We start from the raw sequence: 57671 nt of genomic DNA on the forward strand, positions 1-57671 counted from the left end.
TCACTGAGGGCGCCGCGCAGCGAGACATCGGTCTCGTCGCGCAGGGTGTAGGTATTGAGCGCCTTGGCCCCGACCAGTTCACCGTGACGGAAGGCGAGTCGCAGACGATGCAGCCAGCCGCGGTCCGACACGGCATACAGCAGTGACTCGTCCTGGTCCCAGCCGATGTCCGACAGGCCCCCGACGGGGGTGTCATCCAGCCATTTGCCCGGCAGCCTGAGCGTGCCGCACCACTGGATTTCCGGGAACTCGCTCTTCTGTTCCGGCGATGCCAGCGTGTAGGGGCGCGGGTGAACGCCGCAGGCGCTCAACAGGCCGGCAAGCGTCGTGGTGACAGCGAGGGTCTGGAGCATGCGCCAGCGGCGCGAGGCGGGGGATTGGCGTGCAGGCATGCTGACTCCGGAGACTGAGCGGTGATGAGAAAAATGACGATCAACAGGAGACAACCTGGTACGAGGCTACTCTAGCGCGTAACCGGCACAAATACATGACGTCAGCCAACGCTGCAGGCGGCTGATATACTCGTGGCCACAGCATAGGTGGCACGCTCGGGGCATGCTCGCGGGCTGTCACCCTCAAGACCCACAACAGGCAGGAGTCAGCATGACCCGTATCGCAATCATGGGCGTCGCCGGACGCATGGGACGCACGTTGGTCGAGGCCGTCGGTGCAGTGGAAGGCCTGACGCTGGCGGCGGGCATCGTCGAATCCGGCAGCTCCCTGGCGGGCGTCGACATCGGTGAGCTGGCCGGTCAGGGCCGTCTGGGCGTGGTCGCCAGCGACAGTCTGGCTGCCGTGGTGGATGACTTCGATGTGGTGATCGACTTCACCGCACCGCAGGTGACACTGGCCAACCTGGCGCTGTGCGCTGAGCACGGCAAGCGCATGGTGATCGGCACGACCGGTTTCACGCCGGAGCAGCTCGAGCAGCTGGATGGCTACCGTGACAGCGTGCCCTTCGTGTTCGCGGCCAACATGAGCTCCGGCGTCAACCTGACCCTCAAGCTGCTGGAAACCGCCGCGCGTGCCCTGGGCGATGCCGGCTATGACATCGAGATCATCGAGGCGCACCACCGTCACAAGGTCGATGCCCCGTCCGGCACGGCGCTGGCGATGGGCGAGGCCGTGGCACATTCCATCGGGCGTGATCTCGCCACCCACGGTGTCTTCGCGCGTGAAGGTCAGTGCGGCCCGCGTACCGACAAGGAAATCGGCTTCGCCACCGTGCGTGCCGGTGACATCGTCGGTGAGCACACCGTGATGTTCGCCACCGAAGGCGAGCGCATCGAGATCACCCACAAGGCGTCGAGCCGCATGACCTTCGCCAAGGGCGCGGCACGCGCGGCCGAATGGCTGTCAGGGCGCGAAGTCGGCCGCTATGACATGCAGGATGTGCTGGGACTCAAGTGAGCGAAGTAGAGAGCAAAGTGGGGAGCGGAATGGAGAGCCAAGCGCTGAGATGACAGTCTGGCGACATTCAGGAGAATTTCTTGAAAGCTGTCTCGGTGGGCAGGATGCGGCGCACGCGTGAGCCATTCTGGCCGCCTTGCGCCGCTGGACTGCTTCGCTTTACAAGCGCTGTGCAGTGTCCCGGCTCGGCCAAGGGTTTCGTCAAGCTGACCGCGGCGACGAAACGACCGTATCGTGGGCCTTGTCGCCTGCTGGCGGGGCATGCGCGGGGTGGTCAGCACTCAAGGATTCCGGTAATCTCTACCCAATTTGGCCACGTTCTTGGCCGCCCTATTGGTTGCCGTTTTGGCAGCGCTCGGGCCAGCAGCATTCCGAAGAATGATAACAAGCGGGATGAAACCTGATTTTTCGGTTTCGTCCCGCTTTTTTGCAACCTGAATTTGCCGCTTCTGGCGCGCGTCTGTCCAGTGACAGGCACCTGGCAGAAGTCGGCAGCGGGACACAGGCTCGGCGAATGCCGAGCACGATAATCAAGCAGCATGTCCGGTGTTCGACCGCGGATTCCGGGCAGGAAAGTGGACACTATGGGGAGGACGTTGCGTTGATCAAACCCGCGATACTGGCCTTGGAAGACGGCAGTGTATTTCACGGCAGCGCCATCGGTGCTGATGGGCAGACCAGCGGCGAGGTAGTGTTCAACACTGCCATGACCGGCTACCAGGAAATCCTGACCGATCCCTCCTACACCCGACAGATCGTCACTCTGACGTATCCGCACATCGGCAATACCGGCATCAACGACGAGGACACCGAGTCCGACAGCGTCGCAGCCGCCGGCCTGGTCATTCGCGACCTCCCGCTGCTGGCCAGCAACTTCCGTTCCACTCGCTCCCTCGATCAGTACCTGCGCGACGAGAATGTCGTCGGCATCGCTGATATCGACACGCGTCGCCTGACGCGCATCCTGCGCGAGAAGGGCTCCCTGAACGGTGCCATCCTCGCCGGTGAAGATGCCCAGGGTGATGACGTCGTCGAGCGCGCGCTGGAAGCGGCACGCGCCTTCCCGGGTCTGAAGGGCATGGACCTGGCCAAGGAAGCCTCCTGCAGCGAGCAGTTCGAGTGGCACGAAGGCGAATGGACACTGGGCGAAGGCTACGCCGATACCCGTGAGTCCGAGCGTCCCTTCCACGTGGTCGCCTACGACTACGGCGTCAAGCACAACATCCTGCGCATGCTGGCCTCCCGCGGCTGCCGCCTGACCGTCGTGCCGGCGCAGACGCCTGCCGCCGATGTGCTGGCGCTCAATCCGGATGGCGTCTTCCTGTCCAACGGCCCGGGCGACCCCGAGCCCTGCGACTACGCCATCACCGCGATTCGTGAAGTGCTCGAGACCGACACGCCGGTCTTCGGCATCTGCCTGGGTCACCAGCTGCTGGCACTGGCCTCCGGTGCGACTACGGTCAAGATGGGCCACGGTCACCATGGTGCCAACCACCCGGTGCAGGACCTCGACAGCGGTGTGGTGATGATCACCAGCCAGAACCACGGCTTCGCAGTGGATGAAGCGGGCATGCCGAGCAGCCTGCGCGCGACCCACAAGTCGCTGTTTGACGGTAGCCTGCAGGGCATCGAGCGCACCGACCGCCCGGCCTTCAGCTTCCAGGGTCACCCGGAAGCCAGTCCCGGCCCGCAGGACGTCGCCCCGCTGTTCGATCGTTTCATCGAGATGATGCGCGCGCGACGCTGAGCCGAGCGCAGGCCCGAGGGCCTGATCCATCGTTGAGTTCAGTCACCAGATCATTGCGGGAAGAGACATGCCGAAACGTACAGACCTGAAAAGCATCCTGATCATCGGCGCCGGCCCCATCGTCATCGGCCAGGCGTGCGAGTTCGACTATTCCGGCGCACAGGCCTGCAAGGCCCTGCGTGAAGAGGGTTACCGGGTCATCCTGGTCAACTCCAACCCGGCAACCATCATGACCGACCCGGTGATGGCCGATGCGACCTACATCGAGCCGATCACCTGGGAAACCGTGGCGCGCATCATCGAGAAGGAACGCCCGGACGCCATCCTGCCGACCATGGGCGGCCAGACCGCACTGAACTGTGCGCTGGCGCTGGAGCGCGAAGGCGTGCTCGAGCAGTACGGTGTCGAGATGATCGGCGCCAACGCCGACACCATCGACAAGGCCGAAGACCGTGATCGCTTCGACAAGGCGATGAAGAAGATCGGTCTGGCGTGCCCGAAGGCCAAGGTCGCGCACTCCATGGAAGAAGCCTGGGAAATCCAGGCCGAGCTGGGCTTCCCGTCCATCATCCGTCCCAGCTTCACCATGGGCGGTTCCGGCGGCGGCGTGGCGTACAACCGTGAAGAATTCGAAGAGATCTGCCATCGCGGCTTCGAGCTGTCGCCGACCCGCGAGCTGTTGATCGACGAATCGCTGCTGGGCTGGAAGGAATACGAGATGGAGGTCGTTCGTGACAAGAACGACAACTGCATCATCGTCTGCGCCATCGAGAACTTCGACCCGATGGGCGTGCACACCGGCGACTCCATCACCGTCGCCCCGGCCCAGACCCTGACCGACAAGGAATACCAGCTGATGCGTGATGCATCGCTGGCCGTTCTGCGTGAGATCGGCGTGGAGACCGGCGGTTCCAACGTCCAGTTCGGCATCTGTCCGGACACTGGCCGCATGGTCGTGATCGAGATGAACCCGCGTGTGTCGCGTTCCTCGGCACTGGCTTCCAAGGCGACCGGTTTCCCGATCGCCAAGATCGCCGCCAAGCTGGCCGTCGGCTACACCCTGGACGAGCTGCAGAACGACATCACCGGTGGCAAGACGCCGGCGTCCTTCGAGCCGTCCATCGATTACGTCGTCACCAAGATTCCGCGCTTCACCTTCGAGAAGTTCCCGCAGGCCAATGACCGCCTGACCACGCAGATGAAGTCGGTCGGCGAAGTCATGGCCATCGGCCGTACCTTCCAGGAATCCCTGCAGAAGGCGCTGCGTGGCATGGAGACCGGCGTTGACGGTCTCGACCCGATCGTCGAGAACTTCAGCGACGAGAACATGGCGCGTATCAAGGGCGAGCTGCAGGCCGCCGGTGCCGAGCGTATCTTCTACATCGCCGATGCCATGCGTGCCGGTCTCGATATCGAAGAGATCTTCCGCCTCACCAACATCGATCGCTGGTACCTGGTGCAGCTGGCCGACCTGATCGCTCAGGAAGGCGCAGTGGCTGCAAGCTCGCTGGGCGAGATGGACGCTGATCGTCTGTTCCGTCTCAAGCGCAAGGGCTTCAGCGATGCGCGCCTGGCGCGTCTGATGGGCGTGTCCGAGAAGGCCTTCCGCAAGCACCGTCAGAAGCAGGGCATCCGTCCGGTCTACAAGCGCGTCGACACCTGTGCCGCCGAATTCGCGTCCGACACCGCCTACATGTACTCCACCTATGAGGAAGAGTGCGAGGCGGAAGTCAGCGACAAGAAGAAGATCATGGTGCTGGGTGGCGGTCCGAACCGTATCGGCCAGGGCATCGAGTTCGACTACTGCTGTGTCCACGCCTCCCTCGCCATGCGCGCGGACGGCTACGAGACCATCATGGTCAACTGCAACCCGGAAACGGTCTCGACCGACTACGACACTTCCGATCGCCTCTACTTCGAGCCGGTCACCCTGGAAGACGTGCTGGAGATCGCCGACAAGGAACAGCCGGTCGGTGTCATCGTCCAGTTCGGTGGCCAGACGCCGCTGAAGCTGGCGCGTGAGCTCGAAGCCGCCGGTGTGCCGATCATCGGCACCACGCCGGACGCCATCGACCGCGCCGAAGACCGCGAGCGTTTCCAGCAGATGATCGAGAAGCTCGGTCTGATCCAGCCGGAAAACGCCACCGCGCGCAGCTTCGAGGAAGCCTTCGTCAAGGCCGAGGTCATCGGTTACCCGCTGGTGGTGCGCCCGAGCTACGTGCTGGGCGGCCGCGCGATGGAAATCGTCTACTCCGCCGCCGAGCTCGAGAACTACATGACCCACGCGGTCAAGGTCTCCAATGACTCGCCGGTGCTGCTGGACCACTTCCTGAACGCGGCCATCGAGGTCGACATCGACGCGGTGTCCGACGGCAAGCAGGTCGTGATCGGCGCCATCATGCAGCACATCGAGCAGGCCGGTATCCATTCCGGTGACTCCGCGTGCGCACTGCCGCCGTACTCGCTGCCGGCAGACGTCCAGGAAGAGATGCGCGAGCAGGTCAAGCGCATGGCGCTGGAACTCAACGTCGTCGGCCTGATGAACGTGCAGCTGGCCTGGCAGGATGGCGTGATCTACGTCATCGAGGTCAACCCGCGCGCTTCACGTACCGTGCCGTTCGTCTCCAAGTGCATCGGCCAGTCGCTGGCGCAGATCGCCGCACGCTGCATGGCCGGCCAGACCCTGGAAGAGATCGGTTTCACCCAGGAAATCGTGCCGACCTTCTACAGTGTGAAGGAAGCGGTGCTGCCGTTCGCCAAGTTCCCGGGGGTCGACCCGATCCTGTCGCCGGAAATGAAGTCCACCGGCGAAGTGATGGGCTCCGGCGATACCTTCGCGGAAGCCTTCTACAAGGCGCAGCTGGGTGCCGGTGAAGCCATCCCGACCCTGGCTGGCGATCGCAAGGCCTTCCTGTCCGTGCGTGAGTTCGACAAGGCGGGCGTTATCGAGGTGGCCCGCTCTCTGGTAACATTAGGCTTTACGCTTTGTGCTACCCGTGGCACGGCAGAGGTGATCGCCGCTGCCGGCCTCGAGGTTGAACCCGTCAACAAGGTGTTCGAAGGGCGGCCGCATATCGTCGACATGATCAAGAACGGCGAGATCGCCTATATCGTCAACACCACAGAGGGACGTCAGGCCATCAATGACTCGTCCGTGATCCGTCGCACGGCGCTGGCGCACAAGGTGCCCTACGCCACGACGCTGGCGGGTGCCAATGCCGTGTGCATGGCGCTTGCCTACGGCAACGACGTCAAGGTCCGTCGTCTCCAGGATATGCATGCAGGAGTCATGATATGAGTAGAAGTCCGATGACCGTCGAAGGCGAAGACCGCCTTCGCAAGGAGCTCGAGCACTTAAAGGGCACTGAGCGTCCCCGGGTCATCGCTGACATCGCGGAAGCCCGTGAGCACGGCGATCTCAAGGAGAATGCCGAGTACCACGCCGCGCGTGAACAGCAGGGTTTCATCGAGGGTCGTATCCAGGAGATCGAGTCCAAGCTCTCCATGTCCCAGGTGATCGACGTCACCAAGTTGCCGAAGACCGGCAAGGTGATCTTCGGCACCACGGTCGACCTGATGAACCTCGATGACGATAGCGAAGTGCGCTATCGCATCGTTGGCGAAGATGAAGCCAGCATCAAGGACGGCAAGATCTCCGTCACCTCTCCGATCGCGCGTGCGCTGATCGGCAAGGAAGAAGGGGATGTCGTGGTCGTGCGTACCCCGGGTGGCGATGTGGAGTATGAAATCTCCGAAGTGCATCACATCTGAAGTGCATCGCCTCTGATTCGTCAGATCCTGGTGTCGTGACAGCCCTGCCGGTAACCCCGGCAGGGCTGTTTTTTTGGCCTGCGGGCACGAAACCCTTCAGGGAGGGAGTAATGGAAGTACAGGGAAGTCAGCCGGAAAAGCGCATCATGGCAACCTCCATGGTGGCCATCTTCATGGTGCTCGGGTTCATGCTGTTCGGGGTGGCATATGTGGTCTCCCAGTCGTTTGCCTATCGGTACACCGGGGACTCGGCGCTGTTGACGCCATCATTGGTCCTCGGGAGTGCCCTGTTGGCGAGGGGAGTTTTCCACCTGGTGATGCCGCTGGCGCACTTCGGTGATCAGGCGCTTTATCTGCGGCCGTCACCACTCATGGGGTGTCGCAAGATCGATTATGAGCTGATCGAGGATTTCACCTTCGACAAGAAGACGCTGGTCATCAAGTATCGCGATGCCGGCAACGGTGATGGGGAGTCCAGAAAGACTACACTCAAGCGTCATCAGGTCACCCAGCGGGCGCTGGACGACATCACCTTCGAGCTGAATCAGCGCGTCAGGTCGTGATTGTCAGCAACAGAAAACAGAAACGCCGCCCTCGATGAGGGCGGCGTTTCTGTCTGCGGCAGGCGTGGCGTGCGAGGTGAGCCTCGTCAGGCCTGGGCCCGGCGGCTTACTTCTCGCTGAAGCGCTGTACGTTCGACAGCTTCGGCTTGGCCTGCGGGTTGCGGCGATACAGCAGAGCGATCTTGCCGATGCTCTGGATCAGGGTCGCGCCGGTTTCGCTGCACAGGTGGCGAGCCACCTCGCCGCGCGCTTCGCGATCGTTGATCGCCAGCTTCAGCTTGATCAGTTCGTGATCGTGCAGTGCGCGCTCCAGTTCGGTCACGACGCCTTCGGAAAGGCCGTTTTCCGAGACGGTGACGATCGGGTCAAGATGGTGCCCGATGCTGCGAAATGCTTTCTTTTGTGACTGTGACAAGCTCATGGTATCGTAAAGTTTCCCTGTTGGCGTCCGATGGGAGCGGGGAGCGTAGCGAAAGACAGGGTCGACTCCAGGGCTTGAAATCCAGGGGTGTGAACCCGTCTGTTGCGCAGGCAATGTCTGTGCCCACGGGCGGAACCGCGCGCAGGACCCGCCATTCTACTCCATGACGACGCTCATGACACGACCCGTGCGCAAGCTTGCCACGCCTTTCGTGTCGTCGTTATCCCCCGCGCTATCTCCCGCCAGTATTCGATTTTCCCCGACATTCCAGGTGACAACGTGGCTCACCCCAGCAAGAGCAGTGCTGGCTGGATGAAGGAACACTTTGATGACGCCTATGTCCAGCGCAGCTGGGCCGACGGTTATCGTTCCCGTGCCAGCTACAAACTGATTGAAATCGATGACAAGGACCGCCTGCTCAAGCCGGGCGCCACCGTCATCGACCTCGGCGCAGCCCCCGGTGGCTGGAGCCAGATCGCCGCGGACCGCGTCGGCATGGAAGGCGTGGTCATCGCCTCCGACATTCTCGAGATGGACGCCCTGGCCGGTGTCGACTTCATTCAGGGCGACTTCACCGAAGAGGCCGTGCTGAACCAGATTCTGGCTACCCTGGGTGACCGCCCGGTGGACCTCGTGATCTCCGACATGGCGCCCAACATGAGCGGCATGAGCGCGATCGATCAGCCTGCCGGCATGTATCTGGTCGAGCTGGCGCTGGATCTGGCGCGCCAGACCCTCAAGCCGGGTGGCAATTTCCTGGTCAAGGTCTTCCAGGGCGAGGGCTTCGATGCCTATCTGAAGGATATGCGCGGCAGCTTCAAGAAGGTCGTGACCCGCAAGCCGGAAGCGTCGCGTGCACGCTCACGCGAAGTCTATCTGCTGGGGCAGGGCTTCAAGGGCTGATGGTCAGTGTCCTTGCATGCCGCTGCACGCGGCAGGCATCGGCTCGCGGTGGCGAGATTTCCACGTTGCTGGTCGCATGCTTCATCGCGGGTTAAGGCGAGCCATGCGATGCTCGTCCAGACTGGCGCCAATGTGTCCGGGCGAGTCGCAGCGCTGGCTGATGCAGGCTGTCTATCGGCGCAATAGTCCATTGTCGGGCTTTAAGCAATGGTTGCCAGCCCCCATCTGGTGTAGTGTCGATATCATTGGGTCTTGAGTACGATGGGCCAGTGACAGTTCGGTGGGTTTCAATGCCTTACCGATGCTGGCAGGCAAGTAGCACAATGCACGGCAAGCTTTGAGTGACTCGGTAGGCGAAGTGGCGCGTTGCGCTGACTTGATACCCCGCAGGCACGATCAGATAGCATGGCAGGCCACCACAAGACGGCAGTCGGAGTATTCACGGCATGCCAAGACAGATTCATGCAATGAGGGTGTCCCCTTGAACGACATGGCGAAGAACCTGATTCTCTGGTTGATCATCGCAGCAGTGCTGCTGACGGTGTTCAACAACTTCAGCGTCGATACCTCGCCGCAGGCGATGAACTATTCACAGTTCGTCCAGCAGGTGCAGAACGACCGGATCAAGAGTGTGACCATCGATGGTTACACCATTGAGGGTGAGCGGGCCGATGGCTCCAGCTTCACCACCATCCGGCCGGCGGCGTCCGATCCCAAGCTGATGGATGACCTGCTTGCCAACAAGGTGGAGGTCATCGGCAAGAAGCCTGAGCAGCAGTCGCTGTGGACACGCCTGTTGATTGCCAGCTTCCCGATTCTGATCATTCTGGCCATCTTCATGTTCTTCATGCGCCAGATGCAGGGTGGCGGCGCCGGCAAGGGTGGCCCGATGAGCTTCGGCAAGTCCAAGGCCAAGCTGCTGAGCCAGGACCAGATCAAGACCACCTTCAGCGACGTCGCAGGCTGTGACGAAGCGAAGGAAGAGGTCGAGGAGCTGGTCGACTTCCTCAAGGACCCCAGCAAGTTCCAGCGTCTTGGCGGTCAGATTCCGCGTGGCGTCCTGATGGTAGGCCCGCCGGGTACCGGCAAGACCCTGCTCGCCAAGGCAATCGCCGGTGAAGCCAAGGTGCCGTTCTTCAGCATCTCCGGTTCTGACTTCGTCGAGATGTTCGTCGGTGTCGGTGCCTCCCGTGTGCGTGACATGTTCGAGCAGGCCAAGAAGCAGGCGCCGTGCATCATCTTCATCGATGAGATCGACGCCGTCGGCCGTCACCGTGGTTCCGGCATGGGCGGTGGTCACGATGAGCGTGAGCAGACCCTGAACCAGCTGCTGGTCGAGATGGATGGCTTCGAGGCGAACGACGGCATCATCGTCATCGCCGCGACCAACCGTCCTGACGTGCTTGACCCCGCGCTGCTGCGTCCGGGCCGCTTCGACCGTCAGGTGACCGTCGCACTGCCGGACATTCGTGGTCGCGAGCACATCCTCGGCGTTCACCTGCGCAAGGTGCCGATGGGCGATGACGTCGTGCCGGTCAACATTGCACGTGGTACGCCGGGCTTCTCCGGTGCGGACCTGGCCAACCTGGTCAATGAAGCCGCCCTGTTCGCCGCGCGTCGCAACAAGCGTCTGGTCGGCATGGAAGAGCTGGAGCTGGCCAAGGACAAGATCATGATGGGCGCCGAGCGCAAATCGATGGTCATGTCCGAGAAGGAGAAGCGCAACACGGCCTATCACGAGTCTGGCCACGCCATCATCGGTCTGGTGATGCCCGAGCATGATCCGGTCTACAAGGTGTCGATCATTCCGCGCGGTCGTGCGCTGGGTGTGACGATGTTCCTGCCGGAAGAGGATCGCTACAGCTACTCGCGTCAGCAGATCATCAGTCAGATCTGCTCGCTGTTCGGCGGTCGTATCGCCGAAGAGATGACGCTGGGCCCGAACGGTGTCACCACCGGCGCGTCCAACGACATCAAGCGTGCTACCGAGCTTGCCCACAACATGGTCGCCAAGTGGGGTCTCTCCAGCGAGATGGGCCCGATCATGTACGACGAGGACGAGTCCCATCAGTTCCTCGGTGGCCCGGGTCAGGGTGGCGGCAAGCTGAAGTCTGGCGACACCACCTCGCGTCTCGACAAGGAAGTGCGTCGTATCATCGACGAGTGCTACGCCAAGGCGCAGCAGATTCTGGAAGAGAATCGCGACAAGCTGGATGCGATGACCGAAGCGCTGATGACCTACGAGACCATCGATGCCGAGCAGCTGGCGGACATCATGGCAGGTCGTGCTCCGCGTCCGCCGAAGGACTGGGGTGGCCCGGCGAGCGGCGGTGACGGTGGCCTGGTGGCCCCGGTTGCCGACACTCCGAAGGCGGAAGCGCCGGAAGCTCCCAAGACGGATGATGACGCTGATGGCAGTGAAGATGACGACAGCAACCGCCGTCGCCCGTCTGATCCGCTGGGTGGTCCGAGCGGTCATTGATGTACGCCTGATGCAGGCCTGATGTAGGCCTGATGTAAGCATAAGGGGCGCCCGATATCGCATGCGATGTCTGAGCCTCTGAAAGGAAAAACGCCCGACTGGCTTACCAGTCGGGCGTTTTCTTGTCTGCAGTAATGGTGACCTGTACCGCTGCAGCAAGGACGCTGGTGAAGTTAAGGTGCTGCTGATGAGTGGCCTACGCCGTGGTGTGACGGCGTCGACTCATGTCTCTGCACGGGCATTGTCAGCGCCATGATGAGCGTGGGGTGAAAGGTCTGAGCCAATGGCGTTGCCATCTGCTGACGCCCCGTGTGGTGGCCATTCCACGCCTTGCGCGCCATGGGCTGGCTCTTTAAAGTGGTGCCCAATCATTTCTGACCGGGCTGCGAAGTCACCTTCACGCCTCTCTCGCCTGCATGGAATGCCATGACGAATTCTGCCTTGAGTACGCCTCTCGAGCCTCGAGTGGGCCATCTGATGTCATTGGAGTGCGCTGGACACCTTCTCGATCTCTCGCGTCCGCGGGTGATGGGGATTCTCAACGTGACGCCGGATTCCTTCTCGGATGGCGGCCGCAGCGCGACTCTGGACGCCGCGCTGCGCAATGCCGAGCAGATGCTGGCCGATGGTGCCGCGATGATCGATGTCGGCGGTGAGTCGACGCGACCCGGAGCGACGCCGGTCAGCACCGAAGAAGAGCTTGAGCGGGTCTGCCCGGTGGTGGAGCGGCTGGTGAGCGAGCTGGGCGCATTGGTGAGCATCGATACCAGCAACCCGCAAGTCATGCGCGAAACCGCACGGCTGGGGGCCGGCATGATCAATGACGTGCGTGCGCTGAATCGAGACGGCGCGCTGGAGGCCGCCGCTGACAGCGGCCTGCCCGTCTGTCTGATGCACATGCGCGGCGAGCCGGACACCATGCAGCAGGATACGCATTATGCTCAGTCCATCGAGCAGGAAGTCCGGACGTTCCTAGCGGCGCGTATCGCGGCCTGTGAGGCGGCGGGCATTGCGCGTGAGCGACTGCTACTGGACCCCGGCTTCGGCTTCGGCAAGTCACTGCAAGACAATCTGCGCCTGTATCACCGCATGGCGCAGTTGCATGAATTCAACCTCCCGCTGCTGATCGGCACGTCACGCAAGAGCATGATCGGCAATGCCCTCGGGCGCGCGGTAGAGGATCGCTTGGCTGGTAACCTGGCACTGACGGCATTGGCCGTTCGTGACGGGGCCAGACTGTTTCGCGTTCACGACGTGGCCCCGACTGTCGACGCTGTCGACATGGCATGGGCCGTGCTACAGGAAGGCACGATACGATGAGTCGACGTTATTTTGGTACGGATGGTATTCGCGGCACGGTCGGGGAATTCCCCATCACGCCAGACTTCATGCTCAAGCTGGGCTGGGCGGCAGGCCGCGTGTTTGCCCGTCACGGCCGCGGCAAGGTATTGATCGGCAAGGACACGCGCATCTCGGGCTACATGTTCGAATCCGCGCTCGAGTCCGGCCTTTCGGCAGCGGGCGTCGATGTGTCCCTGCTCGGCCCGATGCCGACGCCGGGGATCGCCTATCTGACGCGCACCTTCCGCGCCGATGCCGGCATCGTCATCTCGGCCTCCCACAACGCCTATCCGGACAACGGCATCAAGTTCTTCTCCGCTGCCGGCACCAAGCTGGATGATGCGCTGGAAGCCGAGATCGAAGCCGAGCTGGACCGCGACATCGTGATCGTCGGCCCGGACAGCCTGGGCAAGGCGTCACGCATCCAGGATGCGGCCGGTCGCTATATCGAATTCTGCAAGTCCACGCTGCCGGGCCGTCTGGGCCTGCACGGCATGAAGGTGGTGCTGGATTGCGCGCATGGTGCGACCTATCACATCGCGCCGAACGTCTTCCGTGAGCTGGGTGCCAAGGTCAGCGTCATCGGCGGTGAGCCGGATGGCCTCAACATCAATCAGGGCGTCGGCTCCACGCACCCGCAGGCGCTGCGCGCGGCCGTCATCGAGCAGGGCGCCGATCTGGGCGTGGCCTTCGATGGGGATGGTGACCGCCTGATCCTGGTCGATGCCGATGGCCGTGTCATCGATGGTGACGACATCCTCTACATGATCGCGCGTGACCGTCACGAGCGCGGTGTGCTGGGCGGCGGTGTCGTCGGCACCCTGATGTCCAACTTCGGTCTGGCGGCTGCGCTGGAAGGCCTGGGAATTCCCTTCGAGCGTGCCAAGGTCGGTGACCGCTACGTCATCGAGCGTCTGGAAGCCAATGGCTGGCAGCTGGGTGGCGAATCCTCCGGTCACATCGTCTGCAGCCATATCCAGAGCACCGGTGATGGCATCGTCTCGGCGCTGCAGGTGCTGGCGATCATGGCGCGTGAAGAGTGCTCGCTCAGCGAGTTGCTGGTCGGCTTCGAAAAGGCCCCGCAGGCGCTGATCAATGTGCGTCTGGCGCCGGGTTGTGACAACAAGGCACTGATGGCGGCGGATGCCGTGCAGGCCGCGGTGGTCGAAGTGGAACAGACGCTGGGCAATGAAGGGCGCGTGCTGCTGCGTCCCAGCGGTACGGAACCGCTGATTCGCGTCATGGTCGAAGGGCGTCCGCACTTCGATGTCGATGCGCTGGCGGGTCAGATCGCCGCGACGGTCGAATCCAGCATGTCGGCGTGATGCGCTGACATGGCAGCTCGCCGGGGCGACGGTTCACGTCGCTGAGCGGTCGGGTTGCACAGGACGACAACAGGCGCCGAGTGCGCCTGTTGTCGTTTCTGGCAGTTGCCCCGAGCCTGATCGCGCCGGATCACGGGGCTTGACAGGGGTCGCGAAGGTTGTCAGTCAAGGGCGGCTCCATTACCATCCTCGCACTGCTCACAAGGGAGAAGCACATGCGTACACCGCTGATTGCCGGAAACTGGAAGATGAATGGTGATCTTGCCCTGGTCGATGAGTTTGCCCGGGGCCTGCAGGCGGCTGAGCTGCCGCAGGGCATTCAGGTGGCGCTGGCAGTGCCTTTCCCTTATCTGAGCGCCGCTCGCGCGAGCATGCCTGTGAGCGTGGCGCTGGCGGGGCAGACGCTGAACCCGGCGAGCGAAGGTGCCTTTACCGGCGAAGTGGCGGGTCAGATGCTCAAGGATGTCGGTGCCGCGATGGTGCTGGTCGGTCACTCGGAGCGTCGAAGCCTGTATGCTGAAGACGATGCGGCGGTGCTGGCGCGTGTCGAGGCGGCGCTTGCCGCTGGCCTCACGCCGGTGCTGTGCGTCGGTGAGACGCTCGAGGAGCGTGAAGCCGGTGATACGGAGCGTGTCGTGCTGGGGCAGCTGGAGGCGGTGTTCTCCGCGCTCTCCGCCGATGCGCGCACACGTCTGGTCGTCGCCTATGAGCCCGTCTGGGCCATCGGTACCGGGCGCACCGCCTCGCCCCAGCAGGCGCAGGAGGTCCATGCGGCCATTCGCGCGCGCCTGGCCGAGTGGTCTGCCTCGCTCGCCGAGGCAATGCAATTGTTGTACGGCGGCAGCATGAAAGCTGCCAATGCCGCCGAGCTGCTTGCGCAGCCGGATATCGACGGCGGTCTCGTGGGCGGTGCCTCGCTCCAGATCGACGAATTCCTAGCCATTTGCCAGTCTGCAGGTTGAATCTCATGCAAGTAGCCGTTCTGATGGTCCATGTGGTACTCGCGGTCGCGCTGATCGTGCTCGTCCTTCTCCAGCAGGGCAAGGGTGCCGAAGCTGGCGCTGCCTTTGGTGGCGGTGGTGCTTCCCAGACCGTTTTCGGGTCCAGCGGTAGCGGCAACTTCCTCGCGCGCTTCACGGGTGTTCTGGCCGCGGGCTTCTTCGCGACCTCTCTGACACTGGCCTGGTTCGCGTCCAACGCCAACCAGCCGTCAGTCGAAGCGGGCATTCCGAATGCCAGCGTGATCGAGCAGCAGAAAAATTCACTGCCATCACTTGACGACTCCGAGGAAAGTGTGGAGAATACGTCGCCAGTGCTTGAGGAAAGCGGCAACGCAGACCAACCAGCACTCTAAGGAATTCAAGGCGTTAACTTTGAATTCTTCCGGGTAACGTCTCAGGCGATACCCGCCCCCGTGCCGAAGTGGTGGAATTGGTAGACACGCTATCTTGAGGGGGTAGTGACCTTATGGTCGTGGGGGTTCAAGTCCCCCCTTCGGCACCATCTTGTTAGATCGATTGGCAGTCTGGACGCAACTCTGCCACCTTGGAAAGACGTCATTCCTTGACCTCCTTTTTCGGTGACATTACCATCGTCCGACTATTGTTGCGGGGTGGAGCAGTCTGGTAGCTCGTCGGGCTCATAACCCGAAGGTCATCGGTTCAAATCCGGTCCCCGCTACCAAGTTTCTTGAAAGGCCCCTTCCTATGAAGGGGCTTTTTGTTAGCACCAGTGCCAATCAGCCACCTAGCTCTCTTCTCTACTCCCGGTCAGGTGCCTGATGCAACTGCTGTAGGAGCCTCGTCTGTGTCAACCAAGGACGCTGCGCTTAACGCGCTTATCGATCCAGTCGTCTCTGCTCTGGGCTTCGAGCTCTGGGGTATCGACTATCTCTCCCAAGGCAAGCAGTCCCGTCTGGTGATCTATATCGACCATCCCGATGGCATTACCGTGGACAACTGCGCAAACGTCAGTCGTCAGGTGGGTGCCGTACTGGATGTCGAAGACCCCATTACCGGTCAGTTCCAGCTTGAAGTCTCGTCTCCAGGCATGGATCGTCCGTTGTTCACGCTTGACCAGTACGAGCGCTACATCGGTCACGTGGTGGCACTGCGACTTCGCCAGGCCTTCGATGGCCAGCGCAAGTTCCAGGGGCTGGTGACTGGCACCGAAGACGGTGATGTCGTGATCCGGGTCGATGAAGAAGAATACTGCTTTCCCATTGAAAGCATCGACCAGGCACGCATTGTGCCGCAGTTCAAATAACTGACGTTGTCGGCACACCGCTCGCGTTGCGAGCCCGGGTCGATGCGCAAGGACAGGTTTCTGGCGAGGCAAAGTCATGAGCAAAGAGATTCTGCTGGTCGTTGACGCCATCTCCAACGAGAAAGGCGTGCCGCGGGATGTGATTTTCGAAGCCGTCGAAGCGGCATTGGCTTCGGCGTCACGCAAGCGTTTCGATCAGGAAGAGGCGGATATCCGCGTCAAGATCGATCGTGTCACCGGTGATTACGCGACCTACCGTCGCTGGACCGTCGTCGAAGACGACGAGTTCGAGACGCCGGACTACGAGATCAAGGCCAGCATCGCCGAACAGCGCGAAGAGCCGCTGGCGCTGGGTGCCGTGGTCGAGAAGCAGATCGAATCCGAAGCGTTCGGTCGCATCGCTGCACAGACCGCCAAGCAGGTCATCGTGCAGAAGGTGCGCGAGGCCGAGCGTGCGGAAGTGGTGCGCCTTTACGCCGAGCGTGAAGGTGAGCTGGTCGCGGGTATCGTCAAGAAGACGACACGTGATGGCCTCATCATCGATCTGGGCGACAACGCCGAAGGCTTCCTGCCGCGCGGTGAGATGATTCACGGCGAGCGCTACCGCTTGAACGAGCGGGTTCGTGCCCTGCTGTGGAAAGTCGACGCGGATGCTCGTGGTTCTCAGCTGATCCTGTCGCGTACGCGTCCTGAGCTGATCATCGAGCTGTTCAAGATCGAAGTCCCGGAAATCGCCGAGCAGCTGATCGAGATCAAGGGTGCTGCCCGTGATCCGGGCTCGCGCGCCAAGATCGCGGTCAAGAGCAACGACAAGCGTATCGATCCGATCGGTGCCTGTGTCGGCATGCGTGGTTCACGCGTGCAGGCCGTGTCCAATGAACTACGTAACGAACGCGTGGATATCATCCTGTGGGATGACAATCCTGCCCAGCTCGTCATCAACGCCATGGCGCCGGCAGATGTCGGTTCCATTCTGGTCGACGAAGACACCCATTCCATGGATGTCGCTGTCGCTGCGGACAACCTGGCTCAGGCCATCGGCCGCAGCGGTCAGAACGTTCGTCTGGCCAGTGAGCTGACCGGTTGGCAGCTCAACGTCATGACCGAGGCGGAAGCCGAGGGCAAGCGCGAGCAGGAAATCGACAGTTTCGTCGAATATTTCATCACTCATCTCGAGATTGAAGAGGATCTAGCCCGTGTCCTGGTGGACGAGGGCTTCACCTCACTCGAGGAAATCGCCTATGTCCCGCTCGAGGAAATGCTCGAGGTCGAGGGCTTTGACCAGGATCTGGTCGAGGAGCTGCGCGCTCGGGCCAAGGATGAACTGCTGAATCTCGCCATCGCCACTGAAGAGCAACTGGACGGCGCACAGCCGGCCGAAGACCTGCTCAACATGGAAGGCATGGAGAGTCATCTGGCATACATCCTGGCCAGCAAGGGTATCGTCACCATGGAAGACCTTGCTGAGCAGGCCATCGATGATCTGAAAGACATCGATGGCGTCGACGAAGAGCGAGCAGCGGCGTTGATCATGACCGCCCGCGCGCCCTGGTTCGCAAGCGAACAGTAACTAGGTCACGGGCTCAGGAGGGTCGTACATGTCAGAAATGACAGTCAAAGAATTCGCCAAGAAGGTGGGCCGCGAGTCAGCCCGCCTACTGGAACAGATGCATGAAGCGGGTCTGAAGCACAAGTCAGAGAACGACGCCGTCTCTGAGGTCGACAAGCAGAAGTTGCTTGATCACCTCACCAAGAGCCACGGTGGTGGCGCCGCTCCGGCAGCGCCCAAGAACCGCATTACCCTGACCCGCAAGACCAAGTCTCGCATCAACACGGGTAGCGGTCGCGGCAAGTCCATCGAGGTGCAGGTGCGCAAGAAGCGTACCTACGTCAAAGAGGGCGAAGAGCAGGCTGCAGAAGCGCCGGCTGCTGCTGCACCGGCAGCTGCCGTTGCGGACAAGCCGGCTGCGGCACCGCAGCGCGAAGAGCGTCGTGGCAATGACAACCGTCGCGAAGAGCGTCCGCGTCAGAGTGCACCGGCTGCTGCCGCTGCACCGGCCGCCGACGCTGCGCCGGAAGTCAATGCGCCGCCGAAGGAGCCGCGTGGTGATGCACCGCGTCGCGCCAAGGCTGCGCCGCGTGATGAATCACGTGATCGTCGCGAAGCCCGTGAAGACCGTAGCGAACGCAAGCGTGGCGGGGCCAAGAAGGTCAAGCGCGCCGAGCGTCGCGGTGGTCGTCGTGGTGGCCGTGATGCCAACCGTCAGCCGCCGAAGCCGGTCCAGACCTTCGTCCGTGAAGTCTCCATCCCTGAGTCCATCTCAGTGGCAGACCTCGCCGACAAGATGGCCGTCAAGGCGTCTGAAGTGATCAAGACCATGTTCAACATGGGCGCTGCGGTCACCATCAACCAGACGATCGATCAGGAAACCGCGACCATCGTGGTCGAGGAAATGGGCCACACGCCCAAGCTGATCAAGGATGACGCACTCGAGACAGCCGTTCTCGAAGGCATCTCCTACGAAGGTGAGCAGATCACCCGCGCGCCGGTCGTTACCGTCATGGGTCACGTCGACCACGGCAAGACCTCGCTGCTGGATTATATCCGCCGCACCAAGGTTGCCACAGGTGAAGCGGGTGGTATCACCCAGCACATCGGTGCCTACCACGTCGAACACGACAACGGTGACATCACCTTCCTGGATACCCCGGGCCACGCGGCGTTCACCGCCATGCGTGCTCGTGGTGCCAAGGCGACCGACGTCGTCATCCTGGTGGTGGCTGCCGATGATGGCGTGATGCCGCAGACCATCGAGGCTGTCGAGCACTCCAAGGCCGCGGGTGTCCCGATGGTCGTGGCGGTGAACAAGATCGACAAGCCGGGTGCTGATCCGGACCGCGTCAAGAATGAGCTGTCCCAGCACGGTGTCATCTCCGAGGAATGGGGTGGTGATACCCAGTTCGTCCACGTTTCCGCCAAGACCGGCGAAAACATCGACGCGCTGCTCGAAGGTGTCCTGCTGGTCTCCGAAGTTCTCGAACTTCAGGCCGTGCCGTCCGCGCCGGGTAAAGGCGTCGTGGTCGAGTCCCGTCTCGACAAGGGCCGTGGCCCGGTCGCGACCGTGCTGGTCCAGAACGGTACGCTGAAGAAGGGCGATATCGTCCTCGCCGGCCTGCATTACGGCCGTGTGCGTGCGCTGATCAACGAACTCGGCAAGCAGGTCGATTCCGTGGGTCCGGCCATGCCGGTCGAGATCCAGGGCCTGGGTGGCACGCCGGACGCCGGTGAAGAGTTCACCGTGGTCCCGGACGAGAAGAAGGCACGTGAAGTCGCCAACTTCCGTCAGGGCAAGTACCGCGAAGTGCGCCTGGCACGTCAGCAGAAGGCCAAGCTGGAGAACATGTTCTCCCAGATGGGTCAGGACGAAGTCGCCAAGGTCAACGTCGTCCTCAAGGCCGATGTGCAGGGTTCTCTGGAAGCCATCCGTGGCGCGCTGGAAGAGCTCTCCACCGAAGAAGTCAAGGTGGCCGTGGTCTCTTCCGGTGTCGGTGGTATCACCGGTACCGATGCCAACCTGGCACTCGCTTCCGAAGCGATCCTGGTCGGCTTCAACGTCCGTGCTGACGCCTCCGCGCGTGAGATCGTCGAACGTGAAGGTCTGGATCTGCGCTACTACAGCGTCATCTACCAGCTGATCGACGAGGTCAAGCTGGCCATGACTGGCATGCTGGCACCGGAATTCCGCGAGCAGATCGTCGGTGTTGCCGAAGTGCGCGATGTCTTCAAGGCACCGAAGATCGGCGCGATCGCCGGTTGTATGGTCGTCGAAGGCAACATGTACCGCTCCAAGCGCATCCGCGTGCTGCGTGACAACGTGGTCATCTATGAAGGCGAGCTGGAATCCCTGCGTCGCTTCAAGGATGACGTCAACGAAGTCCGCAACGGCATGGAATGTGGTATCGGCGTCAAGAACTACAACGACGTGCAGGTTGGCGACAAGATCGAGGTGTTCGACCAGATCCAGGTCGAGCGCACGCTCTGATAGCGCCCCTGCAAGGAGAGATCACGGATGCGTGAATACAGCCGTACTGACCGCGTGGCGGACCAGATCCAGCAAGAGCTCGCGCTGTTGATTCAGCGCGAGGTCAAGGACCCGCGCCTTGGCATGCTGACGGTCAGCGCCGCCAAGGTCAGCCGCGACCTGTCCTACTCCGATGTCTACGTGACCCTGCTGGGTGACGACAGCCCGGAACGCATCAAGGAAAACCTCGCCGTGCTCAAGCGCGCGGCAGGTTTCCTGCGCTCCCAGCTGGCGCGCACCATTCAGCTGCGTCACGTGCCGGAACTGCGTTTTCATTACGATGAAAGCGTCGTTCGTGGCCATCACCTGTCCTCACTGATCAACGATGCGGTCGCTGACGATCGCAAGCGCAGTGCTGAACGCGGTGATGACGACAGCGAAGATGGTGCCCCGGGCACCACGCCGGACGCCTGATGGCGCGTCGTCGTCGCGGCTTGCCGATCGATGGCGTTCTGTTGCTGGACAAGCCCAAGGGCATGTCCAGCAACTATGCGCTTCAGAAGGCTCGTCGCCTCTACCAGGCGCAGAAGGCCGGTCATACCGGCACGCTCGACCCGATGGCGACCGGCTTGTTGCCGGTCTGCTTCGGGGAAGCGACCAAGTTCTCCTCGCATCTTCTCGAGGCAGACAAGGTCTATCGGGCACGGATCAAGTTTGGCCAGGTCACCGATACCGGTGATGCGGAAGGCACGGTGATTCGCGAGCGGGAGATTCCCGAGATTGCGCAGGCCGAGCTGGACGCGGTGCTGGACAGGTTCCGTGGCGAGATAGATCAGGTACCGCCGATGTACTCCGCGCTCAAGCACCAGGGACGTCCGCTCTATGAGCTGGCGCGCCAGGGGATTGAAATCGAGCGTGCAGTCCGTCGCGTTACCATCTACAATATGGCGCTTCTTGCGCGGCACTCCGATGGCATCGAGATCGAAGTGGCGGTCAGCAAGGGTACCTACATACGCAGTCTGGCCGAGGATATCGGCGAGGCGCTGGGCTGTGGAGCCCACCTCACGGCACTGCGTCGTCTCAAGACGGGCCCGTTCACGGGTGATGCCATGCTGGATTTCGAGCGCCTCGAGGCGCTGGCTGACCAGCAGGCACGTGAAGGCGTTCTGTTACCTGTCGACATCCTGCTCGATCATCTCCCGTGTCTCGACATCACTGCCGAGATGGCGCGGATGATATTGCGTGGTCAACAGGCTGAAACGACGACAGGGTCGCTGGAAGTGGACTCCCTGGCTCGTGTGTATCAGGACCAGCAGTTGCTCGGGCTGGTCCGGATTGCGGCGGAGGGCGTCATCGCTCCTCGCCGACTGCTCAGTTCTGCCGTCGAGGCGGCGGCTGGGTGAGCTGATTGCGGCCTCGCCGCAAGCCGCATGAAGACTGCAAATATGCGTGGTCTTCGACATTTCTAATCTATCAAGCATATTGCTTACTGGAGAGACAGATGGCACTTACCGCTGAGAAGAAGGCTGAGATCGTTACCGAATTCGGCCGTGGCGAGAACGACACCGGTTCCCCGGAAGTTCAGGTTGCTCTGCTGAGCGCCAACATTGATGGCCTGCAGGGTCACTTCAAGGCCAACAAGCAGGATCACCACTCCCGTCGTGGTCTGATCCGCATGGTCAACCAGCGCCGCAAGCTGCTTGACTACCTCAAGCGCAAGGACTTCGAGCGTTACACCGCTCTGATCCAGCGTCTGGGTCTGCGTCGCTAATCAGCGATGTTGCCGCCATGCACTTCGGTGCATGGCGGGCCCCCGGTGGGCACAGGAAAACCGACACTGCCTGCGGGCGGTGTCGGTTTTTTTGTGCCTGATACCGAGGTGATCCGGGCTTCAGATCAGAGGCTCGACCCGCGCTGCAGCCCGCTTGTCGCGTGGGATCAACCCGCTTTTCATTGCCTGTGGCGCGCTTTACCATGAGCGCCTGGCATCGATGACTATCAGATTAAAGGACATGCGCCGTGAACCCGGTAACGCACAGCTTCCAGTACGGTAATGACACCATCACCCTCGAGACCGGCCGCATCGCGCGTCAGGCGACCGGTAGCGTGATGGTGACCATGGGCAATACCTCGGTGTTGTGCACCGTGGTGGCCAAGGCGTCGCCGAAATCCGGCCAGTCCTTCTTCCCGTTGTCGGTCCACTATCAGGAGAAGGCCTACGCGGCGGGGCGCATCCCCGGCGGCTTCCTCAAGCGCGAAGGGCGTCCCACCGAGAAGGAAACCCTGACCTCACGCTTGATCGACCGCCCGATGCGCCCGCTGTTTCCCGAAGGCTTCATGAATGAGGTGCAGGTGGTCTGCACGGTGATGTCGGCGGAGCGCAATGTCGACCCGGACATCGCGGCACTGCTCGGCACCTCTGCAGCGCTTTGCATCTCCGGTGTACCCTTCGCGGGCCCCGTGGGCGCGGCGCGCGTCGGCTTCAGCGAGCAGCGCGGCTACTTCCTGAATCCCGGCTACAGCGAACTGGCGCATTCCGAGCTGGACATGGTGGTGGCGGGGACCGAGAAGGCCGTGTTGATGGTCGAGTCCGAGGCCCAGGAGCTGCTGGAAGACGAGATGCTCGGCGCCGTGCTCTATGGCCATCACGAGATGCAGAAGGCCATCACGGGGATCGAGACGTTCGCCGCCAAGGTCAATCGTCCCAAGTGGGCGTGGGTGCCGCAGAAGCTCGACCGCGTGCTGGTCGAGGCGCTGGAGCAGAGCTTCGCCACCCAGATCGGTGATGCCTATCGCCTGAGTGACAAGATGGCGCGTCAGGACAGTCTGTCGGCGCTCAAGGCGCAGGCCATCGACCTGCTGGGCGCCGAGGATGATGCGCGCTTCAGCGTCGAGGCCGTCGCCACGGCCTTCGCGGCGCTCGAGAAGCGTATCGTGCGTCAGCGCGTGATCGCCGGCGAGCCGCGTATCGATGGTCGTGATACGCGCACCGTGCGAGCGCTGGACATGGCGGTGGGCGTGTTGCCCAAGGCGCATGGTTCGGCGCTGTTCACCCGCGGCGAGACCCAGGCGATCGCCACTGCCACCCTGGGGACCACGCGCGACTCACAGCTGATCGAAGGGCTGTCCGGCGAGAAGCAGGACCGCTTCATGCTGCACTACAACTTCCCGCCCTACTGCGTTGGCGAGACAGGCTTCATCGGCGCGCCCAAGCGACGTGAGATCGGTCATGGGCGTCTGGCGCGTCGTGGCATCGAATCCATGCTGCCGTCGCTGCAGGCCTTCCCCTACGCGATCCGTGTCGTCTCCGAGATCACCGAATCCAATGGTTCGAGCTCGATGGCGTCCGTGTGTGGCGCCTCGCTTGCGCTGATGGACGCCGGTGTGCCGCTCAAGGCGCCGGTCGCGGGTATCGCCATGGGGCTGGTCAAGGACGCCAATGGCGTCGCGATACTGACCGATATCCTCGGCGATGAGGATCACCTCGGCGACATGGACTTCAAGGTCGCGGGGACCGCCGAAGGCGTTACCGCGCTGCAGATGGACATCAAGATCGAGGGGATCGACGAGGAGATTCTTGAGCAGGCGCTGGAACAGGCCCTCGAGGCACGTCTGACCATCCTCGCGCAGATGAATGAGGTGCTGGCCGCCAGTCGCCAGGAAGTCTCGGACAATGCCCCGGCGATGCTGTCCCTCAAGATCGCGCCCAACAAGGTGCGTGACGTGATCGGCAAGGGCGGCTCCACCATCCGCAAGATCTGTGAAGAGACTGGCGCCAATGTCGATCTCGACGATGATGGCAGCGTGCGCATCTATGCCGAGCACAAGGCGCAGGCGCAGGCGGCTGCCAAGTACGTCGAGGGCATCATTGCCGAGGCCGAGATCGGCAAGCTCTATGCCGGCAAGGTGGCGCGCATCGCTGACTTCGGTGCCTTCATCACCTTCATGCCGGGCACTGATGGTCTGCTGCACATCTCGCAGATCGTCGAGGAGCGGGTCAATGACGTACGCGACTACCTCAACGAAGGCGATGAGGTGGTGGTCAAGGTGCTCGACATCGACAACCGCAATCGCGTCAAGCTGTCGCTGAAAGAGATCAGCGAAGAAGAGAAGGCGGCCTTTGCCGCTGCTCAGGCTGAAGAGGCCGCCGCCCAGGACTGACAGATCGTCGCGGAGAGCCCCCGCCCCGGTCTTGCCTGCTCTGCATGAGAGGCGAATCCTCCGGGCAAGAAAAAGCCCCCGCCAGGTCACTGGCGGGGGCTTTTGCATATCTCCCTGCTCGAGATTGCGCGAGCGGCGGGAGCTCATGCGGTCGGCAGGTGTGAGCGATCAGCTGCGCTCGATGGCCAGCGCGACACCCTGACCGCCACCGATGCACAGGGTCGCCAGACCCTTCTTGGCATCACGCTCGATCATCTCGTGCACCAGCGAGACCAGCACACGGCAGCCGGAGGCGCCGATCGGGTGGCCGAGGGCAATGGCGCCGCCATTGACGTTGACCTTGTCGACATCCCAGCCCAGCTCCTTGTTGACCGACAGGGCCTGGGCGGCGAAGGCTTCGTTGGCTTCGATCAGGTCGAGGTCTTCCAGGCTCCAGCCGGCCTTCTTGAGGCACAGGCGAGTCGCCGGCGCCGGGCCGATGCCCATGATCTTCGGATCAACACCCGCGTTGGAGTAGGCCTTGATGGTCGCCAGCGGCGTCAGGCCCAGCTCGCGTGCCTTGTCGGCGGAGCACAGCATGACCACGGCAGCGCCGTCGTTGAGCGCCGAGGCGTTGCCGGCGGTAACGGTGCCATCCTTCTTGAAGGCCGGGCGCATGCCGCCGAGCTTCTCGGCCGTGGTACCGGCGCGCGGGTTCTCGTCGGTATCGAAGACGATCGGGTCGCCCTTGCGCTGCGGGATCTCGACCGGGACGATCTGGCCCTTGAAGCGGCCAGCTTCGATGGCTGCGCAGGCCTTCTGCTGAGAGGCGGCCGCGAAGGCGTCCTGGGCTTCACGGGTGATCTCGTATTTCTCGGCCAGATTCTCGGCGGTGATGCCCATGTGGATGTCATTGAAGGCATCCCACAGACCGTCGTGGACCATGGAGTCGATCGCCTTCCAGTCGCCCATGCGCTTGCCGTCACGCGAGTTGGGCAGCACGTGCGGAGACAGGGACATGTTTTCCTGACCGCCGGCCAGAATCAGCTCGGCATCGCCGCAACGGATGGCCTGGGTGGCCAGGTGCAGCGCCTTGAGGCCAGACCCGCAGACCTTGTTGATGGTCATGGCGGGCACGCCTTCCGGCAAGCCTGCCTTGATGACCGCCTGACGTGCCGGGTTCTGACCGCACCCTGCTGTCAGCACCTGACCCAGAAGCACTTCATCGACCTGATCGCCACTGACACCCGTGCTGGCGAGGATATCCTTGATGACATGTGCGCCGAGATCCGCGGCGGAAATGCCAGCCAGGCTGCCACCGAAGGCGCCTACGGCGGTACGACGGGCTGCTACGATCACCACATCCTGCATCTGAACGCTCCTGTTCTCTTGCGAGACTGTCTGAGTCAATTGGCTGCGACTATGGCCATGCCATCAAGCGGGCGAGGCGCAGTCCTGCTGAGGTGAGATTCCAGCATAAGGCAGTTTTGTGCGGTGCGGCAATCGCCAAAGGGCATCTCCAGTGTCAGCCTTTAGCCATACGTATCGCCTGTCCAGACGGCACGACGCCAGCGCTCTGGCAGGCAGGGCTGGCGTCGTGTTGGAGCGCTCGCGGCAGGCTCGAGGCCTGAAAGCATCAGCCCTCAGGGCGTGGAGCGGCAGGCAGCAAGGGGTGCTCAGGCCATCTGGACCGGGATGGCGTTGGCCGTATGGCTGACCTCGTTGCCTTCCATCAGATAGACCATGGAGGGCTTGTGCGCGTCCAGTTCGCTCTCGGCGTAGTGGGCGAAGGCGCAGATGATCACGCGGTCGCCGACGTCGGCCTGGTGGGCTGCGGCGCCGTTCACCGAGATGATCTTCGAGCCTTCTTCGCCGCGAATGGCATAGGTGGTGAAGCGCTTGCCGTTGTCCACGTTGTAGATCTGGATCTGTTCATACTCACGAATGCCTGCCATGTCGAGCAGGTCGCCATCGATGGCGCAGGAGCCCTCGTAGTTGAGGACGGCGTGAGTCACGCGGGCCATGTGCAGCTTGGCCTTGAGCATGATGGCTTGCATCAGGATGTCTCCAGTTGAGCGCCGCCGGGCGCAGATCGAGGCCCTGGGACCAGGGCCATGGCGCGTATGACGTGGCGGACAGTGCCACGCCAGGGTGCAAGGCGGCGCAGTCTAATCAGGCATCAGGCCACCGGCAAGGCGACCTTCAGGTTATCGAGCAGGCGCGTACGGCCCAGATGAGCGGCGACCAGAATCACCGCCTCGCGCGTGTCATCCTCGACCGCCCCCAGGTCAGCCGCGCGGCGCAGCTCGAGATAGTCCGGCTTGAAGCCGCTCTCGCTGATGGCGGCCAGTGCCTCGCGCAGCGCCACATCACGCGCCACGCCCTGCTCAAGGCGAGCCTTCAGGGCGTCGAGGCACTGCTTGAGACGCGGCGCGATGGCGCGCTCCTGCGTACTCAGGTAGCCGTTGCGTGATGACAGTGCCAGACCATCCTCAGCACGCACGATGGGCACACCGATGATCTCGATGCCGAAGTGCAGGTCGCGGTTGAGCTTGCGGATCACGGCCAGCTGCTGGAAGTCCTTCTCGCCGAAACAGGCGACTTCAGGGCGCACCAGATTGAACAGGATGCTGACGACGGTGGCGACGCCATCGAAGTGACCTGGACGGTTGCCGCCGCACAGGCCTTCGGAAACGCCCGGCACCTGCACGTTGCACAGTCCGTCGCGGCCCGCGGGGTAGAGTTCCGCCGTCGAGGGGGCGAACAGCAGGTCACATCCTTCTGCGGCCAGCGCATTCTGGTCGGCCTCGAGGGTGCGCGGATAGCTGTCGAGGTCTTCGCCGGGGCCGAACTGCAGCGGATTGACGAAGATACTCGCGACGACCATGTCGGCATGGCGGCGCGCTTCACGGACCAGCGACAGGTGGCCGGCATGCAGGTTGCCCATGGTCGGCACCAGGGCGATACGCAGGCCATCGCGGCGTGCCTGGGCGAGTTGCTCGCGCAGGGCGTTGATCTGGGAGACGGTTTTCATCAGAAGCCGTGCTCCGGCGCCGGGAAGCTGCGCGTCTTGACCGCCTGGTGGTAGGCGGCGAAGGCCTCCTGCACGCTGCCGGCATCGCTCATGAAATTCTTGACGAAGCGCGGCTTGCGGCCGGGTGTCAGGTCGAGCATGTCGTGCATGACCAGAATCTGGCCATCGACGTCCACGCCAGCACCGATGCCGATCACCGGCACCTCGACGGCATCACGAATGCGCGCGGCCAGCTCGGACGGCACGCATTCGAGCAGGATGATCGCGGCGCCTGCGGCTTCCAGCGTGCGCGCATCGGCGATGATCTGCTCGGCGCGTGCCTCGTCGCGACCCTGCACCTTGTAGCCGCCGAAGGCATGCACGTGCTGTGGCGTCAGGCCCATGTGCACGCAGACCGGCACGCCACGCTGAACGAGCGCGGTGACGGCTTCGGCCAGCCAGGCTTCGCCTTCGACCTTGACCATCTCGGCACCGGCACGCATCAGACGCGCCGCATGGTCGAGCAGGATGTCGGTGCTGGCATTGCTCATGAAGGGCAGGTCGGCCATCAGCAGGCTGCCTTGCTTGCCACGTGCCACGGCGGCGGTGTGGTAGCAGATGTCATCGATGGTGACGGGCAGGGTGCTGGTATGGCCCTGCAGGACCATGCCGAGAGAGTCGCCGACCAGCAGCACTTCAATGCCGGCATCGCTGGCAAGATGAGCAAAGGTGGCATCGTAGGCGGTGAGGCAACTGAACGTCTCACCATCGGCCTTGAGGCGGCGCAGGGTGCTCAGGGTGACGTTTTTCATCGGGACGCTTACTCGTTGCGGCGCGTATGACGCGGCTGCCCGTGGCGTCGAGCAGCCGCGATCGCGAGAAGGCCGCCGAGGGCGGACTGCGGGCGACACGGGCCGGTGTTACCAGAAAGTGTTACCGCACAGGCCAAAGTGGGCACGACGGTAACAAGATGGCGAAACTCTACTCCTGAGGTCCGAGGGGGAGCAAGTCATCGCCCTCAACTCGAGACGCCAGTGTTTCGAGATTCTCCTCGCCCAGCACGCTAAGGCGCTGCGGGCCCAGCAGGTCAGCCAACGGACGCATCACGAAACCACGTTTGAGCATTTCGCGATGGGGCACGACGAGACGCGGCGTCGAGATCCTGCTGTCATTGAAGAGCAGCAGGTCCAGATCCAGCGTGCGGGGGCCCCAGTGACGCAGCCGCACGCGGCGATGCTGCTGTTCCAGGGCTTGCAGTTGATCGAGCAGGGCGAGGGGAGACAGGCGGGTCGATAGCTCGGCGACGGCGTTGACGAAGTCGGGCTGGTCCTGCGGGCCGACCGGCTTGCTGGCATACAGGCGAGAGTGTCGCGTACAGCGGGTCAGCGGCAGCCGGTCGAGAGCCTCAAGCGCGCGCTCCAGTTGAGCGCGCGGATCGTCAAGATTGGCACCGAGGCCAATCAAGGCTGTCGAAATCATGCGGAGTTCCTGCGTGGAGACGGCAGTGGCTCAGACGAGCCACTGCTCAGCCCTGGCCGCGACCATTGCGCCGACGCTTGCCGCGACGCTTGGTGCCGACCGGCTTGCTGCCGGCGGGGCCTTCATCGGAGACACCTTCGATCATCGTGACCTGGGTGAGAGCATCGACTTCCTGGAAGTCGGTCCACCACTTGCCCAGCCCCGGCTTCACTTCGCCGGCGAATTCGCGCAGCAGCAGGAAGTCGTAGGCGGCGCGGAAGCGCGGATGCTCGCGGGTCTGGAAGGCGCGCTTGCCACGGCGACGCGGCAACTTGGCCTGCATGTCCCAGATCTCGCGCATCGGAATGCTGAAGCGCTTCGGGATCGAGGTGTGGTTGAGCTGGCGAGCGATCGCCTGCTGAGCCGCCTGGTGGGCTGCCGGAATATCGGGCATGCCACTGGCGATCAGCTGGTCGGTACGCGCCTTGACGCCCGGCCACAGCAGGGCGGCATACAGGAAGGCCGGCGTGACCGGCTTGTCTTCGCGGATGCGGTCGTCCGTGCTGGCCAGCGCCTTCTCGATCAGCGGCATGGACCAGTGATAATGCGCGAAGCTCTCTTCCGTCTCGGGGAACAGCATCTGGAACAGACCAAACTCACGCAGGAGATGGAAGGTTTCCAGTGCATAGCCGGACATGAACAGCTTGAGCACTTCCTCGAACATGCGCGCCGGCGGAATCTGCAGCAGCAGCGGGGCCAGTTCGTACATCGGTTCGGCCGTGGCCTCCTCGATGTCGAAGTCCAGCTTGCCGGCGAAGCGGACGGCACGCAGCATGCGCACCGGGTCTTCGCGATAGCGTGTTTCCGGATCACCGATCAGGCGAATCATGCGCGCTTCGATATCGCGTACACCATTGGCCCAGTCGTGGATCGTGAAGTCGGACACGTCGTAATAGAGGGCATTGATCGTGAAGTCGCGGCGCAGCGCGTCCTCCTCGATGGAGCCGAAGACGTTGTCGCGCAGCAGCATGCCATCTTCCGACTGCTGGGTATGCTGGCTGGGCGTGCTATCGGCCGGCTTGCCGCGGAAGGTGGTGACCTCGATCACCTCACGACCGAAGCGCACGTGCACGATACGGAAACGACGGCCGATGATGCGGGCATTGCGGAACAGCTCGCGGACCTGTTCCGGCGTGGCGTTGGTGGCCACGTCGAAGTCCTTGGGGCGTTGCCCGAGCAGGGCATCACGGATACAGCCACCGACCAGATAGGCCTGATATCCACCGCTTTGCAGGCGATAGAGTACCTTCAGCGCATTCTCGCTGAGCTGGCGGCGGGACACGGGATGTTCATCCCGCGGTATCACACGCAGGCTGGGCAATGGGGCCGCGGGCGCGTCAGTTGCATTGAAAAGCGTCTTCAAGCGGTCACCGGGGCGTTGTAGAAAGCGGGTAAATCCTTTGAGCATGCAGCGATTCGACTCGTGCGTGGCAGGCCGCCCAGTGTAGCCGAGGGCAGATACCTTGGCAAAGCGCCGGTCTGCCATCCAGGGGCCGACTCTGCACTTCAAGGCGTCTGACGAGGCGAAAATCACCTCTCAGACAAGGAAAAAGGGAGACCGATCACTCGGTCTCCCTTGCAGGTAGGGTACACGCATCCTTGAGCGGATGTTCTTTTTCGTGATGGCGCATCGCCCTGAATACGCACCACAGTCACAAATCAATGCAGACAGATCCTTCGTGTTGCAGATCATGTTGTTGTTGTCTGGCTGTCTGTTCGGTGACCATCTCGTATTCAAAACAATCTTCCATTCACCGACGGCTGAGTAGCCTCCCCCCGCGAGTTGTTGTTGTTTCGGGGGTGATCCGGGGTCGAGCTTGTTGTTCTTGTTGGTGCTCGAGGCCGGATTCGTCGCGTCCTGGTCAGTAGATTCCGGACTGCCGATATCTTGTTGTTGTTGGATCGGCGGATGATGAACTGCGGCCGTTTGTTCTTGTTTTGGCTCTTGCCTGTCACCACTCATGTAGTGAGGCATGCGGTTCATCATCAATGTCACGCGCTCGACGGGTATTGTTCTTGTTGGTGTCGAGGGTTTTCGAAGCATTGCGCGTTCTTGTTGTTGTTGGGCGCGCTTCGTATTTCCGGTTGTTCTTTTTCTTGACCGTGTTATTGCATCGGATGTGCCACAGCTTAAAAAAAACCAGCAATTCAGTCATTTAGACATAGGTCGCTGAGACGTGAGGTGTAGAGAGGTGCGAGGTGTTACCTGACGTGGCCATTGGTGCGCTGGATGGGGTCATGATTTGGGGTCGATGGTAACAATTGGTGCGAAGGTCTAACGAAGTGCCTTGCAAGCTAATGATTGAGCTGGGTTTTTTGCGAGTCTTTCGACACTAAAGTCTAGCGATGCCCTCGATGATGCGGGGATCTCTGGCAGGCAAGGTGGCGCCGCAGGCGGGTTGCTCGCTCGGGAGGGCACCTGCATGGTGCAGTAACTTCAGCGCAGTAACTTCAGCGCAGTGACTTCTGTGCGCCAGCGTCATTGCCCCAGTATCGCTCCAGCTTCATTACGCCGACGTCAGTTTGCGGGAGAGCTGCGGCGGCCCTTGCGACGTGGAATGCCCAGGCGCTGGCGTCGCTCCCAGAGGTTCTTGCGGCTGATGCCGAGGCGGCGTGCGAGCTCGGTCTCGCTCATGTGGTCCTGATGCTCGAGCACGAAGTGCTGGAAGTAGTCCTCCAGCGAGAGGTCTTCCTCCTCACCGGCGTCGCCGACCACCGAGAGGCCGCTGCGTGGAGTGTCCGCAGGCGGTGGCTGGCCCATGTCCTGTTGGCCGGCCGTGGGCTGACCTGTCACAGGCGCTGCGGCCGTCTCGGGACTTGCGTCCCTGGCGGCGCCTTTCACTGTGCCTTTCATCGACCCTTTCATCGCTCCTTTCGCCACCCCTTTGCCCGCTGTCTTCGGCGCCTGAGCAGTGGACGGGGGCGCAGGGTTTGCCGTTGCGGCGGGCGCTGGCTGAAGCGGCTGCCCTGAGGGCGTGCGCAGGCCGAGGTCTTCCGGGGCGATGATGCGGCGCTCCGCCAGGATGACGCCACGCTCGAGGGCGTTTTCCAGCTCACGCACATTGCCGGGCCAGGCGTAGTGATGGATTTCCTGACGCGCCCGCTGAGAGAGTCGCATGCCGTCACGGCCATGCTTGCGGGCGATGCCGGCCAGCAGGTGCTCGGCCAGTTCCAGCACGTCATCGCCGCGCTCACGCAAGGGAGGCAGGTCGATCTCCATCACGTTCAAGCGGTAGTAGAGGTCGAGGCGAAACTCACCGCTGGCCGAGAGCTGGTGCAGGTTGCGGTGGGTCGCGGCGATGAGGCGGATGTCGACGTAGCGGGTCTCGATCGCCCCCACGCGGCGAATCTCGCCCTCCTGCAGTACTCGCAGCAGGCGCGCCTGGGCATCCAGCGGCAGTTCGCCGATCTCATCCAGGAACAGTGTGCCGCCGTCGGCGGCTTCGATCAGACCGGTGCGCGAGCTGGTGGCGCCGGTGAAGGCGCCTTTTTCATGGCCGAACAGCTCGGACTCGATCAACGTCTCGGGAATGGCGGCGCAGTTGACGCAGATCAGCGGCGCCTGATGGCGTTCGCTCTGACGGTGGATGGCGCGTGCGACCAGTTCCTTGCCGGTGCCGGACTCACCGAGCACCAGCACGGTGACGTCGGCGGGCGCAACCTTGCGGATGCGGGTATAGACCTGTTGCATGGCGCGACAATGGCCAATCATCTCCACCGGCTTGTTGGCCGTGCCAGCATGCGCCTGGGGAGGAGGGGGCGCGGCGCTCGGCGCCCCCTGGCGTGGCAGCGACAGCGCATCTCGCACGCTGCGCGCGAAGGCCTGCTGATCGAATGGTTTGGGCAGATAGTCGGCTGCCCCCGCCTTCAGACAGCCGATAGCGGCGTGCAGGCTGGGGTTGTCGGCCAGCAGCAGCACGGGAGTTGGCCGGCTGGCGCGCAGGATCGGGTCGGCATGCTCTCCGGCCAGTTCGCTGTCGCAGATCACCAGCGCGAAGTCGGCAGGGTGCTGCAGACGGGCATCCTCCAGGCCGCTGGCCTGCACCACGTCGTGACCCTCGCGCTCCAGCAGATGCTGCAGCGTGTTGCGCGAAGCACCTTCCTTTTCGACGATCAGAATCCGGGCCATGGGGTGATGTCGCTCGCCTGAGGGTGTGCATGAGGGAATGACTGTCGTTCGAGTCTGTCCTGTTCCCACAGGGGAGGCAATCCGACAATCGTGGCTGTTGTCAGGCGTCCCGAGTGCATGGCGTGCCTGGTCTCAGCTGCCCTCAGTTGCCCTCAGTTGCCCTCAGTAGTCCTTGGCATTGGAGCAGTGGCCGCACTGAGTGACGGCGCGGTGCCGACCGCCGCGAGTGACCAGCGAGGAGTGGCGTGGGCGAGTTGCTCAGCGGGGCTGGCGGTCGCCAGTTCGGGTGGCGGCGCCTGGCCGAGCAGCGTCAGGGTATGGTGCAGCAGCGCTCGAATCGCGTTGGCGTCTTCCGGCAGGGCCGGCGCCAGATTCTGCTTGGAGAGCTTCTGGCCATTGGCGGCCGTGATCAGCGGCAGGTGCGTCAGGCGGGGCATCGGCAGGTCAAGCGCGGCCTGCAGCAGACGATGCCAAGGGCTGTTGTCGAGCAGATCCAGCCCGCGCACGACATCGGTGATGCCCTGCTCGGCGTCATCCACCACCACTGCCAGCTGATAGGCCCACAGGCCATCGCGTCGCTTGAGCACCACATCGCCGAGCGTGGCGAGATCCAGCTGGACCGCGCCCTGCAGGCGGTCCTGCCAGCCAGCGATGGCCCGGGTGCCGCCGAAGCGCTCTGCCGCACGCACATCCAGCCGCCAGGCATGCTCGCCCGTGGGAGGCTCAGCTCGCTCACGGCACCAGCCGGGGTAGATGGCATGCTCGCGCCACTGCTTGCGCGAGCAGTCACACGGGTAGGCGATACCACTGGCCTTCAGTTGCTCCAGCGCCTCGGCGTAGGCGGCGTGACGCTGGCTCTGGTAGCGGAGCTCGCCATCGCGCTGCAGGCCGAAGGCATCCAGCTGACGCAGGATGGTATCGGCGCTCCCGGCGGGGCAGCGCGGCGGGTCGATATCCTCGATACGCACCAGCCACTCGCCGCCGTGATGGCGGGCATCGAGATAGCTGGCGACGGCGGCCAGCAGTGAGCCCGCATGCAGCGGGCCGGAAGGGGTAGGGGCAAAGCGGCCACGGTAGGCGGTAGGCATGTGGGCTCCGTCATCCTTCGTGGTGGGGAATTCGCAGGCAGCAGGGCCTGAACGCATACGGGCACCGCTCCGAGGAGGGTGCCCGTATGGGGGATGAGGGCGACGGCCTGACGTCGCTTCATCGACAGCAGGGCTTAGCGGCCCAGCTGCTTTTCCTTCAACTCGGCCAGCGTCTTGCAGTCGACACACTGGGTAGCGGTCGGACGTGCTTCCAGACGACGAATGCCGATCTCGACGCCGCAGGCTTCGCAGAAGCCGTAGTCGTCTTCATCGATGTTCTCGATGGTCTCGTTGATCTTCTTCAGCAGCTTGCGCTCGCGATCACGTGTTCTCAGTTCGAGGCTGAAGCCTTCTTCCTGAGTGGCACGGTCTGCAGGGTCTGCGTAGTTGTTGGCATCTTCCTGCAAGTGACGCACGGTGCGATCGACCTCTTCCATCAGCTCCTGTTTCCAGTCCAGCAGGATCTGACGGAAGTGCGCTAGCTGCTTCTCGTTCATGTACTCTTCACCCGCTGCCGGCTCATACGGGGTGAATTTCTTAAGCGCTTCCGGCTTGGTTTCAGCTAAGGGCATGGGACCGCCTCATTCCGCAAGGTGACTTGGGCCGTCGACAGTCTGTTGCACTGCCTCCTTGGCCACGGCGAGGGGGCTGTCCTGACTGCTGCCCTCGCGAGAAGATCAGCTTATTTAGCGTAAAAATGACAAGTTTGCAACCGATCTCCGACGATAGTTTGTAGCGGGCAGTGGTCCGGCGTGTACCGGCAAACACCGATTTTCCTGCACGAAGGGGCTGGGAATGGGCCTTGGCAGGCGCCTAGAATGAAGCTCCCATCCTGAGGAGTGTTGTCATGCCGTTTGCCCGCCGTCTTGAATCCGTCGCTGCCTTTCGCGTGATGACGCTGCTGGAAGCCGCCCAGGCACGCGAGGCCGCGGGCCATGACGTCATTCATCTGGAAGTGGGCGAGCCCGACTTCCCGACCCCCGCGCCGGTGATCGCCGCCGGGCAGGCGGCGCTGGCGGCCGGTCAGACGCGCTACACCCCTGCCTGCGGCCTACCGGCCCTGCGCGAGGCCATCGCGGCAGACTATCAGCGCCGCCACGGCGTCACGGTGTCTCCCTCCCGTATCATCATCACGCCCGGCGCCTCCGGTGCCTTGCTGCTGGCCACATTGCTGTACGCCGAACGTGGTGATAGCGTGTTGATGGCCGACCCGACCTACCCCTGCAATCGCCACTTCATGGGCCTGGTGGATGCCCAGCTGGATGTGGTACCCGTCAACGCCGAGAGTGGCTGGCAGCTGACCGCCGAACTTGCCGATGATTTCTGGTGCGAGAACACGCGGGCCGTGATGGTGGCATCGCCCTCCAATCCCACCGGACACGTGCTGTCGCCCGAGCAGTTGAAGGCGCTGGGCGAGCTGTGCCAGTCGCGTGATGCGCACCTGCTGGTGGATGAGATCTATCAGGGGCTGACCTATGGCGTGCCTGCGCACACCGCACTGGCGGAGTGCCCCGACGCCTTCGTCATCAACAGCTTCTCGAAATACTTCGGCATGACGGGCTGGCGGCTGGGCTGGCTGGTGGCGCCGGAAGCCGCGGTCGAGCCCTTGTCACGCCTGGCGCAGAATGTCTTCCTGGCTGCCTCGACGCCTGCCCAGCATGCGGCGCTGGCGGCCTTCACGCCGGAATGCGAAGCAGAGCTCGAGCGGCGTCGGCAGGTACTCGAAGCCCGCCGTGGCGTGCTGCTGGCCGGGCTCGAACGCCTGGGGCTGGCGCCGTCGGTGCCGCCGCAGGGCGCCTTCTATGTCTGGCTGGATATCTCGCATCTGAGTGATGACAGCGAGGCCTTCTGCCGCGCACTGCTGGAAGAAGAGAATGTCGCCATCACGCCGGGCACGGACTTCGCGCTGGCTGAAGGGCGTCGCCATGTGCGTATCGCCTTCACCGCCGATGAGGCGCGTCTGCGCGAGGCCCTGGCCCGCATGGACCGCTTCCTTGAGCGGCGTGCCACTCAGGCGGGAGTGTCGGCTTGATGGTGCTTGAGGGGCTGTATCGTGGTCGTCTGATCCGTCGCTACAAGCGCTTCTTCGCCGAGGTGGAGCTGCTCGAGGGTGAGCGGGCCGGTGAAGTGGTGACGGCGCATTGCCCGAATACCGGCTCGATGCGCGCAGTATGCGTTGAAGGTTGTGAGGTATGGCTGTCGCCCTCCGATAACCCCAAGCGCAAGCTCGCCTGGACCTGGGAGCTGATTCGCCTGCCCCTGGACCCACCCGGCGCTGACGGCCGGCGTGAGGCCTTGGTGGCGGTGCATACCGGGCGTGCCAATGCCCATGTCGAGGCGGCGCTGCAGCAGGCCAGTGTGAGCGTGCTGCACGAAATGGGGCTCGCCGACTTTGCGCGCCTCAAGCGCGAGTCGCGTGTCGAGGTCCTGCTGCCGGGCAATGACATGCCGGAGCGCTCACGGCTCGATTTCCAGATGTGGCCGAAGAAGGAGGGCGCGGCCTCGATCTATCTGGAGGTCAAGCAACTGACGCTGCGTGAATCCGACGGTCACGGCTATTTCCCGGACTCGGTGAGCACGCGTGCCCAGCGTCATCTGGCCAGCCTCGCGGCGCTGGTCGCAGCAGGCCATCGCTGCGTGCTGGTGTTCTGCGTCGCCCATGACGGGATCGAGGATGTCGCACCGGCGGCGCATCTCGACCCGGTCTATGCGCAGGCCTTTGTCCAGGCGCAGGCCGCCGGTGTCGAGGTGCTGGCGCTGGGCATGCAGATCACGCTCGAGGAGTACCTTTCAGATGCGGGTCAGCCGCTGTGGCGAGCAAGGCTGGGTCTGACGCACGCGCTGCCACTGCATGACACGCGCTTTGCTGGCTGATCAGGTCGCTGGCGCTCAGCCTGTCAGTCAGCGCTCGCCTCTCTCCATAATCTCTCTATCATCTTTCTATCATTTCTCCCTCACTTCTCCACTGCTGCCTCCCATAGCAGCAGCTGTGCTGGTGAGGCGTCGTTGTGCACCCGCTCAACGTCCAGCGTGGTCAGGCGTTGGCCGACGCAGGGTCCGCTGATGCAGGTGCCGTGATGCGGTTCGAAACAGGCCTGATGGTGGTGGCAGAGAATCAAGCCGCCGGTCGCGTCCATGTAGGGATCGCCAGTCTCGTCTTCGGTCAGCATTCGGCTGCCCTGGTGCGGGCAGCGGTCGAGGAAGGCGCGCGGGCCGTCGGGCTGCATCACCAGCAAGGCCGGACGGCCATCATCGAGTGTCAGTGCCATGCTGCGGCCGATGGGCAGTGATGGCAGCGGCAGTCTCAAGCACAGCCTGGATGAGGGCCCTTGGGGGAGTGTTGGTGGCCTTTCGGACATGAGGGGGCTCGCATCGGGTATCATGGCAGCGTTGGCACGCTCTCTTGTGGTCTTTTACCGTGTCTTGCCGCTTCCTTCCATGCCGGGTCATCTTCATGTCGCTATTTCGCCGCTCGATCACTTCCAGCTTCCGCTCCAGCAACGAATCCGAGACGCCTGAGCGCACGGCCGGGGTGAGCCGTCGCCAGTTGCTGGCCGGCATGGTTGCCTCGGCGGGCGGGCTTTCCGTACTGGGCACGGCACTGGCCAGCCCGCTCGCGCAGGCCGCTCAGCCGGCCAACGGGCCGTTGCCACCGCTGCCGGCCTGGCATGACCCCAAGGCGTCCCACCCGTTGCTGGGCAGCATACTGGTCGCGGAGGGCAATCGTCGTCTGTCGCCAGCGGCGCTGGTCGATTGGAGTCAGGCGCACTCGATGGTGCTGCTGGGCGAGCATCACGACAATCCGGACCATCACCAGCTGGAACGCTGGTTGATCGATGCGCTGGTCGCGCGGCGTCAGTTGGGCGGTGTGGCGCTGGAGATGCTGGACACGACTCAGGATGCCGCCTTGTCGCTGGCCAATCGTACGTCGCTTGCGGTTGCGGGATTGCCGGATGACGAGCTTCAGCAGCTGCTGGCCTGGAATGCGCGCTGGCCCTTCACCGACTACGCCCCTCTGCTGCGCGGAGCGCTGGACAGTGGTGCGCCACTGGCCTCTGCCAGCCTGTCGGCGGCACAGCTGGAGGCCAGCATGGCACCGGGACAGTCGCCGCTGGCACTGCCGGAAGCGGTGCTGCGTCTGCAGCGTGAGGCACTGGATGAAGGCCATTGCGGCCTACTGGGCGCAGAGCGCCTGGATGCGATGCTGCGTGCGCAGCTGGCACGTGATCAGCAGATGGCAGAACGCCTGGAGGGCCTGGCGGCCGATGGCGCCACCAGCCTGCTGGTGTGTGGCTCCGGTCATGCCCGTCGCGATATCGGCGTGCCGCGCTGGCTGGACGGCAGCACGTTGTCCGTGGCGCTGATGCCGGTGGCCTGGGATGACGCGGGCCAGCCGCTGACACATCTCACCGATTATCTGCCGGAAAGCGCCGGTGCGGCGCCGGCCTATGACCTGGTGTGGTTCACGCCGGCGACGGCGCCAGTCGCGGATGCCTGTGAAGGCCTGCGTGAGACGATGCAGACGACCGTCAGCTAGCGGCCAGTCAGCGCCTGGAAGTCAGCTACACAACAGCGGCCTGAATTGCCGGCATGAAAAAAGGCACCTCTCGGAGGTGCCTTTTTCGTTGGTGCGACCTGCGTGGCGCAACCTGAACAGTGACGCGATCAGGCGTTCTTGAGATCCGACGCGCTGTCGGCACGCCGACGCGGTGCCTTCTGCGGCGTTTCGTCTTTGTGACTGTCGTTGTGGCTGTCGTTATGGCTATCGTTGCTGCCAGCCTGCTCACGGAAGCGGTCTTCGATATAGGTGATGCGCGTGCGGCCGTGGGGCACCGGCTTGAAGTCGGCATCGACGCTGACCAGCACGATGCGGTCGATGGTCAGGATGCGCTCGCGGGTGATCTTGTTGCGGATCTCGACGCATAGCGAGATCGAGGTGCGACCGAAGGCGCTGGCGGTGATGCCCAGTTCGATGATGTCGCCCTGACGCGCGCTGGAGACGAAGTTGATCTCCGACATGAACTTGGTGACCACGCGCGAGGTGCCCAGTTGGACGATGGCGTAGATGGCCGCTTCTTCATCGATCCAAGCCAGCAGGCGTCCACCGAACAGGGTGCCGTTGGGGTTGAGATCTTCAGGCTTGACCCACTTGCGGGTATGGAAGTTCATGCACTCTCTCCTCGGGATGCCGGCGCACCTCACCGGAAGTGCGTGCCGTGATCCTCAGCTGCGTTTACCCCGAAAGTATATAGACTTTAGTTGCGACTGTCTGTGCATGGCCCGGATAGCGCAGCGCTATCGCGGCGCGGAAGAATTGCTGGCGTCATGACGCGAAACGGCCGACAGGAGTGTCCTGTCGGCCGTTTTCTTGCGGTGCCTGGCGCTTGGTCTGTGGCGACTGCTGTAGGGTGCCTGAACTCAGCGCTGGTCGGGCGGGCAGTTGTCGCGACAGACGCGGAAGATGGCCACTTCCCCGAACAGGTTCGGCCACCAGGTCGCCGCCGGGTGTGGCTCGTGATCGCCATTGCCGACCGCGCGATCGATGATCTTGAGGCCCTGGGCGCGACACAGGCGCTCGAAGTCCGCGAAGGTCGACAGGTGGATGTTCGGCGTGTCGTACCAGGCGTGAGGCAGCGACTTGGAGACCGGCATGCGCCCCTTGAGACCAAGGTGCAGGCGGTGACGCCAGTAGGCGAAGTTGGGGAAGGTGATGATGGCCTCACGCGAGACGCGCATCATCTCCTCCAGCGCACGGTCCGGGCGACGCAGTACCTGCAATGCCTGGGACATCACCACGCGATCGAAGGTGTCATCGGCGAAGTTGGCCAGGCCATCATCGACATTCTGCTCGATGACGTTCACGCCACGTGCGACACAGGCACTGATGTTGTCTGGGTCGATCTCAAGGCCATAGCCGAAGACCTGCTTGGTCTCCTTGAGGGAGGCCAGCAGGGTGCCGTCACCGCAGGCGAGGTCCAGCACGCGCGCGCCTTCGGGAATCCAGTCATGAATCTGGGCGAGGTCGTTACGCATGGCTGGTCTCCTTGGTGCTCGGCTTTTGCGTGGCTTGCGCGCCACAGGCGTGGTCGTAAGCGCGAGTCAGGAAGTTGCCCAGTACCGTCTCGTAGCGTTCGCCCGGCAGCAGGAAGGCATCATGGCCGTGCGGCGAGTCGATGTTGGCGTAGCTGACCGACTTGCCGGCATGGATCATGGCATTGACCAGCTCGCGAGAGCGTGACGGCGCGAAGCGCCAGTCGGTGGTGAAGCTGACTACCAGTACCGGGCAGCTGATCGGCGCCATGGCCGCGGACAGGTCATCGCCTGCCGTGGCGGCAGGATCGAAGTAGTCGAGCGCCTTGGTCATCAGCAGGTAGGTATTGGCATCGAAGGCGGTGGAGAAGGTGTCGCCCTGGTGGCGCAGATAGCTCTCGACCTGGAAGTCGACGTCGTAACCGAAGTTGAGGCGGTCCTGACGCAGGTCGCGCCCGAACTTGGTGCCCATCGAGTGCTCGGAAAGATAGGTGATGTGACCGACCATGCGCGCCAGCTTGAGGCCGCGCTTGGGCACGGCATCGACACGCGAGTACCAGCCGTCATGGAATTCCGGGTCAGAGCGAATCGCCTGACGCGCGACTTCATTGAAGGCGATGTTCTGCGCCGAGAGTTTCGGCGTGCAGGCGATGATGGCGACGTGACCGACGCGATCAGGGTGGTCCATCACCCACTGCAGCGCCTGCATGCCACCCAGCGAGCCGCCGACCACCGCCGCGAAGCGGGTGATGCCGAGAGACTCGGCGAGGCGCTTCTGGCTCTCGACCCAGTCAGGCACGGTCACCAATGGGAAGTCAGGCCCCCATTGCTCGCCCGTTTCCGGGTTGATCGAGGTCGGGCCGGTGCTGCCGTGGCAGCCGCCGATGTTGTTCAGCGCGATGACGAAGAAGCGCGAGGTATCAATGGGCTTGCCGGGGCCGATGTAGTCGTCCCACCAGCCAGGCTTGCGGTCGCTCATGGCGTGATAGCCGGCCGCATGATGGTGGCCGGTGAGGGCATGACAGATCAGGATGGCGTTGCTGGCGTCCGCGTTCAGCTCGCCGTAGGTCTCGTAGACCAGCGAGTACTGCTCGAGGCGTCTGCCGCAGGCCAGCTCCAGCGGGGTATCGAAGTGGGCAGTCTGGGGCGTGACGAGACCGACCGAATCCGGGGGCAGGGAATCAGGCATCGTGGTGAAGGTTTCCAGCATCATGTCCAGCAGAGTGTTCGGGGCAAGGCCCGTGTCCGGGGCGCGAAGCCGCGGTGATGCGCCTTGTGGGCGTCTCGTGCACCGTGGTTCTGGCTTCGGCCGAGGGCTCACTCTAGCACAGCGTGCGCACGCGTGATCCAGTGAGACGCGATGCAAGAGCGCCCGCCACGGGAGTGCGTGGCGGGCGCTGATCTCGTCGGCCTGTGCCTGGGCGCGTGCAAGCCAACCCTGCTGGCGGAGCGCCGGCTTAACTGAAGGCGCTGCGCAGCATACCCAGTGACGGCAGGGTCTGGTTGATCAGGCTGCCGACCAGGTTGAGCGCGATGAACACGAAGATCGGAGACAGGTCGAGCATGCCGATCGACGGAATCACCTTGCGCACCGGCTTCATGATCGGATCGACCAGCTGGTGGACCAGGATGGCGCCCGGGTGGTTGGCCTGCGGTGCGACCCACGACAGGATGATCATCGCGATCAGGGCGAAGAAGTAGATGTTGATGATGCTGTCGAGAATGGTGCCCAGCGCCGTCAGCGCGATGAAGCCGACCGGCAGCATGCCGCCACCGAACAGGGCGCCGATCGCGACCAGTACCAGACTGACGACGATGAAGGCCGCGGCCAGGGTGGCGATGTCGAAGCGACCCAGCGGGCGCAGGATGCCCTGCAACGGGGCCACCAGCGGGTTGGTCGCCTTGACCACTGACTGGGTGACCGGGTTGTAGAAGTCCGCGCGGGACAGCTGCAGCAGGAAGCGCAGCATCAGGATGTAGACAAACAGTTGCAGCAGGATGGTGACCAGCTGAAGTCCGATATTACCCATAGCACCCATGGGGCTTTCCTTAAGACGGTGAGAAGTGGGCGCGCGATAGTGCACGCGTCATGCCGCTAGCATGCCAACAACAGATGAACAGCGCATGATGGCCTGTTGTGACCCGGGCTGCCAGCGGCCTGCAGGAGTTGTCAGTGGGGCAGAGGCTGTCAGCGATCCAGCTCGCGGGCAAGCTCGGCGGCGCGCACGCTGGAGGCCTTGGCGGCGCGCTCGACGATATCGCGCAGGCCATCCTCCTCGAAGCTGTTGATGGCGCGCTCCGTGGTGCCGTTCGGCGAGCACACGCGGCGGCGCAGCTCGGCAGGCTCATGCTCGCTGGAGAAGGCCATCTCGGCGGCACCGCGGGCGGTCTGGATCGCCAGGCGGCGCGCGGTCTCGGCGTTCAGTCCCAGCTCGATGCCTGCCGCTTCGAGTGACTCGATGAACAGGAAGAAGTAGGCCGGGCCGGAACCGGAAATGCCGGTGACGGCTTCCAGCAGGCCTTCTTCCTCGACCCACTCGACGATACCGACCGCGGTCAGCATCTCATCCATCAAGCCGCGTTGCTCCTCCGTCACCTGCGCGGTGGCATAGAGGCCGCTGGCACCGACACCGACCAGTGACGGTGTGTTGGGCATGCAGCGGATGATGGCGAGGTCGCCGCCCAGCCAGCGCTCGAGGCTGTCGCAGGTGATGCCGGCCGCGACCGAGACGATCAGCGGCTTGCGGTTCTGCACCGCAGGGGTCAGCGCCTGGCAGACGTCATGCATCATCTGCGGCTTGACGCCCAGCACCACCACATCGGCTTGCGAGACGGCGTAGGCGTTGTCCTGGGTCGTGCTCACGCCGTAGCGTTGCTCGAGGGCATCGAGTGTCTCGCGCGAGCGAGCCGTGGCGATGATGCGGTCCGCGGGATAGCCGGCATCGACCATGCCGCCGAAGATGGCACTGGCCATGTTGCCGGCGCCGATGAAGGCGATGGTGCGCGGTGTAGCGGTGCTCTGGTGCGTCATGCGGTGCTCCTGATCATTCAGTGGGAGGGCTGGAGGCAAGCTCGAGAGCCTTGCGTGAGCGTTGGGCTTGCATCAGCGAGCGCTGGATTCAGTGGACGTGGGAATAGTCACGTGCGCCGAAGATGGCAGTGCCGAGGCGTACCAGTGTCGCACCTTCGGCGACGGCGGCCTCAAGATCCGCGCTCATGCCCATCGAGAGCGTATCGAGCCGGGCCTGCGGGTAGCTGGCGGCGGGGAAGCGCGCCTGCAGTTGTTCCAGCAGCTCGCGCAGCTGGCGGAAGGGCGCACGGCGCTCGGTCTCACTGGCATCGGCGGCGCAGGGGGCAGGAATCGCCATCAGGCCGCGCAGGCGCAGTCCGGGCAGCGCGATCACCGTCTCGGCCAGCGCCAGCAGTTCCTGCGGTGCCACGCCAGCCTTGGAGGCTTCGCCGGAGATATTGACCTGCAGGCAGACATCGAGCGCGCCAAGCTCATCGGGGCGCTGCTCACTCAGGCGGCGTGCGATCTTCTCGCGTTCCACGGTATGCACCCAGGTGAAGTGCTCGGCAATGGCGCGCGTCTTGTTGGACTGGATGGGGCCGATGAAATGCCATTCGATATCGGTGAGGTCCGACAGCGCCTGCTGCTTGTCCAGCGCTTCCTGCAGGTAGTTCTCGCCGAAGGCCCGCTGGCCGGATTGCCAGGCTGCGCGCACCAGCGTGGCGGGTTTGGTCTTGCTGACGGCCAGCACCTGCGCCGAATCAGCGTTGCGTTTACTTGTCTGCAATGCCTTTTCCAGCCGCGCGCGGGCCTCTAGGATACACTGGGTAACACAAGCTTCGTCGTCGGGGACTGCGGTCATGCGGCTCGGCTCCAGAATTTGCGGAACAACCTGGCGATGGCTGGCACGGTATCAGGCGTGTCATCAATAGCATGAGCGTGACAGGCCTGGTGACATGGTGCCCATCGCACTATCTACTGAAGAGCCACTTCACACTTTCACCAGAGTACACAAGACTCGTTGGTACAAGAGCTTCGGTCTTCGCGAGGGAACTGCATGGATATTACCGAACTGCTGGCTTTTTCGGCAAAACAGAACGCGTCGGATCTTCACCTGTCCGCTGGTTTGCCACCGATGATTCGTGTCGACGGTGATGTGCGGCGCATCAATGTGCCGTCAATGGATGACAAGCAGGTGCGCGCACTGATCTACGAGATCATGAACGACAAGCAGCGCCGTGACTTCGAGGAATTCCTCGAGACCGATTTCTCCTTCGAGGTGCCGGGCGTCTCGCGCTTTCGTGTCAACGCCTTCCATCAGGGGCGTGGCGCGGGGGCCGTCTTCCGTACCATCCCCTCGGAAGTGCTGACGATGGAGGATCTGGGGCTCGGTGAAGCCTTCCGCAAGATGTGCATGCTGCCGCGCGGCCTGATTCTTGTCACCGGGCCGACCGGCTCCGGTAAATCCACCACGCTGGCGGCGATGGTCGATTACATCAACGAGAACAAGTACGACCACATCCTCACCATCGAGGACCCGGTGGAATTCGTGCACCAGTCCAAGCGGTGTCTGGTCAACCAGCGTGAAGTGCACCGTGATACCCACGGCTTCGCGCCGGCGCTGCGCTCGGCGCTGCGTGAAGACCCGGATGTCATTCTGGTCGGCGAGCTGCGAGATCTCGAGACCATCCGCCTGGCGCTGACCGCGGCCGAGACGGGCCACCTGGTGTTCGGCACCCTGCACACCACCTCCGCGACCAAGACCGTCGACCGTATCATCGACGTCTTCCCCGGCGAGGAGAAGTCGATGGTGCGCTCGATGCTGTCCGAGTCCCTGCAGGGCGTCATCGCCCAGACACTGCTCAAGAAGATCGGCGGTGGCCGGGTGGCGGCTCACGAGATCATGATCGCGACGCCTGCCATCCGTAACCTGATCCGCGAGGACAAGGTGGCGCAGATGTATTCCTCCATCCAGACCGGTGGCGCCCTGGGCATGCAGACACTGGATGCAGCGCTGACGCGTCTGTTGGCGGAAGGGCTGGTGACCAATGAAGATGCTCAGGCGAAAGCCAAGGGCTTGTTGAGCTGAATTCGTCAGGAGTACCGACAATCACGTTGCAGGTAGGTGGGGCAGGGGCCGGAACACGTCAACTTTTCAGGTTCATGGGACGGCATTTCAGCGCGAGGCCTTGGGCGCGACTCTCAAGGCGCATATCGGGATACAACTCATGACTCCTCATGAATGGCTGCATGAACTTCTGCAGTTGATGGTCAGCAAGGGCAGCTCGGACCTGTTCATCTCCACCGGCACGCCGCCGCAGATGAAGGTCAATGGCCGCATGGTGGCGCTGGGTGACAAGAAGCTGAGTGTCGATCAGGTCAGAGAGCTGGTGCTCGCGCCGATGAGTGACATGCAGCGCGAGCGCTTCGAGGAAGAGCGCGAGGCCAACTTCGCGCATAGCTTGCCGGGGGTCGGGCGCTTCAGGATCAGCGCCTTCTACCAGCGTAGCCAGATGGGCATGGTGATTCGCCGCATCCAGCTGTCGATTCCCAGCCTGGAAGAGTTGCGGCTGCCGGAGATCATCAAGGGGCTTTCCGAGACCAAGCGTGGTCTGGTGATCTTCGTCGGCGGCACCGGCGCCGGCAAGTCGACCTCGCTGGCGGCGATGATCCAGCACCGCAACCAGACATCGAGCGGGCATATCATCTGCATCGAAGACCCGATCGAGTATATCCACCCTCACCAGCGCTCCATCGTGACGCAGCGTGAAGTGGGGATCGATACCGAGTCCTTCGAGGTGGCGCTGCGCAATACGCTGCGTCAGGCGCCGGACGTGATAATGATCGGCGAGATCCGCTCGCGTGAGACCATGGAGCACGCGCTGACCTTCGCCGAGACCGGTCACCTGTGTCTTGCGACGTTGCATGCCAACAATGCCAACCAGGCGCTGGACCGCATCATCCACTTCTTCCCGGAGGAGCGTCATGAACAGGTGTGGATGGATCTGTCGCTGAACCTCAAGGGCATCGTGGCCCAGCAGCTGTTGCCTCACAAGAGTGGCAACACCACCCAGCGCGTGCCGGCCATTGAGGTGATGCTGCGTTCGCCGCTGATCGTCGACCTGATCCGCAAGGGCGCGGTGGTCGAGATCAAGGACGTCATGAAGCGCTCGCAGCAGCAGGGCATGATGACTTTCGATCAATCGCTGTACGCCTTGCATCAGCAGGGCTTGATCACCGAGGAAGTGGCATTGGCGCATGCCGATTCCGCCAATGACCTGCGCCTGATGATCAAGTTCGGTGATTCCGACAGCGCCCAGGAAGCCCAGCTGGATGTCCTGAATGCCGCCAGTCGCTTCTCGCTGCAAGGGGATGACGACTGAGGCGTGTCGGTGATGCCAGCTGTCGGTGACGCTAGCATAGTGATCGGCCAATCAAGAGCCGCCCTTCTTCTGAGGAAAAGGGCGGCTTTTTCGTATTCGATGAGGATCAGCGAGCGTAGAGGCCGCCCAGCACTCTCGGGCCGCTCGCGCCGGTCACGCTGGGCAGGTTGCCGGGGCGCTCCAGTACTCTGCGCGCCGCGAGCCAGGCAAAGGCGCTGGCTTCGAGCAGGTCTGCGTTCCAGCCCATGTCAGCGCAGGACACGAGGGGCGTCGCTTGCTCGCCTTGCGCCAGGCGCTGCTCCAGCTGCGTGAGCAGGGCGCCATTGCGTGCCCCGCCACCACAGGGAGTCAGCGCGGCCAGTGACACGCCGGTCTGCTCCAGTGCCTGCACGATGCTCTCGACAGTCAGGCTCAGGAGCGTGGCCTGCACGTCGGCCGGTGCCTCGTCGCCGGTCAGGTGCTGTGCCAACCAGTCGAGATGGAAGTCTTCGCGGCCAGTGCTCTTGGGAAGGGGGCGGCGGAAGTAATCGGCCGACAGCAATCTCTCGAGCAAGTCAGGAATCACCTTGCCGCTGGCGGCCCATTGGCCGTCCTGATCCACCGCGGTGCCACGATGACGCGCATGCCAGGCATCCAGCAGGCAGTTGGCGGGGCCGGTGTCGAAGCCGATGACGTCAGCCGTGGAATTCTGAGGGGGAAGTAGCGTCAGATTGGCGATGCCGCCCAGATTGAGCAGCCCATGCCATTGGTCTGGCTGACTGAAAAGAGCAGCGTGGAAGGCAGGCGCCAGCGGGGCCGCCTGACCGCCAGCGGCCAGATCACGGCGCCGGAAGTCAGCGACGACGGGAATGCCGCACAGCTCGGCCAGCAGGCTGGGGTTGTCGAGCTGCAGGGTGTAGGGCGTGTGGCATGGCCGGTCGCTGAAACCGTAGGGGCGATGCTCGATGGTCTGGCCATGGCTGCCAATCGCCGTGACATCGTCTGCACTCAGCTGCTGGCGGGTCAGCAAGCGCGTCACTGCGCTGGCGGCCAGTTCGGCCAACGCCTTCTCGGCGGCGGCGAGGTCGGCGAAGCATGCCTCATCACAATGCATCAGCTGCCAGAGACGAGTCCGCAGTGTCTCGGGCAGCGGCAGATCGAGCCCATCAATGAAGCGAATCCGTTCGTGGTCTGGCGAGGAGGGGGTGATATCGAGCAAGGCGATATCGAGTCCGTCCAGGCTGGTGCCGGTCATCAAGCCAAGGTAGAGCGCCATTGGGGGTCTCCCGATCATTGGGGGCGTGCAACAGGGGGGGGAAGCTTGTGAGCACGCCGCTCTGCGGCAGGGGGTGCATGCCATGCTCGTCATGCTAACATTCTCGGCCAACATGCCCCGTTACGAGGGGAGCAGCAACGGTCAGAGAGGGCAGGATGAGCGACAAGTCAGTAGTGGAAGCGCTGGAGATCATCAAGCGCGGTACCGATGAGGTGCTGGTCGAGGAAGAGCTGATCAAGAAGCTCGAGTCCGGGCGCAAGCTCAAGGTCAAGGCAGGCTTTGATCCGACGGCGCCGGACCTGCACCTCGGTCATACGGTGCTGATCAACAAGCTGCGCCAGCTGCAGGACCTCGGTCACGAGATCATCTTCCTGATCGGTGATTTCACCGGCCGCATCGGCGACCCCACCGGCAAGAGCGTGACGCGCAAGCCGCTGACCGAAGAGGATGTGAAGGCCAACGCCCTGACGTATCAGGAGCAGGTCTTCAAGATCCTCGACAAGGAGAAGACGCGCATCGCCTTCAACTCCGAATGGATCAACAAGCTCACCGCGGGTGACATGATCGAGCTGGCGGCCTCCAGTACGGTCGCGCGCATGCTCGAGCGTGACGATTTCGACAAGCGCTATACCGGCAATCAGCCGATCTCCATCCACGAGTTCCTCTACCCGCTGATCCAGGGGTATGACTCCGTGGCACTGGAAGCGGACATCGAGCTTGGCGGTACCGATCAGAAGTTCAATCTGCTGATGGGGCGTGAGCTGCAGCGCCAGCGCGGCCAGGAGCCGCAGGTCGTGATCACCATGCCGATCCTTGAGGGCCTGGATGGCGTGCAGAAGATGTCCAAGTCGCTGGGCAACTACATCGGCATCAACGACCGCCCGGGCGAGATGTTCAACAAGATCGTCTCCATGCCGGATTCGCTGATGTGGCGTTACTTCGAGCTGCTGTCGCTGCGTCCTCTCGATGAAGTGAAGGCGCTGATGGCCAGCATCGACGACGGTGCCAACCCGCGTGATATCAAGATGGAGCTGGCGCGCGAGCTGGTGGCACGCTTCCACGATGAAGAAGCGGCGGCGACGGCGCACCTCTCCAGCGGCAATCAGCTGGCCGACGGCGAGTTGCCGGCGGACATGCCGGATGTCACCGTCAGCCTGGAAGGCGCCGAGGTGGCGCCGATCGCGGCGGTCATCAATCGTGCGGGCCTGGCCAACAACAGTGCCCAGGCCAAGGACATGCTCAAGAATGGTCGCGTGAAAGTGGATGGCGAAGTGGTCGAGCCTTCCTATATGGCACCTTTCGATACTGCCATCGTCATCCAGGCCGGCAAGAAGCGTTACGCACGAGTGACCGTGACGCGCTGAGGTACTGAGGGATACTGAAAGGTATTGAGAAGACGCTGGCGTATGTCGCCTCCCGTTCGGCCCCACCATGTCTGGTGGGGCCGAACGGGTTTTGAGCGCCTGACATCACCGCGGCGAGATTCTCTCAAGAAAGCCCTTGCCCTTACGCCAGTTCGTGCGTAAAGTACGCATCCGCTGCCGGGGACGCATGGCGTCACCAGCGGTGAAAGAGGTTTGCAGGTAATTGTTTTGCTTGAGGTTTTTGAAGTCCGCTTCGGGAATCATCGCTTGACAATCTGGCGCGATTCGCTAGGATACGCCGCACTCCTTACGGAACAGGTGATCGAGCAACGCTCCTCACCGCTTGATGATGCTTAGAGGCAGTCGGCTGACTCATTATCAAGTGCTTGACTTCTCAAGCGTTCCGGGTAGAATATGCCTCCTCGCTTAACAGCGACGCTCTTTAAAAATTTGATCAGGTAATTCGTGTGAGCGCTTGCCGATGAGTGGTGACAAGGTCACCAAATATCGGAGCAAGCCTCTCACGAGAAGTTTGACTCTGAACCAAGTTTGGTCTGCTTAACAGACTATCAAGCTTTCAACTGAAGAGTTTGATCATGGCTCAGATTGAACGCTGGCGGCAGGCTTAACACATGCAAGTCGAGCGGAAACGATCCTAGCTTGCTAGGAGGCGTCGAGCGGCGGACGGGTGAGTAATGCATGGGAATCTGCCCGATAGTGGGGGACAACCTGGGGAAACTCAGGCTAATACCGCATACGTCCTACGGGAGAAAGCAGGGGATCTTCGGACCTTGCGCTATCGGATGAGCCCATGTCGGATTAGCTTGTTGGTGAGGTAATGGCTCACCAAGGCGACGATCCGTAGCTGGTCTGAGAGGATGATCAGCCACACTGGGACTGAGACACGGCCCAGACTCCTACGGGAGGCAGCAGTGGGGAATATTGGACAATGGGCGAAAGCCTGATCCAGCCATGCCGCGTGTGTGAAGAAGGCCTTCGGGTTGTAAAGCACTTTCAGCGAGGAAGAACGCCTTGGGATTAATACTCCCGAGGAAAGACATCACTCGCAGAAGAAGCACCGGCTAACTCCGTGCCAGCAGCCGCGGTAATACGGAGGGTGCAAGCGTTAATCGGAATTACTGGGCGTAAAGCGCGCGTAGGTGGCTAAGTCAGCCAGGTGTGAAAGCCCCGGGCTCAACCTGGGAACGGCATCTGGAACTGCTTGGCTAGAGTGCAGGAGAGGAAGGTAGAATTCCCGGTGTAGCGGTGAAATGCGTAGAGATCGGGAGGAATACCAGTGGCGAAGGCGGCCTTCTGGACTGACACTGACACTGAGGTGCGAAAGCGTGGGTAGCAAACAGGATTAGATACCCTGGTAGTCCACGCCGTAAACGATGTCAACTAGCCGTTGGGTCCCTTGAGGACTTAGTGGCGCAGCTAACGCAATAAGTTGACCGCCTGGGGAGTACGGCCGCAAGGTTAAAACTCAAATGAATTGACGGGGGCCCGCACAAGCGGTGGAGCATGTGGTTTAATTCGATGCAACGCGAAGAACCTTACCTACCCTTGACATCCAGAGGACTTTCCAGAGATGGATTGGTGCCTTCGGGAACTCTGAGACAGGTGCTGCATGGCTGTCGTCAGCTCGTGTTGTGAAATGTTGGGTTAAGTCCCGTAACGAGCGCAACCCCTATCCTTATTTGCCAGCGAGTAATGTCGGGAACTCTAAGGAGACTGCCGGTGACAAACCGGAGGAAGGTGGGGACGACGTCAAGTCATCATGGCCCTTACGGGTAGGGCTACACACGTGCTACAATGGCAAGTACAAAGGGTTGCAATACTGCGAAGTGGAGCCAATCCCATAAAGCTTGCCTCAGTCCGGATTGGAGTCTGCAACTCGACTCCATGAAGTCGGAATCGCTAGTAATCGTGGATCAGAATGCCACGGTGAATACGTTCCCGGGCCTTGTACACACCGCCCGTCACACCATGGGAGTGGACTGCACCAGAAGTGGTTAGCCTAACCTTCGGGAGGGCGATCACCACGGTGTGGTTCATGACTGGGGTGAAGTCGTAACAAGGTAGCCCTAGGGGAACCTGGGGCTGGATCACCTCCTTATCGACACTGTCTACTGCTCGCGGCAAGTGCTCACAACGAATTACCTGATCTTATTGCTGGCTTAGCCGGCAGTGGCAAGCGTGCTCATCACAGAGCGCGCTTCTCACTGTTCTCTGAACAGCCGCTCTTTAACAATGTGAATCATGCTGACGATAGATGTGTGCGCCAAGCGCATGTCTATCAAAACGATATGTCGGAGAGGTCCGACAGATTCGTAATCCTTGACAGACCCCTTGGGGTTATATGGTCAAGCGATTAAGCGCATACGGTGGATGCCTTGGCAGCCAGAGGCGATGAAGGACGTGATAGCCTGCGATAAGCGTTGGCGAGGTGGCAAATACCCTGCGACCCAACGATTTCCGAATGGGGAAACCCACTCACCATCAGGTGAGTATCTATAGGCCAATACATAACCTATAGAGGCAAACCCGGGGAACTGAAACATCTAAGTACCCGGAGGAAAAGAAATCAACCGAGATTCCCCAAGTAGCGGCGAGCGAACGGGGACCAGCCCTTAAGCGTGACAACTGACAGACGAACAAGCTGGGAAGCTTGACGATACAGGGTGATAGTCCCGTAGTCGAAGTCTGAGTCACGTGAAATCGAGTAGGTCGGGGCACGAGAAACCTTGACTGAACATGGGGGGACCATCCTCCAAGGCTAAATACTCCTGGCTGACCGATAGTGAACCAGTACCGTGAGGGAAAGGCGAAAAGAACCCCGGCGAGGGGAGTGAAATAGATCCTGAAACCGTATGCGTACAAGCAGTGGGAGCACCTTCGTGGTGTGACCGCGTACCTTTTGTATAATGGGTCAGCGACTTATATTCTGTGGCGAGCTTAACCGTATAGGGGAGGCGTAGGGAAACCGAGTCTTAACTGGGCGACCAGTCGCAGGGTATAGACCCGAAACCGGGCGATCTATCCATGGCCAGGGTGAAGATTGAGTAACATCAATTGGAGGCCCGAACCCAAGTATGTTGAAAAATGCTGGGATGAGCTGTGGATCGGAGTGAAAGGCTAATCAAGCCCGGAGATAGCTGGTTCTCCTCGAAAGCTATTTAGGTAGCGCCTCACGTATCACCGCTGGGGGTAGAGCACTGTTTCGGCTAGGGGGTCATCCCGACTTACCAACCCGAGGCAAACTCCGAATACCAGTGAGTGCAGCGTGGGAGACACACAGCGGGTGCTAACGTCCGTTGTGAAAAGGGAAACAACCCAGACCGTCAGCTAAGGTCCCAAAATCCTGATTAAGTGGGAAACGATGTGGGAAGGCTCAGACAGCTAGGAGGTTGGCTTAGAAGCAGCCATCCTTTAAAGAAAGCGTAATAGCTCACTAGTCGAGTCGGCCTGCGCGGAAGATATAACGGGGCTAAATCAGGTACCGAAGCTACGGGTTCATCCTCTGGATGAGCGGTAGAGGAGCGTCGTGTAAGCCAATGAAGGTGGATTGAGAAGTCTGCTGGAGGTATCACGAGTGCGAATGCTGACATGAGTAACGATAAGGGGAGTGAAAAACTCCCCCGCCGGAAGACCAAGGTTTTCTGTTCTACGTTAATCGGAGCAGAGTGAGTCGGCCCCTAAGGCGAGGCGGAAACGCGTAGTCGATGGGAAACGGGTTAATATTCCCGTACCGGATGTGGTTGCGATGGGGGGACGAAGAAGGCTAGGTGAGCCAGGCGTTGGTTGTCCTGGTGAAAGCATGTAGGCCGAGGAATCAGGCAAATCCGGTTCCTCTGAGGTCGAGATGCGAGACGAACTGACCACGGTCAGGAAGTCATCGATGCCACGCTTCCAGGAAAAGCCTCTAAGCTTCAGATCACATGCGACCGTACCCCAAACCGACACAGGTGGTCAGGTAGAGAATACCAAGGCGCTTGAGAGAACTCGGGTGAAGGAACTAGGCAAAATGGCACCGTAACTTCGGGAGAAGGTGCACCGGTTCGAGTGAAGGACTTGCTTCGTAAGCTCTTACCGGTCGAAGATACCAGGTGGCTGCAACTGTTTATTAAAAACACAGCACTCTGCAAACGCGCAAGCGGACGTATAGGGTGTGACGCCTGCCCGGTGCCGGAAGGTTAATTGATGGGGTTAGCTCACGCGAAGCTCTTGATCGAAGCCCCGGTAAACGGCGGCCGTAACTATAACGGTCCTAAGGTAGCGAAATTCCTTGTCGGGTAAGTTCCGACCTGCACGAATGGCGTAATGATGGCCACGCTGTCTCCACCCGAGACTCAGTGAAATTGAAATCGCAGTGAAGATGCTGTGTACCCGCGGCTAGACGGAAAGACCCCGTGAACCTTTACTATAGCTTTACACTGGATGCTGATGTTGTCTGTGTAGGATAGCTGGGAGGCTTTGAAACCACGTCGCCAGATGCGGTGGAGCCAACCTTGAAATACCAGCCTGACATCATTGGCGTTCTAACTCAGGTCCGTTATCCGGATCGAGGACAGTGTATGGTGGGTAGTTTGACTGGGGCGGTCTCCTCCTAAAGAGTAACGGAGGAGCACGAAGGTACCCTCAGCACGGTTGGAAATCGTGCATTGAGTGCAAGAGCATAAGGGTGCTTGACTGCGAGACAGACACGTCGAGCAGGTACGAAAGTAGGTTCTAGTGATCCGGTGGTTCTGTATGGAAGGGCCATCGCTCAACGGATAAAAGGTACTCCGGGGATAACAGGCTGATACCGCCCAAGAGTTCACATCGACGGCGGTGTTTGGCACCTCGATGTCGGCTCATCACATCCTGGGGCTGAAGTCGGTCCCAAGGGTATGGCTGTTCGCCATTTAAAGTGGTACGCGAGCTGGGTTTAGAACGTCGTGAGACAGTTCGGTCCCTATCTGCCGTGGGCGTCGGAAGTTTGAGAAGAGCTGCTCCTAGTACGAGAGGACCGGAGTGGACGAACCTCTGGTGTTCGGGTTGTCATGCCAATGGCATTGCCCGGTAGCTACGTTCGGACGGGATAACCGCTGAAAGCATCTAAGCGGGAAGCCCCCTTCAAGATGAGACTTCCCTGAGGCCTTGCGCCTCCTGAAGGGCCCTTGAAGACTACAAGGTTGATAGGCTGGGTGTGGAAGCACAGCAATGTGTTGAGCTAACCAGTACTAATTGCCCGTGAGGCTTGACCATATAACACCCAAGGGGTTTGCTTCGGCAAACGCCGGGATTACGACAGGATCGAGACATATCGGTCAGCATGATTCATATTGCGAGTCGCGAGGCCACAAGCCTCGGGACTCAGGCATCGCAAGATGCCACCGTTTCGCCTGACGACCATAGCGAGCGTGAACCACCCGATCCCATGCCGAACTCGGAAGTGAAACCGCTTAGCGCCGATGGTAGTGTGGAGTTTCTCCATGTGAGAGTAGGTCATCGTCAGGCACTTATCCCGAACCGCCCCTGTAGCCATGCTGCAGGGGCGGTTCTCTTTGTGCTCAAGAAAAGTGGTGCAGAGAGTCCTGCATGCGAATCAGCTGTGGGCGAAAGAAAAGAGCTTTGCCCAAGCAACGTGCACATGACACAAGAAGGCCCCTGTCGATATCTCGACAGGGGCCTTTGTCTTCGGGGCCTTTTATCTTCAGGGCCAGTGAAGTTTCAGTGCGCCATCACATCAGGGCGAGACTTCGTAGAGTTCGATGGGCGTACCGTCAGGGTCTGCCAGGAAGGTGAAGCGGGCGCCGGTGTATTCATCGACACGTATCGGCTCTGGCGTGGCGCCACGCGCGATCAGCAGCTCGACACAGGTATCGATGTCTTCCGTCGCCAGCGCCAGGTGACGAAGCCCACAGGCTTCCGGATAGCTGGGGCGCTCAGGCGGCGAGGGGAAGGAGAACAGCTCCAGCTGGATACCGCCCGGCAGGAGCAGGTCGAGCTTGTAGCTGTCGCGGGCCTCACGATAGGCCTCGTTGATCACCTGCGCATCCATGACCTCGAGATAGAAGCGCCTGGCGCGAGGGTAATCAGCGGTGATCAGCGCCACGTGATGCACCCGCGTCAGAGGCAGGCGGGGTGTCGGGGTAGCGTCTGAAGCCATGGAGAGACTGTCCGTTGTCATGTTGTGCTCCTGCAGAGTGTTCGGTGCGATGAACGGTACGACGGGCTGTGTGATGAGCTGTGTGGATGGGCCGTGCGGCGAGCACCTGAGTGACATCCTGATCAAAGAAGGCGCCCACTGGGCGCCTTCTTTGATTGGAGCAATCACTGGCCAGACCGTGCGCTATCTCAGCGACACAGGGTTTCCAGGGCTTCGATCAGGCTGTCCATTTCGGCATCGGTACCGATGCTGATGCGCAGATAGTCACGCAGTGCGTCGGTGTTGAAGTGGCGCACCAGGATGCCCTGTTCGCGCAGGCCGATGAACAGCTTGCCGGCATCGTGGGTCGGGTGAGTCGCCAGCACGAAGTTGGTCTGCGAGGGCAGGATCTCGAAGCCCAGCGCGGCCATGCGATCGCGCGTCTGCTCGCGCGTGGTGATGACGCGTGTGCGGCACTCATCGAAATAGTCGGGATCACTGAGCGCGGCGACGCCGACCTGTTCGGCCAGGCGATCGATGGGGTAGGAGTTGAAGGAGTCCTTGACGCGCTCCAGACCCTCGATCAGCTCACGCGAGGCCACGGCATAGCCAAGACGAATGCCCGCCAGGCTGCGCGACTTCGAGAAAGTGCCCGTCACGACCAGATTCGGATACTGATGAATCAGCGGGATGGCGCTTTCGCCACCGAAGTCCACGTAGGCCTCGTCGACCAGTACCACGCTCCGCGGATTGCGCTCCAGCAGCGCGGCAATCGCCTTGCGGCCATGGCCATGCCCTGTCGGGGCGTTGGGGTTGGCGAAGATGATGCCGCCATTGTCGTTGCCGAAGGCTTCCAGGTCGACTTCCCAGTTGTCGGTCAGCGCGATGCTGCGCGACTCGATGCCATACATGCGGCAGTAGACCGGGTAGAAGCTGTAGCTGATGGTGGGCAGCAGCAGCGGCTTGTCCTGACGGAAGAATGCCTGGAAGGCCAGCGCCAGCACCTCATCGGAGCCATTGCCGACGAAGACTTCCTCGGCGGCCACATGGAAGGTATCGGCCAGGGCGGCGCGCAGCGAGCTGGAGCTCGGGTCCGGGTAGCGGCGCAGATCAGAGGCATTGAACTCGCGCAGCGTCTGCTCCACGGCGGGCGCCGGCGGGTAGGGGTTCTCGTTGGTGTTCAGCTTGATCAGCTGCTCACGCGGTTGTTCGCCGGGGACGTAGGGGGTCAGGTCGTGGACCTGGGGGCTCCAGTACTTGCTCATGATTTCTCGCCGCTGGTGACAGTGCATGACCCGTGTCATGGATGCTTTTCATGTTGCCCGCTGGATCGTCGCGGTACAAGCACCGGCATGCGCTCTGAGTGAGTCATGAGGGGCATTGGAGCGGTGATTGGAGGCTGTTGCGAAGGTCTGTTGCGAAGGTCTATCGAGGGGGGTGTTGAAAGAAGCCCAGGAGTGGCCGCACGGCGGGCCTCGCCCATTGTTGCCATGCCAGCATTATTCTCGTGCGATGTGCGTGCTTGAAGCAGCGCGTGGTGTGCCGCATGTCATAGGCATGCTTGCCCAGCTCGTGCGACCTTGCACGGTGAGGACGCTGGGTGAAGTCCTGCAATTCAAGGAGTCCCGATGACTGCCAACACCAATGCCCCGTACGCTGACACCCTGCTCGATCCGGTCAAGCTCGGTGATCTGACCCTGCCCAACCGCATCCTGATGGCACCGCTGACACGTGCTCGTACCCCCGACAGCGTGCCCGGTGAGCTTCAGCAGGCCTATTACGGTCAGCGTGCCGGTGCCGGCCTGATCATCAGCGAGGCGACCAACATCTCGCCCACCGCACGTGGCTATGTCTACACGCCGGGCATCTGGACCGATGAGCAGGAAGCGGGCTGGAAGGGCGTCGTCCAGGCGGTGCACGCCAAGGGCGGACGCATGGCGCTGCAGCTGTGGCACGTCGGGCGTGTCTCGCATGAGATGGTGCAGCCGGACGGCCAGCAGCCGGTCGCGCCGAGCGCCCTGCGTGGTGAAGGCGCCCAGTGCTTTGTCGAGTTCGAGGACGGCACCAGCGGACGTCACCCCACCGGTACGCCGCGCGCCCTGGAGACGGACGAGATCCCCCAGCTGATCGAGGACTATCGTCAGGCCGCCGTGCGTGCCAAGCGTGCCGGCTTCGACATGATCGAGGTGCACGCCGCCAACGCCTATCTGCTCAACCAGTTCATGGCCACCGGCACCAATCAGCGCACTGACCAGTACGGTGGCTCGGTCGAGAACCGTGCGCGTCTGACGCTGGAAGTCGTCGATGCCGTCGCCGAAGTCTTCGGCCCTGAGCGTACCGGCATCCGCCTGACGCCCT

General features: G+C 62.2%; 46 protein-coding genes, 2 tRNA genes, 3 rRNA genes and 2 pseudogenes (2 of these 53 running past the window's edge). 30 read left to right on the top strand and 23 right to left on the bottom strand.

Going from position 1 to position 57671, the window contains the following annotated elements:
• A protein-coding gene (locus tag LCW13_RS00770; protein ID WP_052384520.1) for an esterase-like activity of phytase family protein crosses the window boundary here: on the bottom strand, positions 1-392 show its 5' portion. It extends 637 nt beyond the left edge of the window; 392 of the gene's 1029 nt are visible here — the first part of the coding sequence; the start codon lies at positions 390-392; its stop codon lies beyond the left edge, outside the window.
• Between the two features lie 211 nt (positions 393-603).
• Here LCW13_RS00770 and dapB point away from each other — a divergent pair, with 211 nt between their 5' ends.
• The 5 genes from dapB to LCW13_RS00795 all read left to right on the top strand — a co-directional run bounded on the left by dapB (position 604) and on the right by LCW13_RS00795 (position 7491).
• Positions 604-1410 (top strand): 4-hydroxy-tetrahydrodipicolinate reductase, encoded by an 807-nt coding sequence (dapB, locus tag LCW13_RS00775; RefSeq protein WP_043333367.1) that lies wholly within the window; start codon positions 604-606, stop codon positions 1408-1410.
• Between the two features lie 601 nt (positions 1411-2011).
• Positions 2012-3157, top strand: a complete 1146-nt coding sequence (gene carA, locus LCW13_RS00780; protein WP_043333369.1) for a glutamine-hydrolyzing carbamoyl-phosphate synthase small subunit — start codon at positions 2012-2014, stop codon at positions 3155-3157.
• Positions 3158-3224: 67 nt separating this feature from the next.
• A complete protein-coding gene (carB, locus tag LCW13_RS00785) occupies positions 3225-6455 on the top strand; it encodes a carbamoyl-phosphate synthase large subunit (protein ID WP_043333371.1) in 3231 nt (1076 codons plus the stop codon).
• Positions 6452-6928, top strand: coding sequence for a transcription elongation factor GreA (gene greA, locus LCW13_RS00790; protein WP_043333374.1), 477 nt, complete (start codon positions 6452-6454; stop codon positions 6926-6928). Before carB ends, greA begins: the two co-directional genes overlap by 4 nt.
• 110 nt (positions 6929-7038) lie before the next feature.
• Positions 7039-7491: a hypothetical protein gene (locus LCW13_RS00795; protein WP_043333377.1), complete on the top strand. Its 453-nt coding sequence runs from the start codon at positions 7039-7041 to the stop codon at positions 7489-7491.
• 106 nt (positions 7492-7597) lie between these two features.
• Here LCW13_RS00795 and yhbY read toward each other — a convergent pair whose 3' ends face one another.
• Positions 7598-7912, bottom strand: a complete 315-nt coding sequence (gene yhbY, locus LCW13_RS00800) for a ribosome assembly RNA-binding protein YhbY (RefSeq protein WP_043333380.1) — start codon at positions 7910-7912, stop codon at positions 7598-7600.
• Positions 7913-8191: 279 nt separating this feature from the next.
• Between yhbY and rlmE the strand changes: the two genes are divergently transcribed.
• The 15 genes from rlmE (at position 8192) to pnp (ending at position 24411) form a co-directional block, all read left to right on the top strand.
• Positions 8192-8815 carry a 23S rRNA (uridine(2552)-2'-O)-methyltransferase RlmE gene (rlmE, locus tag LCW13_RS00805; protein WP_225347478.1) on the top strand — a complete coding sequence of 208 codons (624 nt, stop codon included), beginning with the start codon at positions 8192-8194 and terminating at the stop codon, positions 8813-8815.
• A gap of 481 nt (positions 8816-9296) precedes the next feature.
• Positions 9297-11297, top strand: coding sequence for an ATP-dependent zinc metalloprotease FtsH (gene ftsH, locus LCW13_RS00810; RefSeq protein WP_043333382.1), 2001 nt, complete (start codon positions 9297-9299; stop codon positions 11295-11297).
• 426 nt (positions 11298-11723) lie between these two features.
• Entirely contained in the window at positions 11724-12617 is an 894-nt protein-coding gene (folP, locus tag LCW13_RS00815) for a dihydropteroate synthase (protein ID WP_378080094.1), read from the top strand.
• Positions 12614-13963 (top strand): phosphoglucosamine mutase, encoded by a 1350-nt coding sequence (gene glmM / locus LCW13_RS00820; protein WP_043333386.1) that lies wholly within the window; start codon positions 12614-12616, stop codon positions 13961-13963. Before folP ends, glmM begins: the two co-directional genes overlap by 4 nt.
• A 215-nt stretch (positions 13964-14178) precedes the next feature.
• Positions 14179-14925 carry a triose-phosphate isomerase gene (gene tpiA, locus LCW13_RS00825; protein WP_043333389.1) on the top strand — a complete coding sequence of 249 codons (747 nt, stop codon included), beginning with the start codon at positions 14179-14181 and terminating at the stop codon, positions 14923-14925.
• A gap of 5 nt (positions 14926-14930) precedes the next feature.
• Positions 14931-15317 carry a preprotein translocase subunit SecG gene (gene secG / locus LCW13_RS00830; protein WP_043333391.1) on the top strand — a complete coding sequence of 129 codons (387 nt, stop codon included), beginning with the start codon at positions 14931-14933 and terminating at the stop codon, positions 15315-15317.
• Between the two features lie 62 nt (positions 15318-15379).
• Positions 15380-15466 (top strand) — tRNA-Leu (locus tag LCW13_RS00835).
• Between the two features lie 103 nt (positions 15467-15569).
• A tRNA-Met gene (locus tag LCW13_RS00840) sits at positions 15570-15646 on the top strand.
• Between the two features lie 123 nt (positions 15647-15769).
• A complete protein-coding gene (rimP, locus tag LCW13_RS00845) occupies positions 15770-16228 on the top strand; it encodes a ribosome maturation factor RimP (RefSeq protein ID WP_043333393.1) in 459 nt (152 codons plus the stop codon).
• Positions 16229-16304: 76 nt separating this feature from the next.
• The gene (gene nusA, locus LCW13_RS00850; protein WP_043333395.1) at positions 16305-17798 is read left to right on the top strand and encodes a transcription termination factor NusA; all 1494 of its coding nucleotides are present in this window, start codon (positions 16305-16307) and stop codon (positions 17796-17798) included.
• A 28-nt stretch (positions 17799-17826) separates the two neighbouring features.
• Complete coding sequence (gene infB, locus LCW13_RS00855) at positions 17827-20271, top strand: translation initiation factor IF-2 (protein WP_043333398.1); 2445 nt, start codon at positions 17827-17829, stop codon at positions 20269-20271.
• Positions 20272-20298: 27 nt separating this feature from the next.
• On the top strand, positions 20299-20724 hold the full coding sequence (gene rbfA / locus LCW13_RS00860) for a 30S ribosome-binding factor RbfA (protein WP_043333400.1): 426 nt from the start codon (positions 20299-20301) through the stop codon (positions 20722-20724).
• Entirely contained in the window at positions 20724-21653 is a 930-nt protein-coding gene (gene truB, locus LCW13_RS00865) for a tRNA pseudouridine(55) synthase TruB (RefSeq protein WP_043333402.1), read from the top strand. Before rbfA ends, truB begins: the two co-directional genes overlap by 1 nt.
• 98 nt (positions 21654-21751) lie before the next feature.
• Positions 21752-22021, top strand: a complete 270-nt coding sequence (gene rpsO / locus LCW13_RS00870) for a 30S ribosomal protein S15 (protein ID WP_024952154.1) — start codon at positions 21752-21754, stop codon at positions 22019-22021.
• A gap of 248 nt (positions 22022-22269) precedes the next feature.
• A complete protein-coding gene (pnp, locus tag LCW13_RS00875; RefSeq protein ID WP_043333405.1) occupies positions 22270-24411 on the top strand; it encodes a polyribonucleotide nucleotidyltransferase in 2142 nt (713 codons plus the stop codon).
• A 168-nt stretch (positions 24412-24579) separates the two neighbouring features.
• Here the strand turns inward: pnp and LCW13_RS00880 are convergent, their stop codons facing one another.
• The 11 genes and pseudogenes from LCW13_RS00880 to dksA all read right to left on the bottom strand — a co-directional run bounded on the left by LCW13_RS00880 (position 24580) and on the right by dksA (position 34710).
• Complete coding sequence (locus LCW13_RS00880) at positions 24580-25761, bottom strand: acetyl-CoA C-acetyltransferase (protein WP_043333407.1); 1182 nt, start codon at positions 25759-25761, stop codon at positions 24580-24582.
• A 305-nt stretch (positions 25762-26066) separates the two neighbouring features.
• Positions 26067-26447: an aspartate 1-decarboxylase gene (panD, locus tag LCW13_RS00885; protein WP_043333409.1), complete on the bottom strand. Its 381-nt coding sequence runs from the start codon at positions 26445-26447 to the stop codon at positions 26067-26069.
• A 122-nt stretch (positions 26448-26569) separates the two neighbouring features.
• A complete protein-coding gene (gene panC / locus LCW13_RS00890) occupies positions 26570-27424 on the bottom strand; it encodes a pantoate--beta-alanine ligase (RefSeq protein ID WP_043333411.1) in 855 nt (284 codons plus the stop codon).
• Positions 27424-28215, bottom strand: a complete 792-nt coding sequence (panB, locus tag LCW13_RS00895) for a 3-methyl-2-oxobutanoate hydroxymethyltransferase (protein WP_043333413.1) — start codon at positions 28213-28215, stop codon at positions 27424-27426. The genes panC and panB overlap by 1 nt, the downstream gene beginning before the upstream one ends.
• A gap of 169 nt (positions 28216-28384) precedes the next feature.
• Positions 28385-28882, bottom strand: coding sequence for a 2-amino-4-hydroxy-6-hydroxymethyldihydropteridine diphosphokinase (folK, locus tag LCW13_RS00900; protein WP_043333416.1), 498 nt, complete (start codon positions 28880-28882; stop codon positions 28385-28387).
• Between the two features lie 46 nt (positions 28883-28928).
• Positions 28929-30329 (bottom strand): polynucleotide adenylyltransferase PcnB, encoded by a 1401-nt coding sequence (gene pcnB / locus LCW13_RS00905; protein WP_225347479.1) that lies wholly within the window; start codon positions 30327-30329, stop codon positions 28929-28931.
• Between the two features lie 129 nt (positions 30330-30458).
• The gene (locus LCW13_RS00910; protein WP_156961880.1) at positions 30459-30965 is read right to left on the bottom strand and encodes a hypothetical protein; all 507 of its coding nucleotides are present in this window, start codon (positions 30963-30965) and stop codon (positions 30459-30461) included.
• A 474-nt stretch (positions 30966-31439) separates the two neighbouring features.
• Positions 31440-31616, bottom strand: a pseudogene (locus LCW13_RS17565) (sigma-54-dependent Fis family transcriptional regulator); the annotation flags it as partial.
• A gap of 291 nt (positions 31617-31907) precedes the next feature.
• Positions 31908-33050 (bottom strand): annotated as a pseudogene (locus LCW13_RS00915) (sigma-54-dependent transcriptional regulator); the annotation flags it as partial.
• A gap of 152 nt (positions 33051-33202) precedes the next feature.
• Positions 33203-34138 carry a tRNA glutamyl-Q(34) synthetase GluQRS gene (gene gluQRS / locus LCW13_RS00920; protein WP_043333421.1) on the bottom strand — a complete coding sequence of 312 codons (936 nt, stop codon included), beginning with the start codon at positions 34136-34138 and terminating at the stop codon, positions 33203-33205.
• A 134-nt stretch (positions 34139-34272) separates the two neighbouring features.
• Positions 34273-34710 (bottom strand): RNA polymerase-binding protein DksA, encoded by a 438-nt coding sequence (gene dksA / locus LCW13_RS00925; RefSeq protein WP_043333424.1) that lies wholly within the window; start codon positions 34708-34710, stop codon positions 34273-34275.
• Positions 34711-34985: 275 nt separating this feature from the next.
• Here dksA and LCW13_RS00930 point away from each other — a divergent pair, with 275 nt between their 5' ends.
• Together LCW13_RS00930 and sfsA are read left to right on the top strand one after the other, a co-directional pair.
• Positions 34986-36170 (top strand): aminotransferase class I/II-fold pyridoxal phosphate-dependent enzyme, encoded by a 1185-nt coding sequence (locus LCW13_RS00930; RefSeq protein WP_043333426.1) that lies wholly within the window; start codon positions 34986-34988, stop codon positions 36168-36170.
• On the top strand, positions 36170-37012 hold the full coding sequence (gene sfsA, locus LCW13_RS00935) for a DNA/RNA nuclease SfsA (protein WP_043333428.1): 843 nt from the start codon (positions 36170-36172) through the stop codon (positions 37010-37012). Before LCW13_RS00930 ends, sfsA begins: the two co-directional genes overlap by 1 nt.
• Positions 37013-37092: 80 nt before the next feature.
• Here the strand turns inward: sfsA and LCW13_RS00940 are convergent, their stop codons facing one another.
• Positions 37093-37446 (bottom strand): Rieske (2Fe-2S) protein, encoded by a 354-nt coding sequence (locus LCW13_RS00940; protein ID WP_052384522.1) that lies wholly within the window; start codon positions 37444-37446, stop codon positions 37093-37095.
• A gap of 146 nt (positions 37447-37592) precedes the next feature.
• Between LCW13_RS00940 and LCW13_RS00945 the strand changes: the two genes are divergently transcribed.
• Complete coding sequence (locus LCW13_RS00945) at positions 37593-38675, top strand: ChaN family lipoprotein (RefSeq protein WP_043333432.1); 1083 nt, start codon at positions 37593-37595, stop codon at positions 38673-38675.
• Between the two features lie 128 nt (positions 38676-38803).
• Here the strand turns inward: LCW13_RS00945 and LCW13_RS00950 are convergent, their stop codons facing one another.
• The 6 genes from LCW13_RS00950 to LCW13_RS00975 form a co-directional block, all read right to left on the bottom strand.
• Positions 38804-39307 (bottom strand): acyl-CoA thioesterase, encoded by a 504-nt coding sequence (locus LCW13_RS00950; protein ID WP_084589372.1) that lies wholly within the window; start codon positions 39305-39307, stop codon positions 38804-38806.
• Between the two features lie 249 nt (positions 39308-39556).
• Positions 39557-40171 (bottom strand): methionine biosynthesis protein MetW, encoded by a 615-nt coding sequence (gene metW, locus LCW13_RS00955; RefSeq protein WP_043333435.1) that lies wholly within the window; start codon positions 40169-40171, stop codon positions 39557-39559.
• On the bottom strand, positions 40164-41357 hold the full coding sequence (gene metX / locus LCW13_RS00960) for a homoserine O-succinyltransferase MetX (RefSeq protein ID WP_043333508.1): 1194 nt from the start codon (positions 41355-41357) through the stop codon (positions 40164-40166). The genes metW and metX overlap by 8 nt, the downstream gene beginning before the upstream one ends.
• A 268-nt stretch (positions 41358-41625) precedes the next feature.
• On the bottom strand, positions 41626-42207 hold the full coding sequence (locus LCW13_RS00965; RefSeq protein ID WP_043333437.1) for a YggT family protein: 582 nt from the start codon (positions 42205-42207) through the stop codon (positions 41626-41628).
• A gap of 149 nt (positions 42208-42356) precedes the next feature.
• The gene (proC, locus tag LCW13_RS00970; RefSeq protein ID WP_043333440.1) at positions 42357-43199 is read right to left on the bottom strand and encodes a pyrroline-5-carboxylate reductase; all 843 of its coding nucleotides are present in this window, start codon (positions 43197-43199) and stop codon (positions 42357-42359) included.
• Positions 43200-43287: 88 nt separating this feature from the next.
• A complete protein-coding gene (locus tag LCW13_RS00975; protein ID WP_043333442.1) occupies positions 43288-44040 on the bottom strand; it encodes a YggS family pyridoxal phosphate-dependent enzyme in 753 nt (250 codons plus the stop codon).
• A gap of 195 nt (positions 44041-44235) precedes the next feature.
• Here LCW13_RS00975 and LCW13_RS00980 point away from each other — a divergent pair, with 195 nt between their 5' ends.
• Both LCW13_RS00980 and LCW13_RS00985 read left to right on the top strand, forming a co-directional pair.
• Entirely contained in the window at positions 44236-45267 is a 1032-nt protein-coding gene (locus LCW13_RS00980) for a type IV pilus twitching motility protein PilT (protein WP_043333445.1), read from the top strand.
• A 139-nt stretch (positions 45268-45406) separates the two neighbouring features.
• The gene (locus tag LCW13_RS00985) at positions 45407-46561 is read left to right on the top strand and encodes a PilT/PilU family type 4a pilus ATPase (protein WP_043333447.1); all 1155 of its coding nucleotides are present in this window, start codon (positions 45407-45409) and stop codon (positions 46559-46561) included.
• Positions 46562-46667: 106 nt separating this feature from the next.
• Here the strand turns inward: LCW13_RS00985 and LCW13_RS00990 are convergent, their stop codons facing one another.
• Positions 46668-47816 carry an anhydro-N-acetylmuramic acid kinase gene (locus LCW13_RS00990; RefSeq protein ID WP_043333449.1) on the bottom strand — a complete coding sequence of 383 codons (1149 nt, stop codon included), beginning with the start codon at positions 47814-47816 and terminating at the stop codon, positions 46668-46670.
• Positions 47817-47971: 155 nt separating this feature from the next.
• Between LCW13_RS00990 and tyrS the strand changes: the two genes are divergently transcribed.
• The 4 genes from tyrS to rrf all read left to right on the top strand — a co-directional run bounded on the left by tyrS (position 47972) and on the right by rrf (position 54682).
• Positions 47972-49180: a tyrosine--tRNA ligase gene (tyrS, locus tag LCW13_RS00995; protein WP_043333452.1), complete on the top strand. Its 1209-nt coding sequence runs from the start codon at positions 47972-47974 to the stop codon at positions 49178-49180.
• A gap of 578 nt (positions 49181-49758) precedes the next feature.
• Positions 49759-51299 (top strand): 16S ribosomal RNA (locus LCW13_RS01000).
• A gap of 245 nt (positions 51300-51544) precedes the next feature.
• Positions 51545-54430, top strand: a 23S ribosomal RNA gene (locus tag LCW13_RS01005).
• A gap of 136 nt (positions 54431-54566) precedes the next feature.
• Positions 54567-54682 (top strand): 5S ribosomal RNA (gene rrf, locus LCW13_RS01010).
• The 16S, 23S and 5S rRNA genes sit together here, the layout of an rRNA operon.
• Positions 54683-54911: 229 nt before the next feature.
• Here the strand turns inward: rrf and gloA2 are convergent.
• Positions 54912-55355 (bottom strand): SMU1112c/YaeR family gloxylase I-like metalloprotein, encoded by a 444-nt coding sequence (gloA2, locus tag LCW13_RS01015; RefSeq protein ID WP_225347480.1) that lies wholly within the window; start codon positions 55353-55355, stop codon positions 54912-54914.
• A 167-nt stretch (positions 55356-55522) separates the two neighbouring features.
• Entirely contained in the window at positions 55523-56578 is a 1056-nt protein-coding gene (gene hisC, locus LCW13_RS01020) for a histidinol-phosphate transaminase (RefSeq protein WP_043336763.1), read from the bottom strand.
• A gap of 363 nt (positions 56579-56941) precedes the next feature.
• Between hisC and LCW13_RS01025 the strand changes: the two genes are divergently transcribed.
• A protein-coding gene (locus LCW13_RS01025; RefSeq protein ID WP_043336747.1) for an alkene reductase crosses the window boundary here: on the top strand, positions 56942-57671 show its 5' portion. It continues 410 nt past the right edge of the window; only the first 730 of its 1140 coding nucleotides appear in the window; its start codon is at positions 56942-56944; its stop codon lies beyond the right edge, outside the window.

It is taken from the genome of Cobetia amphilecti, from assembly GCF_020217465.1.
Taxonomy (GTDB): Bacteria; Pseudomonadota; Gammaproteobacteria; order Pseudomonadales; family Halomonadaceae; genus Cobetia; species Cobetia amphilecti.

What these genes read in the sequence shown, in the direction of transcription:
- dapB (WP_043333367.1), top strand. Translation starts at nt 604, where the DNA reads ATGACCCGTATCGCAATCATGGGCGTCGCCGGACGCATGGGACGCACG.
- carB (WP_043333371.1), top strand. Translation starts at nt 3,225, where the DNA reads ATGCCGAAACGTACAGACCTGAAAAGCATCCTGATCATCGGCGCCGGC.
- greA (WP_043333374.1), top strand. Translation starts at nt 6,452, where the DNA reads ATGAGTAGAAGTCCGATGACCGTCGAAGGCGAAGACCGCCTTCGCAAG.
- LCW13_RS00795 (WP_043333377.1), top strand. Translation starts at nt 7,039, where the DNA reads ATGGAAGTACAGGGAAGTCAGCCGGAAAAGCGCATCATGGCAACCTCC.
- yhbY (WP_043333380.1), bottom strand. Translation starts at nt 7,912, where the DNA reads ATGAGCTTGTCACAGTCACAAAAGAAAGCATTTCGCAGCATCGGGCAC.
- folP (WP_378080094.1), top strand. Translation starts at nt 11,724, where the DNA reads ATGACGAATTCTGCCTTGAGTACGCCTCTCGAGCCTCGAGTGGGCCAT.
- glmM (WP_043333386.1), top strand. Translation starts at nt 12,614, where the DNA reads ATGAGTCGACGTTATTTTGGTACGGATGGTATTCGCGGCACGGTCGGG.
- tpiA (WP_043333389.1), top strand. Translation starts at nt 14,179, where the DNA reads ATGCGTACACCGCTGATTGCCGGAAACTGGAAGATGAATGGTGATCTT.
- secG (WP_043333391.1), top strand. Translation starts at nt 14,931, where the DNA reads ATGCAAGTAGCCGTTCTGATGGTCCATGTGGTACTCGCGGTCGCGCTG.
- nusA (WP_043333395.1), top strand. Translation starts at nt 16,305, where the DNA reads ATGAGCAAAGAGATTCTGCTGGTCGTTGACGCCATCTCCAACGAGAAA.
- infB (WP_043333398.1), top strand. Translation starts at nt 17,827, where the DNA reads ATGTCAGAAATGACAGTCAAAGAATTCGCCAAGAAGGTGGGCCGCGAG.
- rbfA (WP_043333400.1), top strand. Translation starts at nt 20,299, where the DNA reads ATGCGTGAATACAGCCGTACTGACCGCGTGGCGGACCAGATCCAGCAA.
- truB (WP_043333402.1), top strand. Translation starts at nt 20,724, where the DNA reads ATGGCGCGTCGTCGTCGCGGCTTGCCGATCGATGGCGTTCTGTTGCTG.
- rpsO (WP_024952154.1), top strand. Translation starts at nt 21,752, where the DNA reads ATGGCACTTACCGCTGAGAAGAAGGCTGAGATCGTTACCGAATTCGGC.
- LCW13_RS00880 (WP_043333407.1), bottom strand. Translation starts at nt 25,761, where the DNA reads ATGCAGGATGTGGTGATCGTAGCAGCCCGTCGTACCGCCGTAGGCGCC.
- panD (WP_043333409.1), bottom strand. Translation starts at nt 26,447, where the DNA reads ATGCAAGCCATCATGCTCAAGGCCAAGCTGCACATGGCCCGCGTGACT.
- panC (WP_043333411.1), bottom strand. Translation starts at nt 27,424, where the DNA reads ATGAAAACCGTCTCCCAGATCAACGCCCTGCGCGAGCAACTCGCCCAG.
- panB (WP_043333413.1), bottom strand. Translation starts at nt 28,215, where the DNA reads ATGAAAAACGTCACCCTGAGCACCCTGCGCCGCCTCAAGGCCGATGGT.
- folK (WP_043333416.1), bottom strand. Translation starts at nt 28,882, where the DNA reads ATGATTTCGACAGCCTTGATTGGCCTCGGTGCCAATCTTGACGATCCG.
- pcnB (WP_225347479.1), bottom strand. Translation starts at nt 30,329, where the DNA reads ATGCTCAAAGGATTTACCCGCTTTCTACAACGCCCCGGTGACCGCTTG.
- LCW13_RS00910 (WP_156961880.1), bottom strand. Translation starts at nt 30,965, where the DNA reads ATGCTTCGAAAACCCTCGACACCAACAAGAACAATACCCGTCGAGCGC.
- gluQRS (WP_043333421.1), bottom strand. Translation starts at nt 34,138, where the DNA reads ATGCCTACCGCCTACCGTGGCCGCTTTGCCCCTACCCCTTCCGGCCCG.
- dksA (WP_043333424.1), bottom strand. Translation starts at nt 34,710, where the DNA reads ATGCCCTTAGCTGAAACCAAGCCGGAAGCGCTTAAGAAATTCACCCCG.
- LCW13_RS00930 (WP_043333426.1), top strand. Translation starts at nt 34,986, where the DNA reads ATGCCGTTTGCCCGCCGTCTTGAATCCGTCGCTGCCTTTCGCGTGATG.
- sfsA (WP_043333428.1), top strand. Translation starts at nt 36,170, where the DNA reads ATGGTGCTTGAGGGGCTGTATCGTGGTCGTCTGATCCGTCGCTACAAG.
- LCW13_RS00945 (WP_043333432.1), top strand. Translation starts at nt 37,593, where the DNA reads ATGTCGCTATTTCGCCGCTCGATCACTTCCAGCTTCCGCTCCAGCAAC.
- LCW13_RS00950 (WP_084589372.1), bottom strand. Translation starts at nt 39,307, where the DNA reads ATGAACTTCCATACCCGCAAGTGGGTCAAGCCTGAAGATCTCAACCCC.
- metW (WP_043333435.1), bottom strand. Translation starts at nt 40,171, where the DNA reads ATGCGTAACGACCTCGCCCAGATTCATGACTGGATTCCCGAAGGCGCG.
- metX (WP_043333508.1), bottom strand. Translation starts at nt 41,357, where the DNA reads ATGCCTGATTCCCTGCCCCCGGATTCGGTCGGTCTCGTCACGCCCCAG.
- LCW13_RS00965 (WP_043333437.1), bottom strand. Translation starts at nt 42,207, where the DNA reads ATGGGTGCTATGGGTAATATCGGACTTCAGCTGGTCACCATCCTGCTG.
- proC (WP_043333440.1), bottom strand. Translation starts at nt 43,199, where the DNA reads ATGACGCACCAGAGCACCGCTACACCGCGCACCATCGCCTTCATCGGC.
- LCW13_RS00975 (WP_043333442.1), bottom strand. Translation starts at nt 44,040, where the DNA reads ATGACCGCAGTCCCCGACGACGAAGCTTGTGTTACCCAGTGTATCCTA.
- LCW13_RS00980 (WP_043333445.1), top strand. Translation starts at nt 44,236, where the DNA reads ATGGATATTACCGAACTGCTGGCTTTTTCGGCAAAACAGAACGCGTCG.
- LCW13_RS00985 (WP_043333447.1), top strand. Translation starts at nt 45,407, where the DNA reads ATGACTCCTCATGAATGGCTGCATGAACTTCTGCAGTTGATGGTCAGC.
- LCW13_RS00990 (WP_043333449.1), bottom strand. Translation starts at nt 47,816, where the DNA reads ATGGCGCTCTACCTTGGCTTGATGACCGGCACCAGCCTGGACGGACTC.
- tyrS (WP_043333452.1), top strand. Translation starts at nt 47,972, where the DNA reads ATGAGCGACAAGTCAGTAGTGGAAGCGCTGGAGATCATCAAGCGCGGT.
- gloA2 (WP_225347480.1), bottom strand. Translation starts at nt 55,355, where the DNA reads ATGACAACGGACAGTCTCTCCATGGCTTCAGACGCTACCCCGACACCC.
- hisC (WP_043336763.1), bottom strand. Translation starts at nt 56,578, where the DNA reads ATGAGCAAGTACTGGAGCCCCCAGGTCCACGACCTGACCCCCTACGTC.